Genomic DNA, 57671 nt, shown 5'->3' on the forward strand with positions numbered 1-57671 from the left:
CTGTGGGGATCCCTCAGGCTAAGGCCCGTGCTACAGACATTAGTAGCGCGGCGTTTATGCCGTGATTTGTTTGAATCATATATGCCACGAGCTAAAGCCCGTGCTACAGACATTAGTAGCACGGTATTTATGCCGTGATTTGTTTGAATCATATATGCCACGAGCTAAAGCCCGTGCTACAGACATTAGTAGCACGGTATTTATGCCGTGAATTGGTTGAATTGTTTACCGCGAACTAAAGCCCGTGCTACAGACATTAGCAGCACGGCATTTATGCCGTGGATTGGTTGAATTGGTCACCGCGGGCGAAAGCCCGTGCTACAGACATTAGTAGCACGGCATTTATGCCGTGGATTGGTTGAATTGGTCACCACGGGCCAAAAGCCGTGCTACAGACATTAGTAGCACGGTATTTATGCCGTGGATTGGTTGAATTGTTTACCGCGAGCTAAAGCCCATGCTACAGGACATTAGTAGCACGGTATTTATGCCGTGGATTGGTTGAATTGGTCACCGCGGGCGAAAGCCCGTGCTACAGACATTAGTAGCACGGTATTTATACCGTGATTTGTTTGAATCGTATACGCCACGGGCAAAAGCCCATGCTACAGGACATTAGTAGCACGGCATTTATGCCGTGGATAGGTTGAATTGTTTACCGCGAGCTAAAGCCCGTGTTGCAGGATATTGAGAATTAAAATGGGAAAAAGTCTAAGGAGTAATCCAAAATCGTAGCGGTTACTTGATCAGCACCAAAGTTCATCAATCGAATCCGATTAAGTAACTTTTCTTCCAACTCTGGAAAGTCCAATTCACTAGATACCAGTTTTACTTTGGTCACAGAACCATCAGGGGCGATTTCGAGGTTAACCGTAATTTTTCCCTGTAAACTGGGATCATCTCTTAAAGCTCGACGATAAATGGTGTACAAGGCACCTTTGTTGACATCAAAACCTTTACGAATCGATTCAATATCTCGACTGCCTAGCACAGTATCTTCGGTGACTAGCTCTTTAGCAGCAAGAGACGCTAAACCTTCATTGGGGGCATCAAATTCTGTGGTTTTACGGCCAGCTAATTGGCCTCTTGCTCCCACGTCAGTTGATAAATCGCTGGTGTTTAAACCGCCACTTTTATCTGCCACTTTTTTGCCCACAAAAGCACGTTGCTGTTCATTAGTTTTGCCTGCACCTTTGATCATTTCGGTATCCGCCAAATTATTTATATTGGCTTGCTCACGCATACTGTTCAAATCATCGGTAAATTGTAGCAAACCGCTTTGACTGGCTTTTTCCCTAGCTTGGTTGGCTAATTCTGCGTCAGTTGGTTTTTTCACCTCGACTTTAGGTTGCGGTTTTTCTTTCGGTTTTTCTGCCTTTTTTTCTGGCTTTGGTGGCTTGGGCGGTTCTTTTGGCTGCTCTTTTTTAACCTCAGGAATCTCTTCCGGAATGGGTTTAGGCGGCTCTATAGGTTTAGGTGGTTCAACTTTTTGAGCCTCGATAATTCTAGTCAACTGGGGCGGAACCCGCTCCTTTTCTTCTCGGGTTTGCTCTGGTAACTGCTGCAATTTAACGATTAGGGCCAGCATAAAGGTAATCGCTAAAACCCCAATGGTTAATTTGCTGAAAAATTTGTTTTCCTGCTCACTAGAAGACCAGGGCAACTGGCTTCTAAACTGATAATGACTTAGGGAACTCATTTATCCCCCTCAGCTGGTAGATGTTGCTCTACCGCAAGAGATATATTGGTATAGCCCGCTTGCGCGCAAGTTTGCATTATTTTTTTAAGTAAACTGTAAGGAATAGCCTGATCACCCATTATGGTAATCGCTCGAGCAATCTCATTTGGATCTTGTTCTTCACTGCTGTCAACCGCAATAATTTTTGTGCGACTTTTTTGATAGGTTAGCTCTTTTTCGAGTGCAGGAATGATCTCATCAGATTGTGACATCACCTGAGCAACGTCAGCCATTTTTTGACCTTGCAGTAAAATATGCTGGGCATTTACCAGCAAAACTAAGGTTTCTTGGGCTGCCGTATCGGCTGTAGATTCTGGCAATTTAACACTTTTATCAGTTTGTAAAACCTGCACATCTGATGCATTAAACATTAAGAAAAATACCAGAATCGTAAAAATATCCATTAACGATACCAAACTTAGTTTGGACGTTTGTGCCATGCGCTTGTGATGTCTCTCCATGCGAGAGGCGCGTACTGATTTTTTCATCGCTAATCCTCTGCTATGGGGTTTGGTTCGATTGGTTAGAAACGTCTTCTAGTGGCGCATCACCCAATGAAATTTGTGGAAACAATTCAGCTTGAACCACAGATGCCACTACGACGTCTTCATATGAACGGGTGGTATCCATTAATGCCACTATGACCTGATAAGGTATGTCATGTTCTAGCAACAATGTGGCTTGGTTCTTTTCCAATTCTTGATTTTTGAGCGTTTGTTTAATTTGTTTTAACACATATTGCAGCGCTTCATAATCATACTCTTGATCCAAGTTTGGAATCGATTTAACTAAATATCCTTGGGGATAAAAAACTTCGAGACCAGAGTGACGCACGATAATTTCCAACTGTTTGTCTTCTTCATCCAAATCAGTTTGCTCTGAGGCTTCACCAAGTTCTGGTAACGTCAGTTCTAAAACGGTGATTCGAGAAAACACCATCATCATCAGTAACACAGGCACTAAAACTATCATCAAATTCATAAATGAAGTGATATCTAATTCCGCATCCTGCTTTTGCAGACGTTTTTTTCTGCCCAACATATGGAATTAATCCGTGTTACGTGAACGGGTAGAAATTGCCTGGCGTCCCATCAAGGTGTTTAAACACTTCACCCCAGCCATTTCCATACTATCAATAATCTCAGTGGTTTTAGTTTGCAATATAGAATGACAAGCCAACAGCGGAATAGCCGCTATCAAGCCAAATGCAGTTGTATTCATGGCCACAGAGATACTTTGTGAAAGTAAGCTAGCCTTTTCTGATGGATCGGCAGTTGCAACGGCTGAAAACGCAGCGATAAGACCAATAATAGTCCCTAACAAGCCTAACAAAGTAGATATATTCGCCAATGTAGCTAGGTAAGCTGTGCGCTTCTCTAAACGCGGCGTCGTCTCCATCAAGCCCTCTTCCATGGCGTATTCAATATCTTCACGGCGTTGGCTCAACGACATTCTGGCGATACCGGCGCCAATGATGCGACTGATGGGCGCTTTATTCGTTTTGCCAAAATTCAAAATGCCTTCATAGTTGGCAGATTCCAACATAGGTTCGATTAACTTGAATGCTTTTTGATTGGTTTTTTTCGCCTTGCTTAAAAACACGTAGCGCTCAATTGCGATAGCGACTCCTAATGCCAGAACCACAGCAATGGGAAACATAAAGGAACCACCTTCTTGAAAGAAGCGAACTATAATATCCATAAAATTACCTTAATTTTGCAATACCGACAGTCTACGCATTACTGTCTGTTTTTAGCGTATGTGATTATCCACACAGTTAATCATTTTAATAACTTACTACTCGGCTGTTAGCCAGTTATTGTTTTATTTTTTACCCGTAGCGCGTTCAAAGTGTTCCACTTTGCGGGTGAACTCTTCACGATCTAACGGCATAAAGTCTTGTTCTATTCGTTTTACAAAAGGGCTCGGTAGGGATGCCTTATCTCGCGGAGGTTGCCAAGGCACAATTGATAACACTCTTGGCTGTTCCCTATTACCTCGAATTGTATCTTGGATCAGTATTTTTCCGTTTACCTCAGTGACTATTTGATTGGATTTTGTCTCGTCTTGATTAGTATCTAAGGGTTGCTGCTCAGATTGCGCAAACACACTAACAGAACTGAACAAAGTAATGAATGAGAAGCTTAACATTTTGGGTCTAATTTTCATTTGTTAACTCCATTTTGAGATTTTGCAATCTGCCGCTGTAAATCAGCTATCCAGCCCCTAACTTGTCGTTTAGGCTTGTCCTGTAACCCTTGATAAAGCTCGTAGTTTTCAAGTGCTAGTTGCTTTTTACCCAGATACAAATCATACAATATTCCCAAGTTTAAATAGGCATTGTCATAAGCAGGATAACTGCTAATAGCATATTGATAATGCTGTTCAGCTAGCTCAAACTCGCCCATTTCTCGGAATACTTTGGCTAAACGATTATGCGCAAAATAATTATGTTGGTTCAAGCCAAGGGCCGTTTCATAATCCGCCTTAGCAGCAACTAAATAGGCTTTTTTTTGTTCTTCGTGGTTATTCTCGGTGTCTGCAAATTGTTGCATTTTCAGATCACCTAACTGTACCCAAGGACCGGATAATGTGGGTTCTTGGCTAATCAATTTTTGCAATAACTGGTTGGCCTGTTTGAGGTTTCCCGCCTGCTTCGCGGCAAGGGCTTGGTCAAATTGGTATTTAACTGACGCTTTTACCGCAGTAGAGCCTGACAAATATAAATTTGGTTGGGATTTTAATGCTAAAATCTTGACCTGCATGGGATCCAAAGGGGCAACTTCTGGGGTTATAGCATTGCTATTAGTTTGTTGCTCACTCAACGTTTCCTGAGACGCAGATTCAGAGGTCGATGGCGAGCTAAAAAGACTGTCCATACTGGCACAACCAGGTAACAACACAATCAAGCCCAATAGTGCATAAAAACAGCCAACAGAATGCCAAAATTTGTTCGTTACCTGCGCGTTAGAAAATCGCATTGGTGGCCTCCGATAACTGTTCTTGTTTGTTATAACGGCCAGGTAACAGTTTACGCAACGCATCGAAGCTTTCCTTCACCCAGCGATCGTATACCCCTTGCCAAGTGCGCTGAATATTCGCTTCATGGATACCAATAGCCTGCTCTTCAAACGGATAGGCTTGTTCTTCAAGAAGAATATTATATTGCTCCAATTCCAACTCAGACAAGCCTTTAGGTCGCTCAGAGTCCATTAGGTCCCGGGCTAACTGTCCATATATTTCACCAATTTTAAAATTAGCCACTGTACTAAATTCAGCGATTTTGTATTCCAGTGTTGCATTTAAAGAATCGAGCGCTTTATCTAATACTTGGCGTTTTTTAGTTAAACTCTTGTTCAAGGGCAAGGATAACTTGACGCGGTTGAACGCCTGTACGTCATCCTCAGCAAAGACCATAGAAGCCATTGCTGCAAGATAGCGTGAACGGTCTGTGCGGGCTTCACTCGCTTGCCCATCACCTTGAATTAGCTTTTTGAGCCAAAATCGTCGTTTCGCCTGTTCGTTGCTTTGCGCATAAAACTCACTCATTTGAAAACGTGCTTCAGTGACTTGGTTAAATGGCAGCGGATAACGATGAGCATAGGTGCGATAACTATCAAGTGCAGCATCCCGTTGCTCGGCCTTGAGATAATATTGGGCAGCAATATACAGAGCTTCGCGACCTTCTTCTGAATCTGGATTGGCTTGCCACAATTGTTTCAATTCGTTAGCGGCAGGCAACCAGTTTTGGTTTTGTTGATAGGCAAATATCAGTTTATCTTGTATGTTTTCAGCCAACGAATGGGCTGCAAAACGTACTCTGAAGTCTTCTAACAACCCTATTGCTTCTGGCCACTGCTTCAATTCCATCAAATAGGTTGCCGCATCATATTGTGCGTTAACACGTGCGCTACTGGTAGGAGCCTTGGCAATGACTCTCAAAAAGTCTTCGATTGCTAAGGCGACATATTGTTTTGCGAGATTCCCTTCCGCCTGTTTATAAATACTGGCGGCCAATCGTTCAAGCATGTCCTTATAAAGAGGGTCATCTTGGTTTAATTCAGCCAAAATTTGTTCGTAACTCAATTCAGCTCGTTGATATTGTTGCAGCGCAAACTCACTATGGGCAATCACTAATTGACCGGCCATTTTTCGTTCCTCACTGACCTCTGGCTGCCAAGACAAAACAACTTCTGCGCTTTTGATTGCTGGTAAATAACGTTGTAAATCAAATAGCTGCTGCATGGTGTCATACTGCACATCCACGGCTCTAGGATCATCACTAAATCGACTGACAAATTGTTGTTGGCTAGCAAGTTGTTCATCCTGCCAGTGTTGTTGCGCGGCAACATCAGTCAAGGTTTCTCGTAGAGCCCTAAATGATAAAATCGCCGCATAACCTGCTTCTGCAGCTCTGGGTTCATTAAGATATTCGTAAGCATATCTTTCATAGGCGGTGATGGCTTGTTGATAATTTTGAGCTTCAAATAAGCTTTCTGCCAAATTGAAGGTAATTTGCGGAGTTAAGTCATCGTGAGGAAAGGTTTCAATAAACTCGCGGTACAAACTAGCCGCCTGAGCGTAAGCAATTTGTGCTTTTTGACGATTGTCATCTACCTTATCTAACTGCTCTTCCGTTGGTTGATTGGCGGCCTTGGTTAACAATTGCGCTTTACTATGTTCGTACTGCGCAAGTTCTTGAATATAAGCTTTCAAGAAAGGTTTTACTTCTTCTTGAATCAGTTGTCCCCAATCTTGCCAAAATGGTCCGTTAATACCGTATTGGTCAACAAAATCTTGTTTGGCCGGTAATACGAATGTTGGGAATTTACCAATAATGTATGCATCAATTTGTTTTACCGCAAACACCGGCGCTTGATTATGCTCTGGATGAACGTCAGTAAAACCTCGATACACTAAAGCACTATCTCTAAAGCGATCTTCGTTTAAAAATTGTTGACCTAAACGGTCGTAAACTAAATTTTCGTAATGGCGTTCGCCTACTTGCTGATAGAAAGCTTTAATACTTTGCTCAGCGCCTTGATATGAAAACAGCAGCGCCATGATACGAATACTATCGTTGACTAGCCGCTTTTCTCCAACCGGCAATTTTTCTAATTGCTGTTCAGCATTCAATTGTCTCAACATCTGAAAATCTATCACGCTATTGGGTAATTTTTGATCCAGTAGTTGAGTAAAGGCCAATAACGCGTCTTGATAAAGTTCGACTTTAAAATAGCTCCAGCCCAACATATAGGCTGCGGTCATGAAGTAGTCAGTATAAGGGCCTTGTTCGAGCACGGTCTGATAAGCCTGAATAGCCGCACTGTAATCTTTATTGTTGAATAGAATTTCACCGCGTCTGAACTGCAATTCAGCTAAATAAAGGGTGTGAGGGTATTTACTTAAAAGCCTATCTATTACTTGCAAACTCTGCTGCGACTCACCTTGCAAATCATGGGCCTTGGCTAATTGATAAAGAACCTCTGCATTTTCCTTTTGTTCAGGATGACGTTCCAAAATTGATTGATATTGGGCAATTGCAAGGTCATAAACACCCCTATCCATGGGATCGGAACCAACCTCTTGCTGTTGCTCAGCGAGCAATACTTCTAAATCCGCCAGACGATATTGTACGATTTTTATGGTTTCTTGATCCTCGACGATATCCAGTAAACTCACGTACGCATCGCGCAATGTCTTTAGTCCCTGATCGGGCAAGGGGTCATGATTCAAAGTCACAGGCTCAAAGTAGAATTCTCCCAGCGTTTTACGTTTTTCCACAGAATTGACCGCTGGTGGTTCGTCAAACATGCCTGCACACGCGAGCAAATAAAAAGTACTGATAAGCAAGACTAACGAACGAAGCGTACGGACTGAAAATAGTCGTGAAAAATAAACAGGTTGGCTCATTGTTTTGCCCCCTGTTTGTCAGCTTCGGCTTTTCTATAGGCTTTATCGTTAAGTCTTACTACGGCTAACTGGGCCTGTAACTCATAACTTTCCAATTGCGCAATTTGTTGGTTTATTTGTTCCACAAATAACAAATTTAAACTTGCCAACTGTTGGCTTTGTATAGATTGATTGCGTCGCTGCTGCACCTCAAGATTTTCTTGTAGTTGTGCGATCCGTTGTCGCTGCGCAGGGTATTCAGGTGTCTGATTTAGTCGAGCGATGAGTTGTGCTTGCTGTTGTGCGGTTTGCGCAATCAATTCATCCAATTCGTTTAACAATTTCTGTGCTTGCCAACGTCTTTTAGAGTAAGACTCAGAAGCATTCCAAATCATTATTCCTTCTAACCGTTTTAGACGGTCTGCATAGAGAGGTTTCAAAGGTTTTTTATTCAACGTTAACCAAGCATCACTAACATCTTTATGTCGTTGCTGAGCGCGTTCAAGTCGTGCTTGCCAATCCAGCTCTTGCTGCTCGGCTAATATTTTGGGCTCAGTTGAAGATTGTACTAACTTCGCCTGCAGCGAATCTCGTAACATTTGGTATTGTTGCAATTTAGACAATAAATCGTTTTGTTTAAGGGCCTGCTGTCGTGACTGCGCTTCTTGTTGACGCTCATCCAACATTAGACTGAATGTATCAAGCTGCTGTTGCCAGCGTTCAAACCGCGCTTGCAGAGTTAAACTCTCTTCCAGCCAAGCTATTTTATTCCGAAATGCGCTACTGAGCATTATCGATGATAAATGGGCAGGTATTTGCAGTGACCAATCCTTGGTCTTCGCCAATTGAATAAAATATTGGTCGTCAATTTCCTGTTGATGGGCACGTAAAAAATCTTTTTCTAGGGCAAAGCGTTTTAATCCTCGCTGTAAATTATCCAATGCCTGAGTCGGTGCAAATGCCTGTTCAAACGCATAGGCTGAAGCCAAATACGATTCCATTACATATTCGTTGCTGCGCGGTTGTTGTTGTAAACGTTGCCAAGCCGATAAAGCGATTTGATATTCTTCTCTTTGCGCGGCAGCCCAACCATAACCAAGTAATGCTGAGTCAGAATCTAAACTATCAAGTCGAACTCGATTAAAGGCGTCTAATGCATTTAATGCTTGCTGATTTTTAAGATGGGCATAGCCAATTGTTAGATTAGCTCGGTCTCGCAGTGCATCGGTTTCAGTTTGGTCGACTACGGTTAACGGTGACCACCATCCACCTAGCAAGTCGTCCAAAAAACTGCTATCGGATAAGCCAATTTGTTCTAAGGTTTCAATCCCTTGCACATACTGATTAGATTGAAGTTGATGCAAACCTTGATTATAAATCACGTATTGGCGAAAAACCGAATCATCAGATAATTCATTTAACCAATAGCTGTTGTCCCGAGCCACAGTAATAGATTGGCTGGTCTGCCAATTGAACAGCTGACTTTGCATATATAACCATTGGTCTTTGTCTTGTGTTTGTAGATATTGGTCAGCATTATCTATATTGATCTTATTCAAAATAGTCGATGCAGCTTGGTATTGCTGCTTTTCAAACAATGATTTACCTAACAAAAACCAAGCTTGAGTTTGTGTCTCCAAGGTTGCGGCTTTAGTCAATAACTGATTAAAAATCTCAGCCGCTTGGTCATCTAGGCCATAAGCTAAGCTAATGCCACCTTTGAGTAGCTGCGGATCGACTCCTGGCTGGGTAATTTTTGATAACGAGTCGGGACAGGCTTGTTGGAGTATCTCAAATTGGGTTAAGGCTTGATAGAAGTCGTGTTGGAAGTAGAAATACAAAATTTCTTGATATGCTTTATCGACTAAGACGGTGTCACATTTTTGTGCCGACAAAACCGGTCCACTGAGCATCAGCCAGGCGAACACTGACAACATTGAATTTCGTAGGATTAAAAACTTTTTAACCATTGAACAAAATTCCAATCACTAAAGTTCTACCACTGTAAACTCAGGTTGCTGCTTCCCAGTTTGGTCATTAATATTGAGCTCCAACGCTTTGGCATCGGAGTCTTTAGTGAAGGTTAAGCTAGTCGCTCTTTTAAATTCACGCCCTTGTGGACCTAAGCCAATAAAAAACGCACTAATCTGATGTTTCCCTTGTGCTAAATTGCCAATATGTAAGCGTTGCGCACCACCACGGTAGAGCGCATCGACTTGACGGTCTGTGTAGAGGTATTCGGTTACGACTTTGTCGTCAATTTTCAATTCCACCGCATCTAACTTGAAGTAAGTACCTACATCCACGGAAAGGTACACCACAAGTTGAGTGCTTGATGGGAAAAGCAAATCTTCCTCAAGTACAAACAAATCTCGATTAAGCGCAATCACCTCTTTTCTTAATTGTTGTAATTGCTTTGCAACCGTCTGTTGTTCAGTGACATCTGATTGCTGCGCATTGCTTTGAAATACAATCGAGAACAATAAAGTAGTCAGCATAAAAGTGCGTAAAGTCATCAGTTTCATCTCGTTCCCTAATACCAAAACGACACATATAAGCGTGTCACATTGGCAGAAAATTCAAATAAAGGTTCTTCACCAACAGGTGCATCGGCCAAAACATTTCTAAAGTCATCATACTGGAAGCGCAGATGGTCTAATTCGTAATTTATCGTACCTTTTTTTACCCAAGAACTCTGAGAAAATCGGTATTCATAGCTGACACTCAAACCAACAGAGGTATTTTTAAATGAGCTCATTTCCTTGTCACGGGCACGAAAATTAAATTCAGCGCTGCGAGCAAATAAATCTTGATAAAAATCAGCATTACCTTGTTGATATTGCCTAACCCGTAAATCCAAAATCCAATTGTCACCAAAGGTATGGATATAACCAATTTTGTAACTATTGGCATCTATTCCCCAAGTATCTGAAAAGACTCTCGCTTCACCATAAATGCTGGCTCGATAAGGTAAATAGTAATTCAGATTGATTGCGGCGGCGTTACTGGTACGGGTATTTGGATAAACTTCCGTTTCGAAACGATATCCCCGATCGGCGGTCGGATCAACATAACGCACTGCACGATAGGGATTATTTAAGTAACCTTCGTCTGAAATGTTTTCGAAGTTGATACCAACAATCATATTTTTTGTGAGTACTTGGGTTATACCGAATTGAAATTGTTGACGTTCAGCTTCTTCAAGAAAATTGTCATCACCGCGTTTGCCCACTTCATCCCAACCTTTTGAATAACCCATGCTTAAAGTGGTTAAGTCGCCGAAAAAATCTTGAGAAATACCAAAATGCACCGACCGAGCTTCAAAATCGTTTTCGGAACTGCTGGTAAAGTTAAGATTCATTAAGGTTTTATTGTGAAGGAAATCAACCCCCACGCTATGTTCAGTGCGCTCTTCTTCGTAAGGACTGGCTGTGGCTAATACATCGATGGATGCGCCGGAAATCATGTCTACATAGTAGTTTGCTGAAACCGACACTTTATTACCGATTTGTTTGCGCACCAACACCGATGGGCCATCAATGGACATACCATCGCCTTCATAGGAGTGATACATCACATCAGCACGTTCTTGCGGTAAAACTGCTGCGTAACTGGTACTAGAAACCATCAACAACAATGGCATTAGGATGTAAATAACAAGCTTGGGGTTGTTCATATTAGTGTTCACCCTAGTTGCACCCACAACCACCACCAGCACCGCCTTCCGCACCACGAGCACCTTCGCGCGCTTGGAACGCATGCATTGTATAACTAAAAGATACAGGATTGCGATTTGCACTCATAATTGGGTCAGCCAAATTGTCGCGTTCATAGGGCTTCACCCATGGCTCAATGGAAGTTGCACAGCCGCTGACAAACAGCACGCTGGTGAAAATCAAGCCACCCATACTGTATCGAAGCAGTTGTTTTTTCATCATCAATCCTTGTGTATTTTATTTTTTAAAATCTAGCCAATTATAAAAGTAAGTGCTTACTCTCGAAGTAGCGCTTTAACGACCTTCTCATACTTAGCTTCGTCACCGCTTTTATAACCGTAATGGGTTAAACGTTTATTACCATCACGGTCGATTATCACAGTCGTTGGCATTGCTCTTACATCATAAAGCTTGCTCACTTGATCCTGATTATCGAACAAGACCGGAAAGCTAACGGGAATGTCATTGAGCAAGTTATTCGCTTTTTCAGGGTACTCATCAACATTCACGGCTAAAACGGTAAAACCAAGATCTTCATATTCTTTTTGCATAGCATCAAAATGCGGTAACTCTTCACGGCAAGGAGCACACCAAGAAGCCCAAAAATTGACTATGACCACATTGCCCTGCTGCTCTTCAAGTCGCAAATTTTCACCGCTATTACTTTTCAAGGTGAAATCTGGCGCTGATTGCAACTCGGCAGCTCCTGCGGTAAAGGCTGTTAGTATGGTTAAAGACATCACAGCGATAAACAATAAAACAAAGTTAGATAAGGGTTTTGAATTCATGACAATACTCCGTCAAATATTCTGTTATTTATTAGGCTCAAAAGAAAAACGTGGCACCGAGTCCATACTCGATGTTGTGCGTTGTTTTTTCTTCGCCAATGATTTCACTATTAAAAATGTGGTCTTTTAGCCCCACATGTACTGCAAAATAGTCAGTTAATAACAACCGATACCCTGCTCCTACACTGACGGTGAAACGATTATCGCCGCCGAATTCTGTACTACCTGCGCCTAGCGTAAAATAAGTGGCAGAGTTGAACACCCAATCACGGCTTAAAAACACTTCGCCATTGAGGTTATAACCCAGTGACAGGTCGTAATAACTATATTCTCGTTCGTCTTCAGTTAAGAAAGGCGCGCCGCCACTTAATAACTCAAAACTCGTTTCGCCTGCTGTTGCTTGACCATAACTAGCCTCCACAAAAAAATCTTCATTAATGTGGTAAGTTAATCGTGCTCCAACTAATGAGCTAGATGAAAAGTCTTCGATGCTAATCACGCCAGCGAATAAGCCAATTTCGAAATCTTCAGTATCAATATTCGACTCATTTATATCTCTGCGTTTTAGATCAGGCTCAATCACGTTTTGTACCGCAGCTCGATCATCTGCCTGCGCATAAGCAAAATTGCCTGTACTAATTAAAATGACCCCTAGAAAAAAACTGCAAATCCGAGTTTCCACTCTTCAAGCTCCTCATTTTCATCACGCTCAGTCAGCGCAAGTAAGTTTTGATATTCGAATTTCACGACAAAATTCTGCGCTAGGTAATACCGCACCCCAATCCCACCAACCAATAAATCGTTGGTTCGAGTTTCTTCACCTGATTGCACTAAATTAGCTGTAGGCTTGGTTTTAATTTGTCCAAAACCAAGGCGGAAATACGGCGATAAGCGCCACTCTGGAAACGTTGTGTGGGTCACACTTAACAACCCAAATTGGTTTTCAGAAAAGTCACCCAATGCTTGGCTATAACTCAGTTCTGCGGCAATATTCTCGGTGACGACCCAAGCACCAAAAATACTTAACGACGGCACACCTTCTAGTGAGCCACCGCTGGCGCCCAATTCAAAATCACGTTGTTGATAGCTACTAAAACTGCCATCTTCTATCTGTACAGGCTCACCCTGACTGCTCACAGTAAGCTTGAGTTCATCTAACGACACCCAACCTTCTTTGCCTTTTTGAGTGCGTACCTTAAACCAACTAGTGCGACGTTTAAGAATACTGATCCATTCGCCTTTTTCAGCTACGTGAAAAATTGGATAACCTACAGCGGGTCCTGTGCGCATATCGATATAAGGCTCAACAATTTGCACTTCAGGCAACTGTTCTTCGGCATGCGCCGTATTTATTATTAACATTAACCCGATAAGGGCGATCCACTTTGCCATACTTTCCATCAACTAATCTGCCGGAGCTGCAAAGGGATTATTATAGTATTGAGCGCCAATATCCAGCCATTCAGCGATTAGTTTCAGTTCAGATTTAGTTAACCATCCCTGATGACTGCCACCATCCTCGAAGAGCGTGAAGAAGGCTGCGCTGCTGCGAGCTCCATTAGTGCTTAGAGTATTGGCCACAGTTACCGTTCGATAGATTGGAATTGGGTTGCCCTCAGCATCAAGAATTAGTTCTCCATCTTCATCTAGTTCATAAACGGGGTCACCATTGGCATCAAACACCTGTACTAGGCGATCAACAATGGCGCCTTCATTTAATTCTTGCTCAACATCGGCAAACATCAGTTCACGATAGCTAGTGAGATAATCTGGGTTGTCGGTAGAAACCGAACCACTCAAATCTAATTGAGCAACAGGCACTCGAGGCATTTCAGCTTCATCTGTTGGCGAATGACAGCTCACACAGGTGTTATCTTCGACTACCGTGACACCATCATCAGCAAACACCTCACGTGTTACCTCAAAAATGGGATGGATAGATTCGGGATAATTGATTTGAATCCGACACAGGTTTGTCCAATTTGTCGCGCAGGCTGCAGTAATTGGCAACGGTGAGGATAAGTCGGCGTAGGAATAAGTAAATGATTCCGCTGGCGTGGTTATCGCAGGATCAGTCCAGATATCAACAAATTCTAAGTCAGGTTGTGGATAATCGGCACCATTAATCCGGGCTGCAGTTTGCGCCATGGTTTCACCCAAGTCCGCAAATAACGCTGGATTAGTATTCGGGAAAGGAACGCCTGTGGAAGTCGCGCCAAAATTTATGGATTCGGCTTCAGCACTCAAACGACCGTGGGGCAGTGTGCTTTGTTGTGTATGGCAACCGTTACAAGTTTTGACCTCACCTGGAGCAAACTGTAACCAGTTTTGGTGGCGCGCTCCCACCCGCTTGCCATCAATATCGACCAAACTAAGCGCCAGTGGTAAATTTGCCGGTACTTCAAACATGGTTGAACCGTCAGGTTGAACAGGGACATAACCGATAATTTCACGCATCAATTGACTGCGACTGCGACCAAATGCGGAATTACTAAAATCTTTCACCTCGTCATCGGGAATCGAAACCGATTTGACTACCCTTAAAAACTGCACTGGACGCTGTAATACCGGTGTTTGAGTAGGATCGGCCATCGCCGCGATTCCCTGTGCAGAAGAATCCAGACCGGCAAAATCGTAGACACTACGAATATGCACTTTTGCTAGATTTTCATCAGCCAAGGCTTGTTCATATTCATCCGCTATTTGTGCATTGCCAGGAAAAGCACGCTCTTCCATCGCCAGCGCTTCGGTATACATTTCACCTTCAACAGGCACACCAATAGGAAGCTGGGTATTTTCATTGCCGTCATACATCCAAAGACCGAACAACAGCGGCGCTTCTTGGATATCTGGGTTTTCAAGATGGCTATCGTCACAGGGTAAAATTTTACGTTCAACTACTTCACCCTCAGCAATTTCTTGCTCTGGATCATAAACGCGACATTGACTCCAGCTAAAAATAACTCGTCCACTGCCATCCCACAGTGGATAAACTGATGCAAATCGGCCACCCAACGAAAGGCTGCCATCAATAACAATATTATCAAAAAGGGCTGGGGTTTGTGCCGGTCCAGATAAACCTGTTTGCGAAGCGATGCTTTGGTTGTTGTCGATGTAATTCATGTAATCGATACTGACAAAATCACCACCAATAGTGTCACTATCAAACGGACGGATCGCACTTAATATGCTGCCATCTTGTAATTCTCTGACTTTTACAAACTGCAAACTTTGGGTTGTGCGCTCACTAGCATGACTATGACGGCCATACAGAATCTCGAGACCGGAGCCATCGCTGTTCATTTGATAAAGATTGATGCTGTTATTATTGCCAGCCTGATCCCAACGGCTAAACAAAATTTTACCACTCGTTAGTACAACCGGATCCAAATCATGACTTTGATTGAAAGATATTTGCTGAATGTTGGAGCCATCACTCTCCATCACATGAATCACTGACGCATATTCATCTAAGCCTTCGTCTAAACCAAGATACTGAGGTTTGCCTTCATCTAATAATATTGCCTGATTCCCTGCTTGACGGGTTGAGCTAAATACAATTCGACCATCGGGCAAATAGGTAGGCCCGGTATCTTGCCCTTCTTCGGCTTGAATATCAGAGCTGATCACCCGACGCAATTGGTCAGAAATACGGTTATATTCCCAAATATTCCAAGTTGGTTGTTGATCATCATCTAGCCCTTCAATTTCCGGTGCGCGCATAGCAAACACTAATCGTTCAGAATCATAAGACACATCCACATCTTTCACGTCGTAACCAGCTAAGGGATTTTGTTCTGTAGCTTGTTCGATTTGTTCTGCAGTGAAAAAAGCGCGGTCCGTTATGTTAGTTTCCACTGCACTGGCGGACGCACGGGGCTTAATATATAAAGCCGCTCCGGGCAAAAATTCAAAAGGTTGTCTTAAGTCGTCAGTGATTAACACGCCATCTTCATCTAAAGGTAACGGGCGTTTGACATAAGCTATAGGTACATCAATAACCACGGGATCGGGCTCTTGAGATGACGAAATTAACTGATTTTCCCCGCCACAACTCACTAATAAAAAGCAGATAACTACACAAAGTGCAGTGTTGCGAATCAATTCTGTTGCTGTGCGGCTAAAAATACGTGACATAAATATCGCTGAACCTTCATTTGTTGGAAACTAACTGTTTCGCAACTGGATTAGAGTGTTAACTATTTACTCAAGCTCTGTGGAGCTCAAAAGTATTAATTATCCATCGTAAGCATAAAACTTTAAACTGTCTCTGCTTCACGACAACTCGCCGATACCAGTTAATACATCCTTCGTTCAATTTAATTTGAACCACAATTCAACGGTATTCTATGGGCTAAAGTGTTTCATTAAGTGATTAACAAAACAATTTAAGGATTGATGCATAGTGATAGTTTTTAATACCTTAATTGAATCCACTGGGCGAATAAAACAGCGATAAAAAACGAATAAAAACGCTATGCAGCGCTAACGCTATTATGAGTGTAGCGGATTCAACACGCCATCAAACTCCTCATCAATATGCAGTATCTTACTGTTTTTCTGTTATTTTTTCATAGCACTATGTTGATAAAGTAAATACTTTTAATATTTCGTGTAGTGCTATAAAGACTAATTTATTGCTTTTGCTGCCACTGGAGTCTAAACAATAGTCTCAAATGCCGGTAATCACTGGGCTGGCCTAAAAACTGCTACTTAGCTTAAGATCAACAACTTAGGTTCAAGATGTGAAGTTGAGCAACTGAATTCGTAAGGTTATTTAGGAGTGGACCATCTGAAAAACAACCTCATAATTTGTTGAGCTTGTTTAATCCAAAAGTAATTTGGGTATTAAAATTAACACCCAATAGTAGACTGTCATATTTACCCTTGCTGGCAAATTCGACTATTTTTAGATGTATCGTATTGAGGAGCGCCAGCTTGGAAACAGCAATATCAGAAAAGGGAGAGTATAGATTCCTCCTGCAAAAACTAACTAGACACTTTTTTGGTTGGGCTTCATTATCCCTTATGTGCTTCAGCATGAGTGTTTTTGCTGGCCCCACCGAACAAGCTCAGCGCATGCACAATCGCCTAACGGGCGTGCCAGCGACCTCTAATACTCTCGAACAGATGAGCAGTTTGATTGAGCTAGGAAAAAATTCAGAGGCCGCCTATTTAGCCATGGATAATTCGGCTTTTTACAATGTTACCCTGAAAAACTGGGTGACCCCTTGGACGAATGAAGAAGCTGACGTTTTTGCACCTTTGAATGACTACACGGCAACCGTTATAGGCATGGCTAGGGATGATGTAGATTTTCGTTTGTTATTAAGCGGTAATATTCTTTACGTCGGCGACAATACACTCGATATTCCTGCATACGGCATAGATAACAACGCCCATTATCAGGCATTAGAGGATCAAGAGATTGACCTCAAAGACGGCCTAGTTGCTACGACACAAACCGCGGTCACAGGATTACCAGAAGGTGCTACCGCAGGGGTGTTAACCACCAGGGCTGCGGCAAAATCATTCTTCAAAGACGGGACGAATCGGGCCATGTTCCGATTTACCCTGATCAATCATTTATGCACAGATTTGGAAGGCGTGAAAGACACCAGCCGCGTGCCTGATCGCATTCGACAGGATGTGAGTCGAAGCCCCGGTGGTGATAGCCGAATATTTTTAAATTCCTGTATTGGCTGTCACTCTGGAATGGATCCCTTAGCGCAGGCATTTGCGTATTATGAATATAACTACGATAGCGAAACCGACCCTGACGGTTTAAACGGCAGCTTAAGTTACAACACAGAGGGTCAAGTAGATCCAGAAACCGGTTCAAGAGTCACCGCTAAACACCAAATCAATGGCAATAACTTCCCCTATGGATTTATGATTCAAGATGACAAATGGGACAACTATTGGCGAGCAGGTTTAAATAAAAACTTGGGTTGGGATGCGAGTCTTCCAGGTAGTGGATACGGTGCTAAAAGCATGGGCCAAGAACTTGCCCACAGCGCACAATTTTCTCAATGTCAGGTTAAAAAAGTCTTTCAAAATGTATGCTTGCGCGCACCACAAGACAGTGAAGATTGGGCACAAGTAGATGCAATGGTGGATAACTTCGAAGGAAGTGGATATCAGATTAAACGGGTATTTGCCGATGCCGCTAACTACTGTAAAGGGAGCTAAATATGAGGTTATTATTTCCCTCCCGAATACAACAACTTGGATTGACTGCGTTACTAACCCTATTGCTCAGTGCTTGTGGTGGCAGCGCAGCAAAAGTTGAACAAAACCCGACTCCACCGCTAGTTTCTCAACCCGGCGAGACTTATTCAGGGCCACCAGCAAATACTGACGATGTGCAGCGCTACAAACTTAATTTATGGGACAATATTAGTAGCGCAGAGCGCTGCGGTGCTTGTCACGTTGAAAGTGGTCAATCACCGGAATTTGTTAGAGCGGATGATATTAACCTTGCCTATTCCGCCACTAACCCGTTGGTTAATTTAGACGAGCCAGAAACCTCAACCTTGGTCACTAAAGTTGCCGGTGGTCACAATTGTTGGTTGGCAAGTCCGTCTGCCTGTGCAGATATTATGACTACTTGGATAGCGAATTGGGCCGATAATGATGTCAGTGCGAATAAGATTCAACTAGAAGCACCCGCTCAGAAATCTCCAGGAGCAAATAAAAACTTTCCTGAAGATAGTGCCTTATTTGCAGCAACAGTGCACCCATTATTAGAAACCTACTGTGCCAGTTGTCACACCAATTCAGCAACGATTCCTATATCACCTTATTTTGCATCTAGCGATATAGACGAAGCTTACCAAGCCTCGAAAGCCAGAATCAGTTTAGATACTCCTGAGTCTTCGCGTTTTGTCGGCCGACTCAGAGATGAGTTCCATAACTGCTGGAGTAACTGTAGCAGTGATGCCAGTGAGTTAAGTGCGGCTATCCAAGCCATGGCTGATGGCATAGATATAACCGAACTAGCCCCTGAATTAGTAAACAGCCAAGCCCTAACGTTATTCGAAGGTACCTTAGCCACAGGTGGTGGACGATTCGAAAATGACCTAATTGCCAAGTGGGAATTTAAAACCGGCACAGGAACGACGGCTTTTGACACCAGTGGCGTGGAACCGGCGATTGATTTAACCCTCAGTGGCGATGTTTCATGGATTGGCGGATGGGGGCTACAAATGGTAAATGGCAAAGCCCAAGGAAGCACTGCTAGTAGCAAAAAGTTGCACACTCTGCTGACCGCCACAGGTGAAATGTCAATTGAAGCTTGGGTCGTTCCTGCGAACGTAACCCAAGAAGGTCCAGCCCGCATAATCAGTTATTCAGGTGGCTCTCAAACACGTAACTTCACCCTTGGTCAGACTTTATACAATTATGATTATTTACTTAGAACAAGTAATACTGACGCCAATGGTGAAACTGCATTATCCACAGCTGATGCTGACGAATTACTGCAATCTAGTTTGCAACATGTGGTGATTACATATGATCAAATAAATGGTCGCCAAATCTACGTAAATGGCATGCACTCCGGCGTGACAGATAATGTAGAAGTAGGTAATTTTAACGAATGGAACGACACCTATGCCTTTGTTTTAGGTAACGAAGTATCCAGTGATATTCCATGGGCGGGTTCAATACGCATGGTAGCTGTGCACAATCGAACCTTAACATCAGAACAAATTGCGCAAAATTTCGCAGCCGGTATCGGACAAAAGTTTTTCCTCTTATTTAACGTTACTCAGCACACAGGCATAGCACAAAGTTATGTGGTACTCGAAGTTAGTCAATTTGATAGTTACAGTTATTTATTTGCAGAACCGTTTTTCATTAGCTTGGATGACAATGCGACTATTTCAACGGTTCCTATACAAGGTATGCGTATTGGTATTAACGGACGTGAAGCGACTACAGGTCAGGTTTTCCAGAATTTAGATGTGACAATCACCGATGGCGATTACATCACGGGTGAAGGTCAAGCCCTGTCTTCTCTAGGGACCACAGTGGCAATTGAAAAAAGCCCTGAAGCTGATGAGTTTTTCCTGACTTTCGAGCAACTTGGCAGTGCCACAAATGTAGTAATAGAAGCCGATCCGCCTGCAGCGGCATTACCTGCAGATTTAGAGCCTCAATCTGATATAGGCGTGCGTAACTTTGCTGAAATCAATGCCAGCATGTCAGTGGTAACGGGCGTGCCGACAAGTAACGCCGCAGTAAAAGCATCCTTTGAAAAGCTCAAACAGCAGCTTCCTAGCGTCACAAATATTGATAGCTACTTGGCATCAAACCAAATGGCAGTGACACAAATGGCAATTAAGTACTGTGATCAATTAGTCGAAAATAGCAGTTTACGGGCAAGCTATTTTAGCGGTTTTGATTTCACTCAACCTGCAAATACAGCCTTTATCGAGCAAGATCGCAACCTTATTCTAACGCCATTATTAGACAAAACAATTGGTAACAACATTGCTACCCAGCCGCAAAGAGATGAGGTGAGCAACGAATTAAATAATTTAATCGACACTCTTTCCGATTGCAGTGGCGATAAAGTATGTAACGCCACTTACACCCAAACTATTGTAAAAGCGACATGTGCCGCCACCATTGGTAGCGCAGCGATACTCATTCAATAAGCAGAGAGTTTTAGGTAAATAAAATGAAGAAAACTAAGTTTGACAATTTATCCACCGATGCTCCTCTGCTGCACGATGATCACGCTAAGCCGGTTACGCGTCGTGAGTTTATTTCTCAAGGTTTTACTGCAGGTTTAGGCTCGGTAATGGCAGGTTCAGTATTTAGTATGTTTGCCAACCCTAAAAAAGCCAATGCCGCGTTATCCAGTGATTTAGAGGCATTAAAAGCCAGTTGTGGTATAGCAACTCAAGGAGCGGGAAAAATTCCGTTTATTTGTTTCGATCTAGCTGGCGGAGCAAATATCGCAGGCTCCAATGTGCTGGTTGGCGGTCGTGGCGGACAAATGGATTTCCTTAGCACTGGTGGCTACAGTAAATTAGGTTTACCAGGTGATATGGTGCCTTCAATCATGAACCCAACCTCTGGTTTAAGTGATTTTATCAACAATGAACTGGGCTTAGCTTTTCACGCTGATAGTGCCTATTTGCGCGGTATCTTAGAAAAAGTAAATCCGGCAAATCGCGCCAATATTAACGGTGCAGTGATACCGGCACGTTCCGAAAACGATACCGGTAATAATCCACATAATCCTATGTACGGGATTAACCAAGTGGGCGCCGATGGTTCTCTATTGACCTTAATTGGCTCTCGTAATTCTGATTCAGGTGGCAATAGTATGTCACCGGCATCAATGATAGATACTGCAAAGCGTCCAACTAAAGTCGACCGTCCCTCTGATGTAACCGGGTTAGTGGATACTGGAGATTTAGTTGGACTATTGAGCCAGCAAGACTCAGTAGCAGTCATGGAGTCGATTCAACGTATCAGTGACATGAAGTTGGACAGAGTGAATACGCAAATTACCACCGATGATGTGATCAAAGATTTGGTGCGTTGTGGTTACGTGAAAAGTGCAGATATTACCGACCGCTTCGGCGATCCGTCGTCACTTGATCCTGAATTAGATGGCGACATCGTTGGTCCATCTGGGATTTTCACCCAGCAAGAGTTCGACAGTGATAGTGAATTCCGCAAAACTGCGGCCGTAATGAAACTAGTGATCAACGGCTTTGCCGGGGCTGGCACTATTACTATGGGTGGGTTTGATTATCACACTGGCAATCGCATGGTCGGTGAAACACGAGATTTACGAGCGGGACGCTGCATGGGAGCCTGCATGGAGTACGCTGCGCGCGTAGGCGTGCCGCTAATGATGTACGTTTGTAGTGACGGCTCAGTTTCGAGTAACGGAATGATCGACGATTCAGTGGACGGCCGAGGCAAAGGGGTTTGGACTGGTGATAATTCATCAACTGCGGCATCTTTCTTTTTGGTGTACAACCCCAACGGCACGCCACAACTCATAGGCGCAACCACTGAACAACAAGCACAACATCAACAAATTGGTTATATGCGCAGCGATGCGTCTGTGGAAACCGCCGCGACCCCAGCGGCTAACAATGTTAATTTGTTGGTAGAAACCGTCATTTTGAATTACATGGCGTTACACGGTGAACAAGGTAATTTTAGTAGTTTGTTCCCATCTAATGGGTTGGGAAATAGCACACTGATGGATAGCCTGACCGCCTTTGAACCCATTGTTAGCGGTACCATGTCTTGATGTAACCAACCTGTAGCACGGCCTTTAGGCCATGGAAACCGTTCATCTGGCGGCAAAACCTCTCATCGGAATAAAGCCCGACCTACAAATTCTACCCAAATCCCCCTTGTAGCATGGCCTTTAGGCCATGGAAACTTCTCATCGGAATAAAGCCCGACCTACAAATTCTACCCAAATCCCCCCTTGTAGCATGGCCTTCAGGCCATGGAGATCTATCATCGGGCGGTAGCATGGCCTCCAGGCCATGGAAAACACCCACCAAACTAAATCCAAACGACAAATAATAGCCAATAAAAAAGCCGCTAAACGAAGCGGCTTTGTTAGCTTTAAAAAACAACTTAAAATTCGTATTTAAGCGATAAATTAACGCTAGAGCCCTTAGTTTCTGAACGTAACAAGGTATTCTCGAATTCAATGTCTTTTTGTTGGTTTAGCATGTTTTGAACTTTAAACTTCACTGTTGTGTTGAAGTTTGGATAGTAAGTATAAACTAAATCCAAGGAGTGAAACGGCTGCTCATAGCTGTCGTCAAATCCATCTATACCAGGAATTAGAATACGCTCACCAAACACGTTGTAAACCAAAGACGCTGAATGCTCACCGTTATCAGAGTCAAAACCGATTTGGGTATTTACCACGTATTCAGAGTGACCGGTTAAACGACGAGTTAAGTTAGTTACTGAAGTAGAGACACCAGTTTGCTCAACCACATTTTGACCGTCTAATTGGATCTCAGAATCACTTAACGTGAGGTTTCCAGATACAAATAAATTATCCCAAACGCCATCTCCAATAAACCCTAGTCCTTTCAAGAATTCAAATTCGACACCATACAGCTCACCAGACTCTGCATTGGCGATACGCACTAATGGCGGACCATCCTGAGCAGGTGACTGAACCGATTCAATCGGGCTATCCATGTCTTTATAAAATAGCGCCACAGACAAGTTGTCACCCTGATCTAAGTACCACTCCCAACGGAAATCGTAGTTTTTAATTTGCGTTGTACGTAATCCAGGAGTACCACCGATTGGGAAATCAGTAAGCGGATCGATATAGGTTGATGACGCCAGTTCGCGCGTGTCAGGACGAACGACGGTTTCACCGTAACTTGCTCTGAATTGAACTTTCTCGCTCATAATATAAGTGACAGCCAATGCAGGGTAGAAATCACTTTCTTGGAATGCCAATTGAGAACGGTCGTCTTCATCAGACAAATCAATTTGATTGCTTTTGGGATCAAATGGAACCACTGCTTGACGATAGTCTTCCCATCTTACTCCACCACTGATACGCCACGTATTGTCGAAGAAAATGTCAGCTTCGAAATAGTAAGCATCAACCTTTTGCGCTGCCACATAATCATCACCAGCAATGGTGGTATCTGACAACAGCGGAATAGAAGAAAGTTCAGCAGCATCTAAGTTCTCATCGCTAAGAATCTCGTTGAACACGCCACCAGCTAGTACAGAGCTATCAGAAAACCCACGGGTGTTGATATCGAATCTGCGGTTTTCGGCAGTTCTTGCTTTACTGACAAAATCGCCACCCACTTTAAATTCCATATCAAAACGGTCTACGGTATATGGGTAGTTAAGATTCCAGCTCAAGTTTTCAACCCGATCATCAAGTCTTTGAAACTGATAACGTGCAGCTGTAGTTGCGTTTGTTAGTGAACTTTCAGTTTGCTTATCATACACACCGTCTTCATTATCATCGGTTAAGATGAATCGAGTATTGATCGTGCCTGGTGCGTATCGACTTGAACGACTTTTAGTATATTGCCAATCAAAGCCTAAAAAATCCAAATTAGTAAAAGTATGTTTACCACGAATTTGGTTAGACCACATCTGACGCTCTTCGTATACAACTTCGAAATCTCGAACTCGTTGTCCATCACTCAATTGGATGTTGTTGGTATTACCTACTTTTTCACTAATTGCATCATTAGTGTCATTTAACGCGACTGAAGAAAAATCAATACGATGATTCCGGTTATAGTCAATTCCAAAGTTTGCCATACCTGAGAAGCGAACATTATGCTCGGTTACATCCACTTCATCAAAGTAACGAGGAAAGGAAATAATATCCCCACTTCGCTGGGCTTGCTCACCAATAAACTGTTCACTCACATTCCATGAGTTGTCGTAGCCTGCCGTAACCAAGAAACCCACACGCCAATCGTCATCTAAATCAAAGCTATTGCCCAAAGACAAATTGAATCCATAATCAGGGTCAACACTTTGTAAAACCGGATCATAGTCAGTATATAGTTCTTTCAACAGATCACGGGCTTCAGTGGTACTAATATTGTCTAAAAATTGTTTGCTATCCCATAGCGCCACAAAAGAATCCGGTGCAGCACGGGTACCGTCATCCTCGCCCATCCAATCATCACCACCACCGTTGTATTGATATGCATCATCAAAGTTATCGGTGTTAGTTCCTAATTTGCCTGTGATGTTAAACACAAAATCAGTAGGAATGGATTTTAAGCGAATATCAACATTCCCCCCACCAAAGGCAGCAGGCATTGAAGGTGAAAAGGACTTCTGTACCGATAAACTTTCAATAATATCTGCAGGGAATAAATCCAAAGGAATTACTGAACGAGTCGGATCAGGACTGGGAACTGATGCCCCATTCAATTGGGTACTTGAGTAACGTTCACCCAAACCTCGTACATAGATGAATTTTCCATCCACTAGCGTAAGGCCGGTTACACGACGAAGTGCTGCTGCAGCATCACTATCACCAGTACGGGATATTTGCTCAGCGCCGAGAATATCTGCTACGAAAGCTTGGTTTTTACGTTCCTGAAGTACAGCAGAAGCTGTTCCTTTCAAGCGCGTACCGGTAGCAACAACTTCCTCAATCACGTCTTCTTCGGAAGCATCCTGAGCAAATAACGGCGCACTTGGCAGTGTTACAGCAACTAAAATGGCTAAAGAAATTGGCTTGAGAGGAAACCTGTTAAAAGGCGTATTCATTATTAACCTCATTGTCGTACAAACTGGCAGCTAAATGCATTTTAAAAACGATGTTACTGCCTTATACATTGTGTCATTTATCTTAATCGTAAATGCGCTTTTTCGTTTCCAAAAAAGCGCATATCAAATCTAAAAACGAGTTAATAAAGAACCCTATTCTAGACCAACAGTCCAGCCTGACGTCCAATCAGCGTCTTCATCAACAGCACCGATGAAGTCAGCATTATCAAAGAATGTATCACCAGAGAAATCTTTAGGCGTTACTTCAGAGATAGTGAATATTCCGTCTAGAACCGCAGCTTGATTAGCAGCTACGCTGTTACCAGCCTGGTTGTTTAAGAACCAGTCTTCTAGGTCTACGATTGTGTGAGTAGCACCATCCGGTAGTGAACCATCTTTGAAGTTCTCGTCATTTTCACAAGCAATAACAGAGTTAGTGAAAGTGGTAGTTCCATCACCTAAGTTGGTTTGACTTTCCAATACACCTTCTACTTCGAAACATTCACCCATACCAGCAGAACCAGTAATGATGACGTTAGATAATTGTGCACCTGTACCTTCACGTAAGTAGATACCTTCAGCATCATCTTCGCCGTCAAAATCGTTACCGATAATCGTCATATTAGCGATAGTTGGGTTAGATTGAGGCTCACTATCTGGCACTGAACCGTCGTTGTCAGCTTCGATAGCGCGATTCGCATCAGAGTTATCTTGTGCTTGACGCACTAAGACATATTGCATACGACCAACAAAGCCGTTATCCCAATCAACACTGTCGTCTTGGATGTCTGTTAGCACTAAGTATTTAACGTCAACGCTTCCACCAAAGAACTCAACACCGTCATCCGCGTTTTTGTGAACTTGTAAATACTCAACAGTGGTACCTGAACCAACACCGCCGAACGTAACACCATTTAATTCGTTATCAGGTGCAACTTCAAATCCACCGTGCATTACGCGAACATAACGAAGCGTACCAGAGTTATCAGTAGAATCTGTTCCACCAAATACTGCACCTTCCTGAACACCTTCAACTTGAAGAGCACAATCCGCGTCACTTGGACATTTATTCGATGGCGCGTTGCCTAGAATAACCAAACCACCCCATTGACCCGCTTCACCAGCTTCAAGTCCACCAAGAACAGCGGCAGATGATGTAAGGGTAACGGGCTCAGAAGCCGTGCCTTGCGCATCAATTTTAGAACCACGGCTGACCACTAGATAATCGTTACCTGAAGCACCGTAAACAGTTACACCAGCATCGATAGTTAGAGTTGCGCTATCTTCGTTGTCATCACCGACAAAAACTGCACCAGATAAGGCATACAAGTTACCTTCGGTAAGAGTTAAATCAGAAGTAATGCGGCCTGATAATTCACATGTGTTGGTTACACCATCAACAGCGGCGATAGTCGTAGTTCCAGCAGGACAACCTGAGGCTGTTTGGGTAACTTTAACGGTTCCACCGCCAAATCCAAATGCCCAACCTTGACGCCAATCATCATCAGAACTTACCGCTCCAACGAACGTAGTTGCATCAAAGAAACCGTCTATTTCTGAAACATCTGCAGCACCTTCAAGAAGCAAAGAGCCAGTCATTGGTGTGCCATCAGCATTTAGCATCACTGATTCAGATACACGGTTACCGCGAGATTCGTCTAAGAACCAAGCTTCAAGATCAACAATTGTGTGAGTTGCGCCATCTGGTAAGGCACCATCTTTGAAGTTTTCGCCGTTAGTACAAGCCAAAACAGAATTTTCAATAGTAATGGTTCCGTCAGACAAGTTGGTTTGGCTTTCTAATGTGCCTTCAACTTCCAAACATTCACCCATACCATCTGTACCAGTGATAACCATATTATAAATTTGCGCACCAGTACCTTCGCGAAGATACACACCTTCTGAGTCATCTTCACCGTCAAAATCGTTACCGATAATGGTAAGGTTAGCGATAGTAGGGTTTGACTGTGGATCATTGTCAGGAAGCGAACCGTCATTATCAGCTTCAATACCGCGGTTTGCGTCGCCGTTAGCGCTATCTTGTTCAATATAAACGTACTGCAACTTACCTTGATAACCGTTATCCCAATCAACACTGTCGTCTTGGTTAGAAGTCAAAACAAGGTGCTTGGCATTCACGTTACCACCGAAGAATTCAACACCATCATCGGCGTTAGCGTGGACTTGGATATAATCCACTTCAGTAGCAGAACCAACACCACCGAAAGTAATACCATTTAATTCGTTATCTGGAGAAATTTCGAATCCAGCATACTTAACTACCAAGTAATTCAAAATACCTGAGTTGTCGTCTTCAGCGTCACCACCAAAAACAGCACCTTCTTCTACCCCTTCAACTTGCAAGGCACAATCAGCATCGGTTGGACATTTGTTTGAAGGAGCGTTACCAAGAAGTACTAAACCACCCCATTGACCAGCGCCAATTTCATCACCGATAACATCATTATAAGAAGTCATGATGATAGGGTCAGATGAAGTACCCATGGCTTCAATTTGTGAACCACGGCTAATTACCAAGTAATCACTACCAGTGCTTCCGAAAATAATAGTACCTTCTTCAATTTCTAATACCGTGCTATCAGCGTTATCAGAACCAACAAAAACAGCACCGTCTAGTGCCCATACGATGTCGTTGGTTAAGGTGATTTTTCCGCTGCTATCTTCATCAGCATCAGTTAAACGGCCAGATAAGGTACGCACTTCGATGGTTTCACCTAGTGCCGTGGAAACAGCTGTACTTAGAGCAGAATCTAGCTCACCTGGAGCATCTTCAGTAGGAGTAGGCGTTGGTGTAGGTGTAGTAGTAGGTGGATTGTTAACGGTAGAACTGTTATCAATATCGCCTTCGCTAATATTAATGTCACCACCACAACCAGCAAGTACCAAAGCAGTTGCTATAGCGCTTACTTTAAAGATGTTTTTGATTTCCATCGAGCTCTCCAAATGCGAGTGTTAAATAGTTTCAAGTTTTTTCTATTAATGACTTGATAACGAAAGTTGTAAAATCGCGAGAAGGTTACCCAAGCTCAATGACAGTTTTGTTACATTACAGAACTGTCACAAAAGTTTCATAATTGAGGGTGCTGAAGTAAATGTCAGAATAATAAAGGAAATGCCGCAGTTAACTTCTAACTAGGTGGTAGATATAGAAGAGTTACGGCGTCAGGAAAACGCCGCGTTATGACGTTATTAACTTAAGAAGTTAGCTTTTTTTAGTTTTAGGGACAAAAACATCTTCTCTAAACCATTTAGTGATGACCACTTTTTCGCCACTAATAATTGGATGAGCGTGATGAATTGTATCTTCGTTAACTGAACCATCGGGACGCAAATTATTCCAGACTAAAGCCATTCCTTGTGTAGGTTTGAATTTGCGGCCAAGTTTAATAAACTCAGTCTCCCCTCCTTCACATTCATCATTAAGATAAATCATAAACGTCCAAGTACGCTGCCCACCGTCCTTGCTGTAATTTTTAAAGTCATCGGTGCCGGGCGCAAAATAATCGCAATGGGCTTTGAATTCCTGAGCTACAGCATAATGTTGAGCCTGAATCACTTCTTTTTCACCAAGCCCCAAGCCTAAAGCATCAATAATTTTTTGATCTATCTCTTTTGCCAAAGGATCTTTGGTAAAAGGTAAATCACATGTAGAAGAGGTTCTAAAGTTTTGATACAAATCCCCTTCCCTTTCAGGAATTTCCGATGGCCGCAATTTAGATTTAGTCAGCGCAATTAAGGCATTACACTCTTGGGCAGACAAAAAGTTGTTAATTTGTAGCATCTGCACTCGAGGATCATCAATTATCTTCGCATCATAATGGTCGAGATTCTCTAGTAGTTTTGGCTGAGATACTTTTTTATAAAATGCTTCATCTTTATTACAGCTCGTTCCGGCAGGTAAATTATTGCCAAGAACCTTTTTAGCTGACTCAAACGTAAATCCGTTTTGCAGAAGAATCTTCAGAATTTCAATACTGTCGGTTCCTTGCAATAGATTTTGTAAAACCCAAGATTTCCAATTTTGAGGTAATGATGACATTTGAGTGGCCTTTATAAAATGAACTAAACCTGAAACTTAGTTTGAAGATAATACTTCAAGTTGCTGTTTTATGACGTTGGAGGGCATACTTACATACCCATCTTGCTGCACTGCCTGTTGACCTTTATTGGATAACACAAATCGCAAAAATTCTTCTTCCAACAATGGTAACCTTTCATTCGGTGGCTTGTTAACTACGAGATATAAAAACCGCGATAAAGGGTATTCACCACTGCTAATAGTTTGTGTAGTCGCAGGAATAAACTTACCAGTATAATCAGCAATAGCGAGTGCTTTTACCGCAGCGGTCTTTTGGCCGTAGCCTGCGTAACCAATAGCGCCATTCGAATAAGCAACCGATTGAATAACCGATGCAGATCCAGGCAATTCGTTCACAGTGGCTTTAAAATCACCGTCACATAAAGCTAACTGTTTGAACAAACCATAAGTACCGGAAACCGAATTCCGCCCAAAAACCTGTATTTTTCTGTTGGCATAACTTCCCGTTACTCCCAATTCACTCCAATAGCGCGTTTCTTTGCGGGAGCCACAAAACCGTGTAGCCGCAAAAATGCTATCGATCTGCGGGATAGTCAAATTTGAAATAGGATTATTCACATCCACAAACAACGCGATTGCGTCAATAGCCACTTTAATTGCAAGCGGTTGATACCCATGTTGCCCACTAAAATAGCGTAATTCGCTGGATTGCATCTCGCGGCTCATTGGCCCAATATTTGACGTTCCCTCAGTAATTGCTGGTGGTGCCGTCGATGAACCTGATGCTTGAATTTGAAACTTCACTTGAGGATAAAGTTGCTTAAACTCAACCGCCCAGATTGTCATTAAATTCGCCATGGTATCTGAGCCGACAGAGGTAATAGAACCTGCCACTCCGGGTTTTTTTTGATAGGTTTCCGCCGCTTGCGCTGGCAATAATAACGCACAAATAGCGACGCTACTCCACACCCAAACGAGCATTTTCAGCCGCTTAATCAATTTGTTTTTCCAACTTACCTGTAGACGGGTTTTGCACCGACAGTTCACTGGAAAAAGAAAAAGAAAATTCACTTCCGACACCTATTTCACTGGTTATTTCTAATTTCGAATTATGATGGGTTAGAACGTGTTTCACAATAGACAAACCCAATCCAGATCCCCCCGTTTTTCGAGAACGTGCTTTATCCACTCGATAAAAACGTTCGGTCAGCCGATTTAGATGTTTTTCCGGAATTCCTTCACCGTTATCTTTTACAGAAAAATGCGCGTGACCATCCTGTCTATTCCAAGTAACCACTATTTTACCTGGTGATGGAGTATAATTAATTGCATTAAAAATCAGATTGGAAAATGCACTGCGAAGTTCAGTTTCGATGCCATAAACTTTTAAACTTGCATCAATATCGAAATCGATTTGATGGCCTTTATCTTTGTTTAAGGTATTTGCCTCAACCTGAATCGCAGACAGCATTTGCGGCACATTAACTGGTTTTTCAAAGACCCGTTCTGAACTCGCCTCGATTCTCGATAAAACTAATAACTCTTCGACCAAATTCTGCATTCTTTCAGATTGTGAACGCATTTCACCGAAGGCTTTTTTTAGAAACGCAGGGGGCACATTCTCAGTATTGGGTAGCATTTCTAAATAACCGTTCAAAACGGTTAAAGGAGTACGTAACTCATGGGACACATTAGCAACAAAATCTTTGCGCATTTGTTCGAGCTGGGTTAATCGAGTCACATCTCGAGCAATCAGCAATAGGTGATCTTCACCATAAGGCATGATTCTATATTCAAATATTTTTTGAACATTAGACGGTGAAGGTACCTCCACAGGATAATCGTATTTACCGCTATGGAAGTATTCTATAAATTTTGGATGGCGGATTAAATTGTCTACCCGCCGACCAGAATCTTGCGGCCAACGTAGCCCTAATTCGATCCGTGCCAGCCGATTACACCAAACAATACACGCATTTGAATCTACCACCACAGTGGCATCCGGCAAGGCTTCAGATCCTTCACGAAATCGTTTGACCATACGGGTGAGTTCTTTACGTTTACGCCTATTTCGACGTTGAATGTAATAAACTCCCTCGTATACATGTTCCCAAAAGCCTGGCACTTTTGGCGGGGTCATTTTTTTACTATGCCATATCCATCGATTAAATCGGTACATATGCCAAGAGTAAAAGCCTAATAACCAGGTTGAGCCAAATGCAATGGCAATTGCCAATGCATCAAAATATAGCCCAATTAAAATCACGATTACGTAAAACCCACCAATCCTGAGTAAATTTTTTAACCATGAAAATGGATAATACATGTATCAATGGATCCTTTGTTGAACGTCAAATCCAACCGTTTATCGTTAAGCTGATCACACTTTTGCTGAGAACCGATATCCAGCACCGCGCACGGTTTGAATCATGTCATCATGAGAATACTTAGAAATCGCTTTACGCAACCTACGTATGTGAACATCAACCGTTCGGTCTTCCACATAAACATTAGTTCCCCAAACGTTATCTAACAACTGTTCTCGACTATATACTCTTTCAACATGAGTCATGAAAAAGTGTAGTAGCTTGAATTCCGTTGGTCCCATGTCTAGAGGCTCCTCTTCGGCAGTAACACGATGAGAAACGGGATCTAAAACAAGACCGTTTATAGCAATTGGTTCCTCAGCCGACGTTGGTGTCACTCTGCGCATCACGGCTTTAATTCGGGCGACCAATTCTTTCGGTGAAAAAGGTTTAGTGATGTAATCATCCGCTCCGGAGTCAAGACCACGTACTTTATCTTCTTCTTCACCACGGGCGGTTAACATAATGATAGGGATATCCCGGGTAAACTCGTGTTGTTTTAATTTTTTAGCGAGCTGTACACCGCTGCCTCCAGGCAACATCCAATCGAGTAAGATTAAATCTGGATAAGGTTCTTTTACTAAATCCAATGCAACTTGATAATCTTCTGCTTGTTGGGTTTCAAAACCGGATTGTTCTAGAACAAACTCAAGCATCTCTCTGATCGGCGCTTCGTCCTCTACCAGCAAAATTCTTCTGGCCATTAGTTTTTTCCTGCTCATAATAAAGGCGCCATTATTAGTTTAGGTTGTGACACTTTTATTAAACTTATCATATAAATGTCAAATTTCAGTCATGTTAAGCAAAAGAAGCGGGTTTTATCTTAATTATCGGTCTAATTTAACTGCAAACATTCGGTGCACAAGTGTAAAACCAATTTTTAATTTAAAAACTGCTTAGAAAGGTAAACAATTACTCCGTGCTTCTTGTTAATTGAACGTTTTCCGCATATTCTTTATTTTCTTAAAACGTTCTAATTATTAGGTTTCTTAAGGTTCGTGAATGGCTAAAGTCAAAACTAGTTTGTCTAAAAAGTTGTTGACCCGTGTGTTGTCCGTTTACTTCATACTGACGTTAATCGTCACTGTTGGACAAATCCTTACTGAATATTTAAATGCCAAAAATCATATTCAAAGCGAGTTACAAACACTCAAAAACACCTTTAGCGTTAGCTTAACCCGCGCAATTTGGGAGCTTAACAATGAACAAGCTGTCGACATTTCAAACGGATTAATGGCATTACCTATTATTGAAGGGGTGCAAATTCGCGATGAAAACGGTGAATATATTGCCAACAAAGGACGCACCTCTTCGTTACCCGAAGAAATGATTACTTCAGGTATCATGCGAGACCATCCTGGTGGAACCTTTGGTTATTCGTTTCCACTTATCTTTGAATTTTCTGGACGAACCTCGCATGTAGGTGATGTCACATTGTATTCAAGTGCGAATATTATTTTTGGGCGTATTGAAGTTGGGGTATTTTTCTTAATTGGAAACGCCATCATTAAAACCGCATTTTTAGTCTTCCTATTTTTGAATGCCTTTCGGCAAATGCTTACCGATCCCCTTGAAGAGTTAACCCAACAAATAAGCGAGTTTGATGTAAACCGGCCAGAGTCTTCTAAGCTGCATTTGCACATAGAAGACGATAATGAGTTAAAGGTGTTACAAGTCTCCTATAACGAGTTAATAGACGATTTAATCGACTACAAACAAAAACTCAGAGCCACTCGAAACGAACTCACGGATGCGAACCGCAGATTAGACGACCAAAACATAATGCTTGAACAAGAAGTTGCTAAAAAAACGGCATCTTTAAGTAAAATTATGTTGGATTTGGAACAGCAAAAAGACGAACTAATTGTCAACCAACGAGAATTACGACAAGAAAACGAAAATCGTCAATACATTGAAGACGAATTGCGAAAGCGAAATACTGAATTAGCCGAATCAATGGAGACCGTTAAAATAGCCAAAGATCAGTTGATAGAATCTGAACGTATGGCTTCACTTGGCGGATTAGTCGCGGGGATTGCACATGATGTTAATACACCAATAGGTGTTGGTGTTACAGCTGCAAGCTTTCTGCAAGAACGCATTAACAATTTGCAAAATGCTTACGAAGACAAAACCTTGACCGGCAAGACAATGAGCAACTTTTTATCGGAGGCTAATCAAACCACTGAACTGCTATTGGGCAACCTAAATCGCGCCTCAGAACTCATCTCTAGTTTTAAGCAAGTGGCTGTAGACCAAACTAGTGAAGCTGTTCGTGACGTTGATCTTAAACTCTATATCCATGAAGTGATTCAGTCATTAGCACCAAACTTCAAAAAAACTTCCCATTCAATCAGTGTTAACTGCCCTGAAAACTTAGTGGTTAAATGTGCTCCTGGCGCCATCGCGCAAATTTTTACCAATATGATAATGAATTCATTAATTCATGGTTTGGATGAAAAAGAGAATGGCAAAATAACCATTAATGTTTCTCAACAAGACGATGAAGTAGTAGTGGAATATGCGGACGATGGCAAAGGCTTGTCTGAAGAAAATTTAGATCGGCATTTTGATGCGTTCTTTACCACCAAGCGCGGTAAAGGTGGCAGTGGTTTAGGCACTCACATTATGTATAACTTAGTCACTCAAGCGTTAGATGGCAAAATTAGAGCTAGCAGCGTTGAAGGGGAAGGCTTGAAATATGAGATTAGATTCCCATTGCACGCATAATGTTGTCTATAAACGCCTGCAATTAAACTGAATAATGGGCTAAAAAGTGATTAAAACCCATTGAGATATTCCATTATTATACGAGACGCGTTAGCTATAAACATGATAGTCTTCGCGCCCTTCATTGTATTCAACTAATGGTCAGAGGCACACTTAGTGCTGGGCTTGAATACCAATTAAAAAATCCTGATTAAGTAGAGAATATGTGGTTTAAAAATCTAAAACTCTTTGCCATTACGCAAACATTAGACTGGCAAGAAGATGATATAGAACAAAAATTGGCGGAGTTTAAGTTTCGTCCGTGTAATAGCCAAGAATTATCCACCATGGGCTTCTCCTCTCCTTTCGAGTCTGGCAGTAGCTTACTTCACAGCGCCCAAGGGCGAATTTGGATCACCCTTAAAAAGCAAGAACGGATCTTACCTGCCGTTGTAGTGAATGCTGAACTTGCCGAAAAAGTTGCACAAATAGAAACTGAAACAGGCTCTGCCGTAGGTAAAAAAGCCAAACAAGATTTAAAAGAAGAAATAATTCGTCGGCTATTGCCACAAGCGTTTACCAAAAACAGTTTTACCCATGGCTTCATCTCAACCAAAGACAACTTGGTTGTAGTAGACGCCTCAGCCGATGGCAAAGCAGAAGTCTTTTTAGCAATGATCCGCAAAGCTATGACGACTTTGCCGGTAGTGCCTTTGTCCCGTAAAAGTATTCAAGGCGAGCTAACAAGCTGGATACAAGACTCTTCTGCACCTAGTGACGTGGTATTGCTCGAAGAAGCAGAATTCCGCGGGCAAGGGGAAGAAGACAGCATCGTACGGGTCAAAAATCAAGAATTGATGGATGATGAAATTCTGCACCATATCAAAGCCGGTAAATTTGTCCACAAACTGGCTATTGAGTGGGATGAGTGCCTAACAGCTATGCTTGAAGAAGATTTATCAGTTAAGCGTCTTAAATTTACCGATGTGGTAAAAGAACAAAACGATGATATTGCCAAAGAAGACAAATTAGCGCGGTTAGATGCCGACTTTACATTGATGTCTGGTGAAATAGTGCGTTTTTCACAATGGTTAGTTAAAACCTTCGCTTTGGATCAAGAGTAGTCTGTTCCGAATCTTTAGTCATTGATTTAAATAATGCTGTATTAAGGACTCCTTAATACAGCATTAAATTTATAACGTTTAAGTTATTTAATTATCAAGCAAAAACGGCTTTTGCGCTGGTACGGGCCTCGATAAACTCTGGACTTTCCAACAAGCTCACATCTTCAATAATTTTCTTGTCTAAACATATTTTTAAAACCGCATCTTTTTGGCTATCGAACACACCACTTAACGCAGCTCCAAGTCTAACAAAATCAATGAAACTGGCCTCTTCTTCTTGGTAGCTCATATCTCGCCACTTTTCTGCAATCTTGACAAACTGCTCATCAAAATCCCATTGACGCATGATTTTACCACCGATGTGTCCGGACAATTTGATAATCGCAGCATCTAAAAATTTAGGGTTCGCAAACACTTCTTCATGACGTTCTGCTTCGGTCAAAATCGGCAATACACCAATATTGTGAATTAACGATGCCAATGTCAGTGTGTCTAAGCTTAAATGACGTTTTTTACTTTTTGAATAAAACTGTAAAGCAGCCACTGCATAAGACAGACTTTCGATAGTTTGGTCCCACATCTGCGCAATGTAGCTTTTCACCAATTCATTTTTAGAAACAAATAGTTGTTCCATTGCTAAAGCAGTTGAAATGTTTTTGATTTGACTAAGTCCAATGCGCGTTACGGCTTGAGAAACTGAAGTCACTTTAATTGTTCTGCCTAAATAAGCGCTATTGGAAATTTTGATAATTCGAGCACTTAACGAGGGATCCTGAGCAATAATATCCCCCATGGAATTAAGATTAATTTTCGGGTCATCTGCAGCGCGCCTAACTTTCAAGGCGATGGCGGGAAGTGTTGGCAGAACAATCGTATCATTTTTAATTTTTTCAACAAGAATGGTTAGCAACGCGTTCTCTGTGGACATATTTCTTCCTATATAATTGAGCGGAAACCTACTCGACATTTAAAATGACGGCAGTCGTATCAATAATTAGTCTGTTGAGTATCTTCATCTCTATTGTATTGGTAAAATTAAAGATACTATAAGGCTTATAACCTATATTGCTTTTAATAAGCAGCGAAAGCTAATTTATACTGCAATTGATTATTTACAGAGCTTATAAGCTACGCATACCAATTTAAATTTGCAATTCAATTATTTATGCATTCAATAAAAAATACAAATTAGGATGAGCAATGATTAGAAAAAAACTTCTCGTATTAACTATTTCCGCGGTTTTTATGGCCGCCTGTTCAGATTCATCAAATCAGCAAGAAATCACCAAATCTCAGCAACAAACGCCGGCTAAAACTGAAAAAGTTGAATTGCTTGCCGGAGCTGAGGAACGCTTAGATATTTATTACCCAGTGGCACTATCAGCAGATTTATCAGCTTATAGTGATAATCAGAAGCAAATGTTGTCGTTGTTAATCGATGCGTCCAAAATTATGGACGAGCTGTTTTGGATGCAGGCATTTGGTCAACCTAAGCAAGAGTTTTTGGATTCGTTGACTGACCCTAAAGTGCGGGCATTTGCTGACATCAACTATGGGCCTTGGGATAGATTAAACGGTGATAAACCATTTCTAACTCAAACCGAGGAGAAACCTTTAGGAGCTCAATTTTACCCTGAAGATATGAGTAAAGAAGAGTATTTAGCAAGTGATATAAAACAAAAAGACAATCTGTATTCAATGGTTTCCCGGGATCAAAACGGTAAATTAATAGAAATACCTTATGCAGATTATTTTGCTGATGAATTAGAAGCGGCCGCTGATCTATTAATTCAAGCATCAGAATTAGCTGACAATCAAACCTTTGCAAATTATTTAAAAATTCGTGCCGACGCTTTGGTCACCGACAATTATCAGCCATCTGATTTTGCATGGATGCAAATGAAAGATAATCCAATAGAACTAGTTATTGGACCAATCGAAACCTATGAAGATCAACTATTTGGCTACCGAGCTGCCTTTGAAGCCTATGTTTTATTAAAAGATCTCAGTTGGAGCGAACGTTTAGCTAAATATGCGGCGTATCTACCTGAGCTTCAAAAAGGCCTTCCGGTTGCAGATGAATACAAAGCCGAAATGCCTGGCAGCAATGCAGATCTCAATGCTTATGACGTGATCTACTATGCCGGACATTCAAATGCTGGCAGTAAAACCATAGCAATTAATTTGCCTAATGATGAAGAAGTGCAACTTAAAAATGGTACACGTAGGCTACAGCTCAAAAATGCCATGCGCGCAAAGTTTGATCACATACTAATGCCAATATCTGAACTATTGATTACACCAGAACAACGTCAGCACATTACCTTTAATGCGTTCTTTGCCAACACTATGTTCCACGAAGTTGCCCACGGACTCGGTATTAAAAACACCCTTGATGGTGAAGGAACCGTTCGCGGAGCGTTGAAAGAGCATGCTTCAGCTTTAGAAGAAGGCAAAGCCGATATTCTAGGTCTATATATGGTTGAGCAACTTCTTAAGAAAGGTGCAATAACCGAGGGCCAACTTGAAGATTATTACGTCACCTTTATGGCTGGTATTTTCCGTTCTGTGCGATTTGGTGCATCAAGTGCTCATGGAAAAGCGAACATGATTCGATTTAATTTTTTTCAAGAAAAAGGCGCCTTTAGCCGAGACGAAAATGGTCTCTATCAAGTCAATATGGAAAAGATGGGCGATGCTATAGCTGCGCTGTCGGAAGTTATCTTAACCTTGCAAGGTGATGGAGATTATCAAGGTGTTGGCCAATTGGTAGCTGAAAAAGGAATCATTAAAGAAGTCCTTGCCCAAGATTTGCAAAAATTGACCGATGCGAATATTCCAGTGGACGTCATTTTCAAACAAGGTAAAGAAGTTCTTAAACTTTAGTCTAAAATTGAGTCAACAACGCTTTGTAGGTGTTCACAATATCTACAAAGCGTGATTAAATGAGTTGCTTGCAGTTAAATTACGCGCTTAAGGTTAATTAGCGAATCGCATTTAATTAACTAATATTATAAATCACAACAATCTTTAACGTTATTGCAAATTGTGAGGCAAAACGATTAAATCTCACTTAGCACTTCAATCAAAACATCATCAGGATGCTGCTGAGATATTGTACAGCAATGGTTATGCGGGCATTGTTATTAGTCTTGTTGCATCTTCTCTTCTCGTCTTCGGTTTTACCAATGCAGAAATCCAAACCTTTAAAATCTATTGGTGGGTTTCGATGGTTGGATTGTTGCTAATTCGATTAGCTGACACATTCTTTTGGCTTAAAAAAAACAAAACCACAGAAATCGATGGCAAACGATCAATTCTTCGATTTTCGGTTGGTACTATAGCGACTGCAACCATGTGGTGTGTTTACTGCCTCATACTATTCCCCTATATAGATACTATTGAGCTTGCCTTTAATATAATTATTGTCTCAGCAATGGCTGGAGGAGCCAGTACTGTGCTAGCCGGTAGCAAAGCTACAGCGATGTTATACAGTGCTATTTTGTTAATTCCTTTTTCCATTGCATTGCTACTTGAACCGCAATTTCACGAATATATTTTGGGGATATTAGGCTTGTCGTTTGGTTTTATAATGCTGCTTACAGCGAATAAGTCTGCGGATTTCACGACCCTCGCAATACGATTGAAAAATGACAATGCAACCTTAGTTGAACATATGGAAGCCGAAGTCACAGCTCGGACACATCAGATTTACGAGCTGTCGAACATTGACCCACTAACTGGACTGTTTAACCGCAGTGCTTTTTTGAATCACTTGCGTGCAGATTTGAAAAGTAGCATCAAAGCTGAAAAGCCGATGGCATTATTGTTTATTGATTTGGATGGCTTCAAAAAAATCAACGATACTATTGGCCATGAAACTGGCGACATGGTACTTAAACAGACATCAGACCGTCTAAAAGAAAACTACAAAAACCATCAACTTATATGTCGTTGGGGAGGAGATGAGTTTTTAATTGCATTAGAAAATACCAATCAAAGTGAAGCTATCGTTATCGCGGATAACCTGATAAAACATATTTCGGCACCTTATATTTTCTCTAAAAATCGCTTATCAATTAGTGCCACTATCGGTATTGCCATGTATCCAGAGCATGCGACTAATGAACAAGTACTTATCCAGTTAGCCGATACTGCAATGTATTATCAGAAAAAAGCATTTCCCTCTACCGCGGGAGTATTTTCTGCGCACCTTGGTAAACAGCTGGCCCGCGAACAACGCCTCAAAGATGCATTGAGTGAAGCAATTGAGAACCAACAACTCAGACTGGTATTTCAACCCATTGTCGACAGCGAAACATTCCAACCTGTTGCGTTTGAGGCGCTGCTACGGTGGCAACTGGTAAACGAAAACATTCCGCCATATGAGTTTATATCCATTGCTGAACAATATGGTCAAATCAGAAAAATTGGCGCTTGGGTGTTATGTGAAGCCTGCAAAGAAGCTAAATCGTGGCAAACTCAAAAAGCCTTGTCGGTGGCTGTAAATGTCAGCGTGATTCAATTACAAGACAATGATTTTATTGAGATTGTAGATAACGCGTTATCTGAATCTGGCTTACCCGCCAAGTTTCTGCACATTGAAATTACTGAGTCTGTATTTGCTGCAGACAAAGAAACCTTACTAGACAAAATAGCTTGCCTTCAAAACCGAGGAATCAAAGTATCGATTGATGACTTCGGGACTGAATATTCTTCACTTTCTGTCATCCAAGAACTATCCGCTGATAAGGTTAAAATTGACCAAGCTTTTGTTGCCAGTTTAGACACCAATGGTATGCCAATTGTGAATGCAGTACTGCAAATTGCGAAAGCGTTTGGTTACGATGTAGTAGCTGAGGGGGTTGAGACCTTGCAACAAGCAGAGATCCTCAGAAAAGCAGGTGTAAATCATCTCCAAGGGTTTTATTTCGCTAAACCCTTGGAAACATCAATGCTCAAGCAATATTTAAAAGGACGCGCTTTACCGCTAATCGATTAAGGTAATTGCTGCTTTAAGGTATCTTGATAAGGCGGCCACCCCATAGGTTTTCCAGCTAAAACGTGCAAGTGAATATGGTAAACTGTCTGCCCACCATCTGTATTACAATTCATCACAGCGCGATAACCACTTTCAGCAAAACCTTGCTCTTTAGCTATGTGAGCAGCCGCTAAGTAGAGTTGACCAACAATCTCTGCATCTTCAGCTTGAATGTCATTGATAGTGGCTATTGCCTTCTTAGGAATAACAAGAAAATGCACAGGAGCTTGTGGATTAATATCTTTGAAGGCAAGTACCTGATCATTTTCGAAAATAATCTCTGCAGGTATTTCACGGTTAATTATTTTTGTAAAAATAGTTTCAGACACAATCTAGCTCCTCATTAATTACGTTTTAACAATAAACGGATAAACCGAACAACTAGGTTTACCAAAAAACAAAGCCTAACAAAATTACGCCAAGCACTAATCGATATATGACAAACGGCAACATACCAATTTTTGATATCCAAGAAAGGAACAAAAAGATACAAGCATAAGCGCTAATGAAAGACAGACCAATACCGTAAAATAATGCTTCCCAGTCAACCGAAGTATCTGCTTGTAATAGGTCTAAAGTTGCTAACAACCCAGCCCCGAGGATAACCGGTATCGATAGTAAAAAAGAAAAACGTGCAGCGCTTTCTCGATTCATTCCCAACATTAACCCAGCGGTCATTGTAATACCTGAACGGGATGTACCAGGAATTAACGCAATCGCTTGCGCTAAACCGATAAAAAGTGCATTTTTCCATGTTAGTTGATAAATGTTTTTAGTTAGTTTGCCAGTGACGTCGGCATACCAAAGTACCAAACCAAAGACTATGGTTGTGCAGGCAATAACCAATGCTGAGCGGGCATATTCTTCAATAAAATCTTTAGCCAAGAAACCAATAACCACAGCTGGAATTGTCGCCAAAATAACCCACCATGCTAATTTACTATCATCGGTCTGCTGCTTACTAAAACCCGATTGCACCCAAGCTACCAACATCCGTGCAATGTCCGCTCGAAAATAAATCATAACGGCAAGTAAGCTGCCCACATGGACTGCCACGTCGAAGGCCAAGCCTTGATTTTGCCAACCGAGTAATTCAGATGGAAGAATTAAATGTGCAGAACTTGAGATAGGTAGGAATTCGGTAATGCCCTGAATGATGGCTAATATTATAATTTCGAACAAAGTCATAGTGTCGCGGGGCTCCAGTTAAATTCAATCGTCCATAATTTTTGTTGGCTTTGGTCATAGTTAGCCAACATTGCGGCAATACTTATTTGGTGTACTGGATGAATGACATCTCCAGCTATTTCACTTAATGGTATTAGTACAAAGGCATTGTAATCAATTTCGTGGCGCGGCAATACAACGCCATCTTCGGTTACCACATCGTCAAACAAAAGCAAATCCAGATCCAGTGTTCTAGGCGCGAATTTCTTTTCACCACGCACTCGACCATTATCATTTTCTATGGATTTAAGGATTTCGCATACTTGCTGTACTGATTTGCACGTTTTAGCGCCAACCACCATATTATAAAAGTGTGACCCACTAAAACCAACAGCTTCGCTCTCATACACATTAGATAAGGTTAGTTCACCAAACTCAGCAAATAAACCATTTAATCCGGCACGTGTATACTTATCCCGCTCAACATTGCTGCCAATGCTAATATAAATTTGATGTAACATTACTTATGCGTGTTCCCGATAAAGTTGTACTGTCACTGCTTTAGCATTTGGCAATATATTAGGTTTAGTCACCGACACTCTAGCACTTTCAACACCGCGATAACTCAAAGTATGATGAATCACATGCTCAGCTAACGCTTCTAACAACTGGAATTCACTGTTATTGGCGATTTCTTCAACAGCTAATGCTAAAGCGGCATAATCAATAGTGTTTTTAACATCATCCGACTTTGCAGCGGCACTAAGATCTAAACTCAGTTCGATATCAATCAACAGCGCTTGTTTTGCCTCTCTTTCCCAATCGTAAACACCGATTAGTGACTTGACTTCCAAGCCTTGTATAATAATTTTGTCCATGACAGATCCGCGCAGTTATAATATCTAAATGCAGTAAAGTGACAGCGCATATGAGAAGTTAACGCAAAATCACTTTATCCGGTTTACTGGTTCGAGAGTTTAACTTGTTAGGAAGACCAAGTATATGACAGCACTAACAATATTGATGATCACTTCAGCCTATTTAGCCGGATCTATATCCAGTGCAATGCTGGTAAGTAGCTTGTTTTATTTACCTAATCCTAGATTGCACGGCTCAGGCAACCCTGGCGCGACCAATATTTTACGTTTAGGCGGCAGACTACCCGCAATTTTGGTGCTGTTGTTTGATGTTTTAAAAGGAACAATTCCAGTTTGGTTTAGCTATTACCTCGGATTCTCACCTTTAATCCTTGGGTTTGTGGCTATAGCAGCATGCTTAGGGCACATTTTCCCATTATTTTTCAGCTTCAAAGGCGGAAAAGCAGTGGCTACTGCATTTGGCGCAATGTTACCCATTGGCGTAGAATTAGCCGGCGCTCTAATAGCGTGTTGGGGTTTGGTGGTATTCGCCACTGGATACTCTTCGTTAGCCGCCATATCAGCAGTGGCGTTATCGCCAATTATTACCTACTTCGTAAAACCTGAATATACCTTGCCCGTTAGCATGCTTGCAGTACTTATTATCTTGCGTCACAAAGATAACCTAATAAGGTTGTTTCGTGGTCAGGAAAGTAAGATTTGGGAAAAAGGCAAAGCGCGGGGATTTAAAAAGCCATCTAAATAAAAATGGCTTTTGGAAAATTAACTACCTTATTTTTTTCTATAAACTCTTAGCAATCCAACCCTCATCAAAATGAGCATTTAGTCTTAGGTTAAGAACATCAGTAGAATTGTACAAAAACAAATTACTATATTTTCCCAAAAAAAACTGAATATAAAGTTATATTGCAGGCAACGTATCTAAAGACCAGCGAGGTTTGGCTTTACTATTGAGCGATTCTACTTGACCGGCCTTAAGACGCTGTAAACCGGCGTAGGCAATCATAGCGCCGTTATCTGTACAAAATTCTAAGCGCGGGTAATACACCTTACCATTAATCTTTTTCATCAACCCTTCGAGCTGTTCTCTGAGCATAGTGTTGGCACTGACTCCGCCGGCAATCACTAAGCGCTTTAATTTTGTTTGTTTGAGGGCTCGCCTACATTTAATTGCCAGTGTATCCACTACTGCTTCTTGGAATGCATAGGCGATATCGGCTTTAGTTTGCGCATCTAAGGTTTCTGAACGAATCGTGTTGGCGGCTGCAGTTTTTAAGCCGCTAAAGCTAAAATCCAACCCTGGTTTAGAGGTCATGGGTCGCGGGAATTGGAATCGTCCCGGTGTACCGCTTTCAGCCAACTTAGCCAACAAAGGACCTCCGGGGTAATCGAGCCCCATCATTTTTGCGGTTTTATCAAATGCTTCACCTGCAGCATCGTCCACTGATTCTCCCAAGACTTCGTATTGCCCAATACCCTCAACTTTGACCATCATTGTGTGTCCGCCAGACACCAACAAAGCAACAAACGGAAACTCCGGTTTGGGATCATCAAGCATAGGTGCCAACAAATGGCCTTCCATATGATGGACTCCAACAGCCGGTACGTCCCAAGCAAAGGCTAAACTTCTGCCAACAGATGCCCCAACTAGCAAAGCACCAATTAATCCAGGGCCTTGAGTATATGCAATACCATCAATCTGCTGCGCGGTCGTATTTGCATCCGACAACGCCTTTTTAATTAATGGAACGATTTTCCTTATGTGGTCCCGAGATGCCAACTCTGGCACAACACCACCATAATCAGCGTGCAGCTTTACCTGGCTATATAATTCATGGGAAAGCAGCCCTAACTGATCATCCAATATGGCCACGCCAGTTTCATCACAGGAAGTTTCAATTCCTAAAATTCGCATATTCAATTATACTCTGCATCAAAATTGCTCGAAGTTTACCTTTGCACCACCGAAGACGCTATAGTTCTGCTAATTTAAACAATAAAAAGCAAAAAACTTACTGCAAAAGTAAAATAATATTCAATCTTCCCTTTACAAGCGCTCAGCGAATGATTAAAATTCCGCACCATTTTTGACCGCACCGGCTATTTTTTGGGCTGGTAACCAGATTTAATATTTTGAGGTGAGATTTTAATGCCAATCGTTAAAGTAAGAGAGAACGAACCATTTGACGTAGCACTGCGTCGTTTCAAGCGTTCATGTGAAAAAGCAGGTGTTCTTTCAGAAGTTCGTCGTCGCGAATTTTTTGAAAAGCCGACTTGGGAACGTAAGCGTAAGAAAGCAGCTGCTAAAAAGCGTCACTTGAAAAAGTTAGCTCGCGAAAACGCACGTCGCATCAAGTTATACTAATATCTCGCTTCTGTTGCTTGAAATTTAAAGGGTATTTGAATTTTTTTAAATACCTAGTTTCAAGCGCCAAGCTGTCTAAATAGTTTTACGTTTTAGAGTTTTCAGATGACCCTTCTTGAACAACTAAATCAAGCAATGAAAGATGCAATGCGCGCTAAAGACAAACTTCGTCTTGGCACAATACGTATGGCACTTGCAGCGGTTAAGCAGCGTGAAGTAGACGAGAGAATTGAGTTAACTGATACTGATGTTATTGTACTGCTAACCAAGATGGTAAAACAGCGTAAAGATGCTGCTAACCAATTTGAAGATGCGGGTCGTCAAGATTTGGCGGATACCGAAAAAGCAGAAATCGAAGTTATTCAATCATTTTTACCTCAACCGTTAACGGAACAGGAATTAGATGATTTGATTCAACAAGCGATGCAAGACACTCAGGCTGCGGGGATGCAGGATATGGGTAAGGTTATGGGCTGGTTAAAACCAAAAGTCCAAGGCCGTGCTGATATGGGCAAATTAAGTGGTCAAATTAAAGCTAAGCTTGCCTGATTACCTTAAGCCACTCGCAAAACTATTCCCAAGCCGCAATTGCAAAATTGCGGCTTGTTTGTTTCTGCCCCTTACTGATAAAGTAATGATTGTTTAACCCCTTTTTTACAAGTTTGAATCCTATTCATGGCTGGACGAATTCCAAAAGATTTTATCGATGATCTGATTGCTCGTACTGATATAGTCGAATTAGTCGATAGTCGCGTTAAATTAAAAAAAGCAGGTAAAAATTACCAAGCTTGCTGTCCTTTCCATAGTGAGAAAAGTCCTTCATTTACCGTTAGCCAAGACAAACAGTTTTATCACTGTTTTGGTTGTGGCGCTCATGGCAATGCGATTTCGTTTATCATTGAATACGACCGTCTAGAATTTCCAGAAGCAGTAGAAGAGCTAGCCAGATTTCATAGTTTAGAAGTTCCGCGAGAGCAAGGTGCCAAACCCGGGCCCACGCCACAGCAAAAAGCGCAAATTGCTGATGATTACCAATTGATGGAACAAGCCTCTCGATTTTTTGAACATCAACTCAAGCAGCACGAGCAAAAAAACAAGCCGATTGAGTATTTAAAGCAACGTGGACTCAGTGGTGAAATAGTCAAAGCATTTGGCATAGGCTATGCTCCGCCTGAATGGGATGGAATTTATAAGCAGTTTGGCACTACGCCAGAAAAACAACAGCAACTGCTTGATTTAAAATTGATCACAGAAAATGATAATCGCCGTCGTTATGACTTTTTCAGAGATAGGATCATGTTCCCGATCCGCGATAAACGAGGCCGAGTAATTGGCTTTGGTGGTCGCGTACTCGAAGATGGCGGCCCCAAGTATTTAAACTCGCCAGAAACTCGCATTTTTCATAAAGGACATGAGTTATACGGCTTTTACCAAGCCAAGCAAGCTAACCGAAAACTTGAACGTTTAATGATTGTTGAAGGTTACATGGACGTAGTAGCGTTAGCGCAATTTGGTATCGACTACGCGGTAGCTTCATTGGGCACCTCCACGACCCCAGAGCATATACAAATGCTATTTCGCGCTGCGCCAGAGATAATTTGTTGCTACGACGGCGATCGTGCCGGTCGTGAAGCAGCATGGCGTGCTTTAGAAAATGCCCTGCCGCAACTTAAAGATGGCGTGGAAATGAAGTTTTTGTTTCTGCCCGATGGCGAAGATCCAGATACCCTAGTGCGACAAACCGGAAAAGAACAATTCGAAACGCTTTTAAGAGAGAAGTCAGTACCTTTGTCTCAATTCTTTTTTGAAAACCTCATTCAGCAATTCAACGTCGGCAGTAGCGAAGGAAAAGCTGCGTTAACCAAAGCCGCGAATGAATATATTGAGCAAATCAATGCTGAAAATCTTGTGGTTCTATTGAAAGAAGAGTTACGTAAAAAGATCAAAGGTGACAGCTACAAAGCCGATATTTTAGAAGATATTAAACAAGCAAATCGAGTAGGCAAAGCGCAGAAGCTCGACTACCAATTACCCAATAAAAATAACATGTCGCCGGTTAGAAAATTATTGCGGCTGTTATTGTTGCACCCTAATTTAGCCAGACAACACCCAGATATCCAACCGGCTGCATTAAATCCTGACTTTATAAAAGGTTTGCATGTGTTGATAAAAATGCAGGCGTTTTGTGCGTCTCAATCAGCGATCAATACGGGCCATGTATTGGAACACTTCAGAGGTGATCCAGAAGCGAAGTTTTTGCAACAACTACTGCAAATTGACCATGATGCTGACGACAAACGCCCAGACAAGCTTTACATCGACAGTTTTAATCGATTGATTGAACAACAGCTTAAAGCTCGCTATCAACAACTTATGGCCAAAGGTTCAGCGATGACCAAAGAAGAAATGCAAGAAGTAAAATTGCTGACCCAAACAAAAGCGACTTATAGTGCCGAATAAAAATTGTACAACTTTGTCTTATGGTAAATATTTAACACGCTGTTTATGCGCATGTTTTATTCAAATGGCACTTGAATAAAAACTATTCACCCATACATAAGAGAAACTGTGAGGTTTAACGATAAAATACCGGAAAATGGCTTAATTAACTGGCCTGACTAACGGGTTTTCTGCTATACTGGCTAATTCGCAAACGCCTCGGTGCACGCAGATTTTATCTGGATTTGACAATTTAGATTGGGCAGTTCCAGGTACACTTTCAACTGATTTTGAGAAACGTAGGTTATATGGCGCAAAGCAAGCAGTCTCAGATAAAACTCCTTATTGTAAAAGGAAAAGAGCAAGGTTATTTAACTTTTGCTGAAGTAAACGATCACCTTCCCCAAGACATTGTCGACTCTGATCAAATCGAAGACATTATTCGAATGATCAATGATATGGGTATTCAGGTATTCGAATCAGCTCCCGATTCTGACGAATTGTTAATGCAAGAAACGACAGCCGATGAAGAAGTGGCTGAAGCAGCGGCTCAAGCGCTAGCTACGGTTGAGAGTGAAATTGGTCGCACAACTGACCCTGTCCGTATGTACATGCGTGAGATGGGTACGGTTGAACTTCTGACCCGTGAAGGCGAGATCGAAATTGCCAAGCGAATTGAAGATGGCATTAACCAAGTTCAATGCTCAGTTGCAGAATACCCAGAGGCAATTACTTATTTGCTTGACCAATGGGACCAATTCGAAGCTGAAGAAATTCGTCTTAGTGACATTATTATTGGTTTTGTCGATCCTAATGAAACCGATGTTGCTCCTACCGCAACCCACGTTGGTTCTGAGTTATCTGAAGAAGAACTGGATGACGAAGATGACGACGAAGATGATGAGGACGAGGAAGAAGAAGATACTGGTCCTGATCCTGAACTGGCTAGAGAAAAATTTGATGAGTTGCGTAAGCAGTACATTAAAGCCCGCGATGTAATCGCTCTCAAGGGCCGTTCACACAAAGACGCTAGAAAACAAATTAATGAACTAAGTGAAGTCTTTAAAGAGTTCAGATTAATACCAAAACAATTCGATCGCATGGTTAAAAACATGCGCGGCATGATGAATAGAGTACGCGTGCAAGAACGAATTGTAATGAAACACTGCGTTGTAAACGCAAAAATGCCTAAGAAAGACTTTATCAAGGCATTTGCAGGCAATGAAACCACCACTGATTGGTTGGTAACAGTGCTTGAAAGTGGTGCTAGTTATGTTCCTGCACTACTTGAAGTTAAAGAAGAATTAGAACGCGCTATCAGCAAGATGAACCAAGTTGAAGAAGAAACTGGGCTTATCATTGCTGATATCAAAGACATCAACCGTCGTATGTCGATTGGCGAAGCGAAAGCTCGCAGAGCTAAGAAAGAAATGGTTGAAGCTAACTTACGTTTGGTTATCTCCATTGCTAAAAAGTACACAAACCGTGGACTACAATTCTTGGATCTTATCCAAGAAGGTAATATTGGTTTGATGAAAGCGGTTGATAAGTTTGAATACCGTCGTGGTTATAAGTTCTCAACTTATGCGACATGGTGGATTCGACAAGCAATTACACGTTCAATTGCTGACCAAGCTAGAACTATTCGTATTCCGGTACATATGATTGAAACGATCAATAAATTGAATCGTATTTCTCGTCAAATGCTACAAGAAATGGGTAGAGAGCCAACACCTGAAGAGTTGTCAGAACGCATGATCATGCCTGAAGACAAAATTCGTAAGGTACTTAAAATTGCTAAAGAGCCAATCTCCATGGAAACGCCTATCGGTGATGATGAAGATTCGCACTTAGGTGACTTTATTGAAGATAGTACTATTGTACAGCCTCTCGACTCTGCCACTGGCGGCAGTCTTAAAGACGCGACTCAAGAAGTACTTGCAGGGCTAACCGCTAGAGAAGCAAAAGTATTACGTATGCGTTTTGGTATCGATATGAACACTGACCACACTTTGGAAGAAGTAGGTAAGCAGTTTGACGTTACCCGTGAACGTATTCGTCAGATCGAAGCTAAGGCATTACGTAAATTACGTCACCCAAGCCGCTCTGAACAATTACGCAGCTTCTTGGACGAGTAATTGGTTGCATAGATACAAACCTTTAAAAAGCCGCTTAATAGCGGCTTTTTTGTTTGTGTTCACTCTTGGTGTAGCAGGATGATTTAGCCCGCGAAAAGCACAACAAATACCATAGCCTGTAGGCGGGTGCTTTAGCCCCGCAAAAAGCCAACCAATGCCATGCCCTAAAGACCATGCTACAAGGCCAATAAACTGGATTGAATCGAATTTATTTTATCCAAAATAATCCTGCTGACTTTTCGACTGCTGGGCAAAAAGGTATGCACTACAGCAACTTTAATGACTTCATGAATATCTTGGTGGGCACATTCATTTACCGATACTACGCCGTCATTTTCTTCGTCAAGAAAGTACTTTTTGGTCAGTGGAAAACTGCGGGTACCAACAATGGCCGTTGTAGGCACGTCTGGCATACTAATTTTTGACAACCTCGTTGGGCTAGCCAATAGTTGTCCACAATCCCCTGAGACTAATTGAAATCCCAGTTCATGCTGACTCTTTTGAGCTAATCGTGCTGGCGTCACCGGCGAGCCTAACAGAAATAAATGTTTAGGCAATTTGACGGTAAGCGGCATGTTTTGTAACGCTGCTCTTAGCATTAAACCACCCAGAGAATGCCCAATTAAGACATATTCTCCTTTCTCCGCCACTTCTTGAATTTTTAAACCGACCCTATTTACAATCTCAGTGAAAGTTTCAGTGCCTGTAAAATAGCCCACCACATCAACCGAGTGACCATGTCTACGCAATCGCCATAACATAGGAGTTGCCGATATTGGCGTGCGCCCCATGCCGTGAACAAACAAAACCACCATCTTTACCAAGTACCTTTAGTTCGCATCAATTCAATGCTAGTAATATTTTGCTTGCAAATTTCCGAATCCAGTGCAGACATTATGGAAAAAACAGCGTCAGAATGTTGTGTTGCTTTTAGTGCTTGTGAATACAGAATATGGTTAAAAGCAATATTGCATTTAGCGAAAGGATCTTCAATTTTTTGAAGCAAATTTAGAGATTTATCAAAAAAATCTGCCCGTCCAATGATTTCAAATGATTCAATCAGTTCACCTTCATTTTCACTTGTTTGAGCTGATTTAATTATGTTTTTCGCGTGCTCTAGCAATGCAACATTGGGTTTATTATTATCCGTTAACTCATATAGATACTGTTTTAAAAGACTCTGACCTTTGCCACACATATTTGCAATATTAGCTTCGTCATTCTCTTCTAACTGTCGAATCAGCTCGTCAATTTCAGGACTCCAATCCTGCCACTTTTTGTCGTCACTTACTTCTGGAAATAAAAATAATATCTCTCTGGCTATCCTTGCAGAATAAACACCTGCACAATGAAAGCGAGTCCCAGTTAGATAGGTTTGATTATGCCAATAGTATGACTTTTCTATGTCCTGCCGAATTCCGTAACCGCCGGAAAAGTAGTTAAAAGCAAGAATATTCATGCAGCCAGCATGGGCGTGTTTAGCACACAAATGCCAATACTGATAACCTAAACGGGGAGCTTCTAATAGAAATCGTGCAATGTGACCAGACTCAAACAGCAAATCTCCAAAATCCGAAATATTAGGATTGTGTTCAAGCAGTTCGTCCACTTTTTTCAGACCACGTTCTAACTGTTCAATATGAACATTTTGGTCCAATTCAATTCTTGCAAAGTTTAATATTGTGAGAGCTTTAATGAAAACCTGATGAACAAAAAGGTTTCGTTCGAGTGGCAAATCATAATACTCAATTGTTCTGCTGAGTATGTCGGCAGCGTCTTCTAATGCCTGTAAATCGAGATCCTCATACGGTTGCTTCTGAACATCGTCGCCAACAACATAAAGAATTGCTTGTTCAGCACTATCTAACAGGTTTTGTTCGGCGGCCAAAACCGCAGAACAAAACCCGTAAAGCGTTAATAAACATATCCGTATAATCATTTGAGCTCTTAAACACTATCAACAATGTTTTACAGTCTAACCTCAAATGAATTAGTAGACTAATTTCAAACTAAATTGCGTCACCTTTTGTATAAGGTATTTTTTCATCTAGTTCTTCAAGTTCGTGAGCAATTTGCTCTGGAGAGCCTGTGTGTCTAGCTAACCAATAATAAGCAATTGGTACAACGTAAAGCGTCATCAAAGCTGATAACAAAACACCGTAAAAGATGACGATACCAATCACTGCCCTACTCTCAGAACCTGGGCCTGTCGCAACCACTAAAGGAAGTGAGCTGAAAACAGTGGTAAAACCGGTCATCACTATCGGTCGTAGACGTTGAGTTGCGGCTCGTTTTAAGGCCGCTTCAAACTCGATTCCAGCATCACGTAATTGATTGGCAAATTCCACTATCAAAATACCATTTTTGGCCGCCAGCCCAATCAACATCACTAGCCCTATTTGGCTGTAGATATTTAAACTGGCACCTGAAACATAGAGCCCAATGAACGCACCTAACAAGGCCAATGGAACAGTTAACATAATAACCAACGGATGGATCCAGCTTTCAAATTGAGCTGCCAATACTAAATAAGTAATTGCCAGTGCCAAAAGAAACACAAAAATAATCGAACTACCAGTTTCTTTATAAAGTTGAGACTCACCTTTATAGTCTATTGAAACTCCTGTGGGTAACTCAGTTTCAACAATGTTTTCCAAGTAGGCTAACGCTTCTCCTACAGTGTAATCACTGGCTAAATTTGCACTTATGGTCACACTGCGCATACGATTGTAGCGATTTAGTCGAGCCGAAGTGGCTCGTTCTTCGAAAGTCAGTAAGTTATCCATTGGAATAAGTTGATTGGTAGTAGCAGACCTTACGTACAAGTTTTCTATGCTCTGAGGACTCCGGTAATCTTCCTCTTGTCCTTCAAGGATCACGTCATACTCCTGCCCTCGATCCAAATAGGTGGACACACGTCTCTGTCCAAGCATGGTCTCTAAAGTACTACCGATATCTGATATTGAAACGCCAAGATCCGCGGCTCGTTGCCTATCAATGTTAATCAATATTTGCGGCAGAGTTTCTTTGTAATCGGAATCTAAGCGTAGCAATTTTGGATTCTCAGACGCTTTTTCTAATAGTGTATTTCGCCACTTAACTAAATCTTCATATGTATCGCCTTGCAATACAAACTGTACGGGACGACCTAAGCCTCGCCCACCAATACCTGGACGCATTATTGCGAAAGCACGAACATCGGGAATTTGCGATAATTTAACACTCAATTCATCCATTAACTCAAAAGTAGAACGCTCTCTTTCATCGAACGGAACCATACCTATTACAGCACGGCCTGCAGAGCCACCGCCACCTGGTGTACGTACAATAATTCGTTCTATTTCACCTTCACCAAGATATGGCAACAGTAAATCTTCAACCTTCTTTAAGTTGACTGAATTGCTTTCAAAGCTAGCACCTTCAGCACCTTGAAGTGATAGGAAGAAGTTTCCTCGGTCTTCTTTAGGTACAAATTCGCTAGGGATTTTTTGGCTCATTTGCACTAAAGCGACTACGCTAGCGAGCAACATTATTACAATCAAAATTGGCTGATGTAGGGTTCGGTTTAAACTATTATAATAAGCCCCTTCTACTTTCTTAAAAGAATCGTCCATCCATTTCCCGAAACCTGAATTGCGAGACCTTTGTTTCAACAATTTAGAAGATAACATGGGAGATAGCGTTAAGGCTGTAAAGCTAGAAAAAGCCACAGCAGCAGCGATTGCTAAAGCAAACTCGGTAAATAAACGACCTATATTTCCTTCTAAGAAAACAAGTGGCACAAACACAGAAATCAAAACCAATGTGGTTGCTATGACCGCAAATCCTACCTCTTTTGCTCCTCGAAAAGCTGCAAGCAAAGGCGGTTCACCCATTTCTAAGCGACGATAAATATTTTCAATCACCACGATGGCGTCATCTACCACCAACCCGATGGCTAAGACCATAGCCAAAAGCGTCAGTAAGTTAATCGAAAAGCCCAACGCATACATCACGATAAATGCAGCGACTAGGGAAACAGGTACTGTGACCGCCGGAATTAAAGTCGCTCGAATACTGCCTAAAAAGATATAAATAACAAAGACCACTAAGGCCATTGCTACCCCTAAGGTATTGTAAACCTCGTTAATTGACTCATCGATAAATACTGAAGAATCATAGCTTGGAACAATAAAAATATTGTCAGGTAGGCTTTCCGAAATCTCATCAATTGCTTTTCGCGCTTCACGGGCAACTTCCAATGTATTGGCTTTGGATTGTTTGATAATCCCCATACCAATCATGTTGACGCCATCACCACGAAACTCGGATTCATCATCTTCAGCGGCTAGTTCAACAATCGCTATCTCTTTTAATTTGACTAAATAGCCACCAGCACCCACTTTTATGGTTAAATCAGCAAAGTCATCTGGGGTTAGGAAGCTTCTGGCAACACGAACTTCAAAGTCTCGATCATTTGACTCTATTTCACCAGCAGGCAACTCCACATTTTCAGAGCGAATCACTCTTTCTACGTCGGCAACTGTAATCTCTCGAGCAGCCATAGCGTTTCGATCTAACCAAACTTTCATCGCATAGGTGCGGCCACCACCTAATTGAACCCGAGCAATCCCGTTGACCACCGACAAACGATCCACTAAGAATCGATCGGCGTAATCAGTTAACTCCATTACTGACATGTTATCGCTGCGTAAGTTATACCAAACCACAACATCTTCATCAGAATCTGATTTTGACACTTCCGGCGGATCAGCTTGATCAGGTAGATTATTTAGCGCCCGGCTAACTCGCTCACGCACATCATTGGAAGCGGCATCAATATCTCTAGAAAGATCAAACTCAATACTAATGTCTGAACGACCATTACGACTGGTTGAAGTAATATTTTTAATACCTTCAATTCCAGAAATACGGTCTTCCAGCAATTGCGTAATTCGAGTTTCGACAATGGATGCAGATGCGCCAGGATAATTTGTATTTATCGAAACTATGGGTGGATCAATATCCGGAAACTCGCGCAACGATAATAGGCTAATTGCAACTACGCCAAAAATAATTAATAGTAAATTAACAACTGACGCAAAGACCGGACGTTTAACAGAAATATCAGATAAAAGCATGGTAATTCCCCTACAAAGTCGCTTGTTCTAAAAGCGAAACAGAGGAGCCATTAACCAATCGTAATGCACCTTCAGTGACAACTTTCTGACCTTCCTCTAGACCTGATAGAATCTGCACAAGACCAGGACGTCTCATGCCTACTTTTACTTCTTTTAATATGGCTTTATCGCCTTCGATGACAAACACAAACTGTTTATCTTCGTTGGGAATAATCGCTTTTTCAGGCACCACGATAGATTTTAAAACTTGTTTTTGTAAATTTATTTGTAACAACATTCCGGGACGTAACTTTAAGTCTGGATTGTCAATTAGTGCTCTAACTTGAATTGAGCGCGTATTAGCATCAACTCGTGAATTCACACTCCTAATTTCACCAATAAAGACTTCATTTGGATAAGCAACTGAAAGTGCCTTTACCTGTTGTCCTTCAGACAATGACGGTAAATGGCTTTCAGAGATATTAAAGTCTACTTTCACTTTACGTAGATCATCCAAGGTTGTAATAACATCACTGGGTGTAACGTAGGCACCGACACTCACCATACGAATACCTAACTTACCGGCAAAGGGTGCTTTTAAGGTCAATTCAGATAGCTGTGCATTGGCCACTTCAATTTGAGCAATTAGGGTGTTTACTTTGGCCTGCTGTTCATCTAATAATTGTTGCGAAGCCACACTACTTTTGGCCAGGTTCACTATTCGTTTCAACTGTCTTTGAGCTTCTTGTAAATTAATATTTAGCTCATTCAATCTAGCCTGCTCTTCTCTATCATTCATGCGCATTAACAGCTGACCTTTTTTAACAACATCGCCATCATCAAAGTACAGTTCTTGGATAACATCTGACTCCAACGGAGTAAGCGAAACCGCTTCATTTGCTCTGGCCGTACCCAATGCTTCAACGATGACAGGAAAATCTGTTCTTAAAACTTCAAAATAGGCCACGGGTGTTGCCGTTCTTCCTTTACTAGCAGTCTTTTCTTGCTCACTAAAACCTGGATAGTTTAAGAAAACAAGCAGGCCAATAAGGGCAAGCGTGGCTATCAATACTGGTGATAGCATTGTTTTTATTGTCATGAATAGTTCCTGAATAATATAGTGTGTTTAATCTAAGCAGTTATTATTTGGCGTAATAAAGTAGTAAACTGCTGGTAGAGAAATTATTCAACTTAAACTCGGGATAAAAAGTGTTTATGCAAAATAAATTAAATAAACAATTCAATCCGTTATCCACAGTCGCTCGACTTCAAATGAGTGAATAACGATCGATTATGAAATTTTTGCGGATAGCACGGCGTTTTTTTGAAAGTAATAACTGGCTATTACTAAAAAACACAACGACGCTAGGCTCAAAAACAGCGTTATCAAAAAACGCTCCTTATCCTGAGTTCAGGTTAGCCAATATTGTACCCTCTATTGTGAAAAATAAATTAGTCATCTACCTAGCAATATCGTCATTCTGTCTTACATCTTGCAGCGAAACGCCCCCAAGCGATCCAGTTTGTCGAGTAGATGAATCCGAATACCCACAACAAACCGCAAACGCAGCCTGTCTGATAAGGTTAGGTGACAAGTTAGTAACCGTAACTCATCGGCTTAGTGGCAAACTAGATTTACCTGGTGGAACATCTGATAACCTTGAGTCAGCCAAATGCACTGCACATAGAGAAACATGGGAGGAAACCGGCTTTAATGTTGAGGTTCGCCAGTGGCTAGGTACAAGTGCCAATGGAATGCGTTTTTACGAATGTAATTTGGATGCAAATTTTGATGATAGTTTTGTCGAATTTCCAGTACCAGAATGGGCCAGTTTAGAGGTGGTTTCTATCCAATTAGTGGATCCCTATGCAACCGAGTTCAATCAATGGCGTTTCCCAGAGCAGTTGACTGCGGTCCGCGATATGTTTAATAAAGTAGAAGATTCTGCGGTACCACCCCAACCTGCGCACATTAAATAATAATCTATTACTATCTGTAATTTAAATTTTGGCCGCTGAACCTGTATACTTCACCCAACAACTGGTCTGAACAGTTAAATTAACCAAAAGGGTGAAAATATATGCCGCAATACACAGCTCCCATAACAGACATGCAATTTCTTTTGCACGACTGGTTGAAATTAGAAGATCATTATTCGTCTTTAGGTCTTCAAGACTTCGACAAGGACTTAGTAAATGAAATACTTAGCCAAGGCGCTAAATTTGCTGAGCAGGCTATCGCCCCTCTTAACCGTGAAGGTGATGAACAAAGCTGTAAGCTGGAAGACGGCAAAGTAACCACACCTGATGGTTTTGCAGCTGCATATCATGAATATATTGCTAATGGCTGGAATGCCATGCTCGGGAACCCTGAGTACGATGGTCAAGATCTTCCCCATACCATGGCAGTGCCAGTTCAGGAAATGCTTTGCTCAGCGAATATAAGCTGGCGTTTAATCAGCATGTTAACCGAAAGTGCCGTTTTAGCGATTAACAAACACGGTGATCAAGCATTAAAAGATACTTATCTTAGAAAACTTATTTCTGGCGAGTGGACGGGCACTATGTGTTTAACTGAACCACAAGCCGGTACCGATTTAAGTTTATTATCGACTAAAGCCGAACCTCAAGAAGACGGTAGTTATAAAATTACCGGTAATAAAATCTTTATCTCCGGTGGAGATCAAGAGTGGACCGACAATATTATTCACCTTGTACTGGCCAGATTGCCTGATGCTCCTGCGGGTGTAAAAGGTATCAGTTTATTTGCAGTTCCTAAAATCATGGTCTCTAATAACGGCGAACTGGGCGAAGAAAACTCACTTTCTGTGGGTAGTTTAGAAAAGAAAATGGGGATAAAAGGCTGCCCAACCTGT

General features: G+C 41.7%; 45 protein-coding genes (1 of these 45 running past the window's edge). 14 read left to right on the forward strand and 31 right to left on the reverse strand.

Annotation, left to right across the window (positions count from 1 at the left end):
- Positions 1 to 694 precede the first annotated feature (694 nt).
- From KO530_RS06115 to KO530_RS06185, 15 genes are all read right to left on the reverse strand, one after another.
- Complete coding sequence (locus tag KO530_RS06115) at positions 695 to 1699, reverse strand: AgmX/PglI C-terminal domain-containing protein (RefSeq protein WP_216047533.1); 1005 nt, start codon at positions 1697 to 1699, stop codon at positions 695 to 697.
- Positions 1696 to 2226 carry an ExbD/TolR family protein gene (locus KO530_RS06120; RefSeq protein WP_216047534.1) on the reverse strand — a complete coding sequence of 177 codons (531 nt, stop codon included), beginning with the start codon at positions 2224 to 2226 and terminating at the stop codon, positions 1696 to 1698. Before KO530_RS06120 ends, KO530_RS06115 begins: the two co-directional genes overlap by 4 nt.
- A gap of 13 nt (positions 2227 to 2239) precedes the next feature.
- Entirely contained in the window at positions 2240 to 2779 is a 540-nt protein-coding gene (locus KO530_RS06125) for an ExbD/TolR family protein (RefSeq protein ID WP_216047535.1), read from the reverse strand.
- A gap of 6 nt (positions 2780 to 2785) precedes the next feature.
- Positions 2786 to 3439, reverse strand: a complete 654-nt coding sequence (locus tag KO530_RS06130; protein ID WP_216047536.1) for a MotA/TolQ/ExbB proton channel family protein — start codon at positions 3437 to 3439, stop codon at positions 2786 to 2788.
- 123 nt (positions 3440 to 3562) lie between these two features.
- Positions 3563 to 3907 (reverse strand): hypothetical protein, encoded by a 345-nt coding sequence (locus KO530_RS06135; protein WP_216047537.1) that lies wholly within the window; start codon positions 3905 to 3907, stop codon positions 3563 to 3565.
- On the reverse strand, positions 3904 to 4719 hold the full coding sequence (locus KO530_RS06140; protein WP_216047538.1) for a tetratricopeptide repeat protein: 816 nt from the start codon (positions 4717 to 4719) through the stop codon (positions 3904 to 3906). Before KO530_RS06140 ends, KO530_RS06135 begins: the two co-directional genes overlap by 4 nt.
- Positions 4706 to 7651, reverse strand: coding sequence for a tetratricopeptide repeat protein (locus KO530_RS06145; protein WP_216047539.1), 2946 nt, complete (start codon positions 7649 to 7651; stop codon positions 4706 to 4708). The genes KO530_RS06140 and KO530_RS06145 overlap by 14 nt, the downstream gene beginning before the upstream one ends.
- Complete coding sequence (locus KO530_RS06150; protein ID WP_216047540.1) at positions 7648 to 9567, reverse strand: hypothetical protein; 1920 nt, start codon at positions 9565 to 9567, stop codon at positions 7648 to 7650. Before KO530_RS06150 ends, KO530_RS06145 begins: the two co-directional genes overlap by 4 nt.
- Before the next feature lie 51 nt (positions 9568 to 9618).
- Positions 9619 to 10155 carry a hypothetical protein gene (locus KO530_RS06155; protein ID WP_252728914.1) on the reverse strand — a complete coding sequence of 179 codons (537 nt, stop codon included), beginning with the start codon at positions 10153 to 10155 and terminating at the stop codon, positions 9619 to 9621.
- 8 nt (positions 10156 to 10163) lie between these two features.
- On the reverse strand, positions 10164 to 11306 hold the full coding sequence (locus KO530_RS06160; protein ID WP_216047541.1) for a DUF3570 domain-containing protein: 1143 nt from the start codon (positions 11304 to 11306) through the stop codon (positions 10164 to 10166).
- Between the two features lie 13 nt (positions 11307 to 11319).
- Entirely contained in the window at positions 11320 to 11565 is a 246-nt protein-coding gene (locus tag KO530_RS06165; protein WP_216047542.1) for a DUF4266 domain-containing protein, read from the reverse strand.
- Positions 11566 to 11621: 56 nt separating this feature from the next.
- Entirely contained in the window at positions 11622 to 12134 is a 513-nt protein-coding gene (locus KO530_RS06170) for a TlpA family protein disulfide reductase (RefSeq protein ID WP_216047543.1), read from the reverse strand.
- 37 nt (positions 12135 to 12171) lie between these two features.
- Positions 12172 to 12816: an outer membrane beta-barrel domain-containing protein gene (locus tag KO530_RS06175; RefSeq protein WP_216047544.1), complete on the reverse strand. Its 645-nt coding sequence runs from the start codon at positions 12814 to 12816 to the stop codon at positions 12172 to 12174.
- Positions 12786 to 13526 carry an SH3 domain-containing protein gene (locus KO530_RS06180; RefSeq protein ID WP_252728916.1) on the reverse strand — a complete coding sequence of 247 codons (741 nt, stop codon included), beginning with the start codon at positions 13524 to 13526 and terminating at the stop codon, positions 12786 to 12788. The genes KO530_RS06175 and KO530_RS06180 overlap by 31 nt, the downstream gene beginning before the upstream one ends.
- 12 nt (positions 13527 to 13538) lie before the next feature.
- The gene (locus KO530_RS06185) at positions 13539 to 16271 is read right to left on the reverse strand and encodes a hypothetical protein (RefSeq protein WP_216047546.1); all 2733 of its coding nucleotides are present in this window, start codon (positions 16269 to 16271) and stop codon (positions 13539 to 13541) included.
- Between the two features lie 903 nt (positions 16272 to 17174).
- Between KO530_RS06185 and KO530_RS06190 the strand changes: the two genes are divergently transcribed.
- Genes KO530_RS06190 through KO530_RS06200 form a run of 3 tightly spaced genes read left to right on the forward strand, consistent with a single transcriptional unit; the run spans position 17175 to position 22419 of the window.
- Complete coding sequence (locus tag KO530_RS06190; protein WP_252728918.1) at positions 17175 to 18326, forward strand: hypothetical protein; 1152 nt, start codon at positions 17175 to 17177, stop codon at positions 18324 to 18326.
- Between the two features lie 2 nt (positions 18327 to 18328).
- Positions 18329 to 20797 carry a LamG domain-containing protein gene (locus KO530_RS06195; RefSeq protein ID WP_216047547.1) on the forward strand — a complete coding sequence of 823 codons (2469 nt, stop codon included), beginning with the start codon at positions 18329 to 18331 and terminating at the stop codon, positions 20795 to 20797.
- Positions 20798 to 20820: 23 nt separating this feature from the next.
- A complete protein-coding gene (locus KO530_RS06200) occupies positions 20821 to 22419 on the forward strand; it encodes a general secretion pathway protein GspF (RefSeq protein WP_216047548.1) in 1599 nt (532 codons plus the stop codon).
- Between the two features lie 338 nt (positions 22420 to 22757).
- Here KO530_RS06200 and KO530_RS06205 read toward each other — a convergent pair whose 3' ends face one another.
- The 6 genes from KO530_RS06205 to phoB all read right to left on the reverse strand — a co-directional run bounded on the left by KO530_RS06205 (position 22758) and on the right by phoB (position 32539).
- Positions 22758 to 25409 carry a TonB-dependent receptor domain-containing protein gene (locus tag KO530_RS06205; protein ID WP_216047549.1) on the reverse strand — a complete coding sequence of 884 codons (2652 nt, stop codon included), beginning with the start codon at positions 25407 to 25409 and terminating at the stop codon, positions 22758 to 22760.
- 153 nt (positions 25410 to 25562) lie between these two features.
- Positions 25563 to 28361 carry a hypothetical protein gene (locus KO530_RS06210; protein WP_216047550.1) on the reverse strand — a complete coding sequence of 933 codons (2799 nt, stop codon included), beginning with the start codon at positions 28359 to 28361 and terminating at the stop codon, positions 25563 to 25565.
- Between the two features lie 271 nt (positions 28362 to 28632).
- Positions 28633 to 29469 carry a prolyl hydroxylase family protein gene (locus KO530_RS06215; RefSeq protein WP_216047551.1) on the reverse strand — a complete coding sequence of 279 codons (837 nt, stop codon included), beginning with the start codon at positions 29467 to 29469 and terminating at the stop codon, positions 28633 to 28635.
- A gap of 36 nt (positions 29470 to 29505) precedes the next feature.
- Positions 29506 to 30450, reverse strand: a complete 945-nt coding sequence (locus KO530_RS06220) for a PstS family phosphate ABC transporter substrate-binding protein (RefSeq protein ID WP_216047615.1) — start codon at positions 30448 to 30450, stop codon at positions 29506 to 29508.
- 10 nt (positions 30451 to 30460) lie between these two features.
- Positions 30461 to 31795, reverse strand: a complete 1335-nt coding sequence (gene phoR / locus KO530_RS06225) for a phosphate regulon sensor histidine kinase PhoR (RefSeq protein WP_216047552.1) — start codon at positions 31793 to 31795, stop codon at positions 30461 to 30463.
- 54 nt (positions 31796 to 31849) lie between these two features.
- A complete protein-coding gene (gene phoB, locus KO530_RS06230; protein WP_216047553.1) occupies positions 31850 to 32539 on the reverse strand; it encodes a phosphate regulon transcriptional regulator PhoB in 690 nt (229 codons plus the stop codon).
- A gap of 298 nt (positions 32540 to 32837) precedes the next feature.
- Here phoB and KO530_RS06235 point away from each other — a divergent pair, with 298 nt between their 5' ends.
- Both KO530_RS06235 and rdgC read left to right on the forward strand, forming a co-directional pair.
- Positions 32838 to 34565, forward strand: coding sequence for a sensor histidine kinase (locus KO530_RS06235; RefSeq protein ID WP_216047554.1), 1728 nt, complete (start codon positions 32838 to 32840; stop codon positions 34563 to 34565).
- Between the two features lie 203 nt (positions 34566 to 34768).
- The gene (gene rdgC, locus KO530_RS06240; RefSeq protein ID WP_216047555.1) at positions 34769 to 35668 is read left to right on the forward strand and encodes a recombination-associated protein RdgC; all 900 of its coding nucleotides are present in this window, start codon (positions 34769 to 34771) and stop codon (positions 35666 to 35668) included.
- Between the two features lie 94 nt (positions 35669 to 35762).
- On the opposite strand, the gene KO530_RS06245 is transcribed toward rdgC, so the two are convergent.
- A complete protein-coding gene (locus KO530_RS06245) occupies positions 35763 to 36596 on the reverse strand; it encodes an HDOD domain-containing protein (RefSeq protein WP_216047556.1) in 834 nt (277 codons plus the stop codon).
- A gap of 272 nt (positions 36597 to 36868) precedes the next feature.
- Between KO530_RS06245 and KO530_RS06250 the strand changes: the two genes are divergently transcribed.
- Together KO530_RS06250 and KO530_RS06255 are read left to right on the forward strand one after the other, a co-directional pair.
- Positions 36869 to 38554, forward strand: a complete 1686-nt coding sequence (locus KO530_RS06250) for a dipeptidyl-peptidase 3 family protein (RefSeq protein ID WP_216047557.1) — start codon at positions 36869 to 36871, stop codon at positions 38552 to 38554.
- Positions 38555 to 38783: 229 nt separating this feature from the next.
- On the forward strand, positions 38784 to 40670 hold the full coding sequence (locus tag KO530_RS06255) for a putative bifunctional diguanylate cyclase/phosphodiesterase (protein WP_252728920.1): 1887 nt from the start codon (positions 38784 to 38786) through the stop codon (positions 40668 to 40670).
- Here the strand turns inward: KO530_RS06255 and KO530_RS06260 are convergent.
- Genes KO530_RS06260 through folB form a run of 4 tightly spaced genes read right to left on the reverse strand, consistent with a single transcriptional unit; the run spans position 40667 to position 42754 of the window.
- The gene (locus KO530_RS06260; RefSeq protein WP_216047558.1) at positions 40667 to 41038 is read right to left on the reverse strand and encodes a histidine triad nucleotide-binding protein; all 372 of its coding nucleotides are present in this window, start codon (positions 41036 to 41038) and stop codon (positions 40667 to 40669) included. The two genes, KO530_RS06255 and KO530_RS06260, sit on opposite strands and share 4 nt — an antisense overlap.
- A gap of 58 nt (positions 41039 to 41096) precedes the next feature.
- Positions 41097 to 41897: an undecaprenyl-diphosphate phosphatase gene (locus KO530_RS06265; RefSeq protein WP_216047559.1), complete on the reverse strand. Its 801-nt coding sequence runs from the start codon at positions 41895 to 41897 to the stop codon at positions 41097 to 41099.
- On the reverse strand, positions 41894 to 42397 hold the full coding sequence (gene folK / locus KO530_RS06270) for a 2-amino-4-hydroxy-6-hydroxymethyldihydropteridine diphosphokinase (RefSeq protein ID WP_216047560.1): 504 nt from the start codon (positions 42395 to 42397) through the stop codon (positions 41894 to 41896). The genes KO530_RS06265 and folK overlap by 4 nt, the downstream gene beginning before the upstream one ends.
- A gap of 3 nt (positions 42398 to 42400) precedes the next feature.
- Complete coding sequence (gene folB, locus KO530_RS06275; protein WP_216047561.1) at positions 42401 to 42754, reverse strand: dihydroneopterin aldolase; 354 nt, start codon at positions 42752 to 42754, stop codon at positions 42401 to 42403.
- Positions 42755 to 42878: 124 nt separating this feature from the next.
- Here folB and plsY point away from each other — a divergent pair, with 124 nt between their 5' ends.
- Positions 42879 to 43499, forward strand: a complete 621-nt coding sequence (plsY, locus tag KO530_RS06280) for a glycerol-3-phosphate 1-O-acyltransferase PlsY (protein WP_216047562.1) — start codon at positions 42879 to 42881, stop codon at positions 43497 to 43499.
- Positions 43500 to 43655: 156 nt separating this feature from the next.
- On the opposite strand, the gene tsaD is transcribed toward plsY, so the two are convergent.
- Entirely contained in the window at positions 43656 to 44669 is a 1014-nt protein-coding gene (gene tsaD / locus KO530_RS06285; protein WP_216047617.1) for a tRNA (adenosine(37)-N6)-threonylcarbamoyltransferase complex transferase subunit TsaD, read from the reverse strand.
- Positions 44670 to 44903: 234 nt separating this feature from the next.
- Here tsaD and rpsU point away from each other — a divergent pair, with 234 nt between their 5' ends.
- From rpsU to rpoD, 4 genes are all read left to right on the forward strand, one after another.
- Positions 44904 to 45119: a 30S ribosomal protein S21 gene (rpsU, locus tag KO530_RS06290; RefSeq protein ID WP_008845199.1), complete on the forward strand. Its 216-nt coding sequence runs from the start codon at positions 44904 to 44906 to the stop codon at positions 45117 to 45119.
- Positions 45120 to 45224: 105 nt separating this feature from the next.
- Positions 45225 to 45668 (forward strand): GatB/YqeY domain-containing protein, encoded by a 444-nt coding sequence (locus KO530_RS06295; RefSeq protein ID WP_216047563.1) that lies wholly within the window; start codon positions 45225 to 45227, stop codon positions 45666 to 45668.
- 126 nt (positions 45669 to 45794) lie between these two features.
- Positions 45795 to 47579, forward strand: coding sequence for a DNA primase (gene dnaG, locus KO530_RS06300; protein ID WP_216047564.1), 1785 nt, complete (start codon positions 45795 to 45797; stop codon positions 47577 to 47579).
- A gap of 287 nt (positions 47580 to 47866) precedes the next feature.
- Entirely contained in the window at positions 47867 to 49696 is a 1830-nt protein-coding gene (gene rpoD, locus KO530_RS06305) for an RNA polymerase sigma factor RpoD (protein WP_216047565.1), read from the forward strand.
- Between the two features lie 176 nt (positions 49697 to 49872).
- Here the strand turns inward: rpoD and KO530_RS06310 are convergent, their stop codons facing one another.
- From KO530_RS06310 to KO530_RS06325, 4 genes are all read right to left on the reverse strand, one after another.
- The gene (locus tag KO530_RS06310) at positions 49873 to 50511 is read right to left on the reverse strand and encodes an esterase/lipase family protein (protein ID WP_216047566.1); all 639 of its coding nucleotides are present in this window, start codon (positions 50509 to 50511) and stop codon (positions 49873 to 49875) included.
- Positions 50512 to 50513: 2 nt separating this feature from the next.
- Positions 50514 to 51635 carry a hypothetical protein gene (locus KO530_RS06315; protein ID WP_216047567.1) on the reverse strand — a complete coding sequence of 374 codons (1122 nt, stop codon included), beginning with the start codon at positions 51633 to 51635 and terminating at the stop codon, positions 50514 to 50516.
- A gap of 70 nt (positions 51636 to 51705) precedes the next feature.
- Complete coding sequence (locus tag KO530_RS06320; protein WP_216047568.1) at positions 51706 to 54816, reverse strand: efflux RND transporter permease subunit; 3111 nt, start codon at positions 54814 to 54816, stop codon at positions 51706 to 51708.
- A 10-nt stretch (positions 54817 to 54826) separates the two neighbouring features.
- Positions 54827 to 55894, reverse strand: a complete 1068-nt coding sequence (locus KO530_RS06325; protein ID WP_216047569.1) for an efflux RND transporter periplasmic adaptor subunit — start codon at positions 55892 to 55894, stop codon at positions 54827 to 54829.
- Between the two features lie 194 nt (positions 55895 to 56088).
- Here KO530_RS06325 and KO530_RS06330 point away from each other — a divergent pair, with 194 nt between their 5' ends.
- Both KO530_RS06330 and KO530_RS06335 read left to right on the forward strand, forming a co-directional pair.
- Positions 56089 to 56775, forward strand: a complete 687-nt coding sequence (locus tag KO530_RS06330; RefSeq protein WP_216047570.1) for an NUDIX domain-containing protein — start codon at positions 56089 to 56091, stop codon at positions 56773 to 56775.
- A 101-nt stretch (positions 56776 to 56876) separates the two neighbouring features.
- Positions 56877 to 57671, forward strand: partial view of an acyl-CoA dehydrogenase family protein gene (locus KO530_RS06335; protein ID WP_216047571.1) — the 5' end (the start) only. It continues 969 nt past the right edge of the window; only the first 795 of its 1764 coding nucleotides appear in the window; its start codon is at positions 56877 to 56879; the stop codon falls past the right edge of the window.

The organism is Aliiglaciecola lipolytica (assembly GCF_018860635.1).
Classification (GTDB): domain Bacteria; phylum Pseudomonadota; class Gammaproteobacteria; order Enterobacterales; family Alteromonadaceae; genus Aliiglaciecola; species Aliiglaciecola lipolytica_A.

Bases quoted from the DNA above. Each gene is read 5' to 3' on its own strand.
- KO530_RS06115 (WP_216047533.1), bottom strand. From the start codon at position 1,699: ATGAGTTCCCTAAGTCATTATCAGTTTAGAAGCCAGTTGCCCTGGTCT.
- KO530_RS06120 (WP_216047534.1), bottom strand. From the start codon at position 2,226: ATGAAAAAATCAGTACGCGCCTCTCGCATGGAGAGACATCACAAGCGC.
- KO530_RS06125 (WP_216047535.1), bottom strand. From the start codon at position 2,779: ATGTTGGGCAGAAAAAAACGTCTGCAAAAGCAGGATGCGGAATTAGAT.
- KO530_RS06130 (WP_216047536.1), bottom strand. From the start codon at position 3,439: ATGGATATTATAGTTCGCTTCTTTCAAGAAGGTGGTTCCTTTATGTTT.
- KO530_RS06135 (WP_216047537.1), bottom strand. From the start codon at position 3,907: ATGAAAATTAGACCCAAAATGTTAAGCTTCTCATTCATTACTTTGTTC.
- KO530_RS06140 (WP_216047538.1), bottom strand. From the start codon at position 4,719: ATGCGATTTTCTAACGCGCAGGTAACGAACAAATTTTGGCATTCTGTT.
- KO530_RS06145 (WP_216047539.1), bottom strand. From the start codon at position 7,651: ATGAGCCAACCTGTTTATTTTTCACGACTATTTTCAGTCCGTACGCTT.
- KO530_RS06150 (WP_216047540.1), bottom strand. From the start codon at position 9,567: ATGTTGTCAGTGTTCGCCTGGCTGATGCTCAGTGGACCGGTTTTGTCG.
- KO530_RS06155 (WP_252728914.1), bottom strand. From the start codon at position 10,155: ATGAAACTGATGACTTTACGCACTTTTATGCTGACTACTTTATTGTTC.
- KO530_RS06160 (WP_216047541.1), bottom strand. From the start codon at position 11,306: ATGAACAACCCCAAGCTTGTTATTTACATCCTAATGCCATTGTTGTTG.
- KO530_RS06165 (WP_216047542.1), bottom strand. From the start codon at position 11,565: ATGAAAAAACAACTGCTTCGATACAGTATGGGTGGCTTGATTTTCACC.
- KO530_RS06170 (WP_216047543.1), bottom strand. From the start codon at position 12,134: ATGAATTCAAAACCCTTATCTAACTTTGTTTTATTGTTTATCGCTGTG.
- KO530_RS06180 (WP_252728916.1), bottom strand. From the start codon at position 13,526: ATGGCAAAGTGGATCGCCCTTATCGGGTTAATGTTAATAATAAATACG.
- KO530_RS06185 (WP_216047546.1), bottom strand. From the start codon at position 16,271: ATGTCACGTATTTTTAGCCGCACAGCAACAGAATTGATTCGCAACACT.
- KO530_RS06190 (WP_252728918.1), top strand. From the start codon at position 17,175: ATGAGTGTTTTTGCTGGCCCCACCGAACAAGCTCAGCGCATGCACAAT.
- KO530_RS06195 (WP_216047547.1), top strand. From the start codon at position 18,329: ATGAGGTTATTATTTCCCTCCCGAATACAACAACTTGGATTGACTGCG.
- KO530_RS06200 (WP_216047548.1), top strand. From the start codon at position 20,821: ATGAAGAAAACTAAGTTTGACAATTTATCCACCGATGCTCCTCTGCTG.
- KO530_RS06205 (WP_216047549.1), bottom strand. From the start codon at position 25,409: ATGAATACGCCTTTTAACAGGTTTCCTCTCAAGCCAATTTCTTTAGCC.
- KO530_RS06210 (WP_216047550.1), bottom strand. From the start codon at position 28,361: ATGGAAATCAAAAACATCTTTAAAGTAAGCGCTATAGCAACTGCTTTG.
- KO530_RS06215 (WP_216047551.1), bottom strand. From the start codon at position 29,469: ATGTCATCATTACCTCAAAATTGGAAATCTTGGGTTTTACAAAATCTA.
- KO530_RS06220 (WP_216047615.1), bottom strand. From the start codon at position 30,450: ATGCTCGTTTGGGTGTGGAGTAGCGTCGCTATTTGTGCGTTATTATTG.
- phoR (WP_216047552.1), bottom strand. From the start codon at position 31,795: ATGTATTATCCATTTTCATGGTTAAAAAATTTACTCAGGATTGGTGGG.
- phoB (WP_216047553.1), bottom strand. From the start codon at position 32,539: ATGGCCAGAAGAATTTTGCTGGTAGAGGACGAAGCGCCGATCAGAGAG.
- KO530_RS06235 (WP_216047554.1), top strand. From the start codon at position 32,838: ATGGCTAAAGTCAAAACTAGTTTGTCTAAAAAGTTGTTGACCCGTGTG.
- rdgC (WP_216047555.1), top strand. From the start codon at position 34,769: ATGTGGTTTAAAAATCTAAAACTCTTTGCCATTACGCAAACATTAGAC.
- KO530_RS06245 (WP_216047556.1), bottom strand. From the start codon at position 36,596: ATGTCCACAGAGAACGCGTTGCTAACCATTCTTGTTGAAAAAATTAAA.
- KO530_RS06250 (WP_216047557.1), top strand. From the start codon at position 36,869: ATGATTAGAAAAAAACTTCTCGTATTAACTATTTCCGCGGTTTTTATG.
- KO530_RS06265 (WP_216047559.1), bottom strand. From the start codon at position 41,897: ATGACTTTGTTCGAAATTATAATATTAGCCATCATTCAGGGCATTACC.
- folK (WP_216047560.1), bottom strand. From the start codon at position 42,397: ATGTTACATCAAATTTATATTAGCATTGGCAGCAATGTTGAGCGGGAT.
- folB (WP_216047561.1), bottom strand. From the start codon at position 42,754: ATGGACAAAATTATTATACAAGGCTTGGAAGTCAAGTCACTAATCGGT.
- plsY (WP_216047562.1), top strand. From the start codon at position 42,879: ATGACAGCACTAACAATATTGATGATCACTTCAGCCTATTTAGCCGGA.
- tsaD (WP_216047617.1), bottom strand. From the start codon at position 44,669: ATGCGAATTTTAGGAATTGAAACTTCCTGTGATGAAACTGGCGTGGCC.
- rpsU (WP_008845199.1), top strand. From the start codon at position 44,904: ATGCCAATCGTTAAAGTAAGAGAGAACGAACCATTTGACGTAGCACTG.
- KO530_RS06295 (WP_216047563.1), top strand. From the start codon at position 45,225: ATGACCCTTCTTGAACAACTAAATCAAGCAATGAAAGATGCAATGCGC.
- dnaG (WP_216047564.1), top strand. From the start codon at position 45,795: ATGGCTGGACGAATTCCAAAAGATTTTATCGATGATCTGATTGCTCGT.
- rpoD (WP_216047565.1), top strand. From the start codon at position 47,867: ATGGCGCAAAGCAAGCAGTCTCAGATAAAACTCCTTATTGTAAAAGGA.
- KO530_RS06310 (WP_216047566.1), bottom strand. From the start codon at position 50,511: ATGGTGGTTTTGTTTGTTCACGGCATGGGGCGCACGCCAATATCGGCA.
- KO530_RS06315 (WP_216047567.1), bottom strand. From the start codon at position 51,635: ATGATTATACGGATATGTTTATTAACGCTTTACGGGTTTTGTTCTGCG.
- KO530_RS06320 (WP_216047568.1), bottom strand. From the start codon at position 54,816: ATGCTTTTATCTGATATTTCTGTTAAACGTCCGGTCTTTGCGTCAGTT.
- KO530_RS06325 (WP_216047569.1), bottom strand. From the start codon at position 55,894: ATGACAATAAAAACAATGCTATCACCAGTATTGATAGCCACGCTTGCC.
- KO530_RS06330 (WP_216047570.1), top strand. From the start codon at position 56,089: ATGAAATTTTTGCGGATAGCACGGCGTTTTTTTGAAAGTAATAACTGG.